At 42.5% G+C, this 57671-nt stretch carries 56 protein-coding genes (1 of these 56 running past the window's edge); 39 read left to right on the forward strand and 17 right to left on the reverse strand.

What is annotated here, in order from left to right:
- Window positions 1-193: 193 nt before the first annotated feature.
- Complete coding sequence (locus tag H8B19_RS12000; protein WP_186507134.1) at window positions 194-733, forward strand: gamma carbonic anhydrase family protein; 540 nt, start codon at window positions 194-196, stop codon at window positions 731-733.
- Here H8B19_RS12000 and aroE read toward each other — a convergent pair.
- The 4 genes from aroE to tsaC form a co-directional block, all read right to left on the reverse strand.
- The gene (gene aroE, locus H8B19_RS12005; RefSeq protein WP_186507135.1) at window positions 730-1545 is read right to left on the reverse strand and encodes a shikimate dehydrogenase; all 816 of its coding nucleotides are present in this window, start codon (window positions 1543-1545) and stop codon (window positions 730-732) included. The genes H8B19_RS12000 and aroE overlap by 4 nt on opposite strands.
- A 130-nt stretch (window positions 1546-1675) precedes the next feature.
- Entirely contained in the window at window positions 1676-2362 is a 687-nt protein-coding gene (locus H8B19_RS12010; protein ID WP_186507136.1) for an OmpW/AlkL family protein, read from the reverse strand.
- 220 nt (window positions 2363-2582) lie between these two features.
- Window positions 2583-3497, reverse strand: a complete 915-nt coding sequence (gene hemF, locus H8B19_RS12015) for an oxygen-dependent coproporphyrinogen oxidase (RefSeq protein WP_186507137.1) — start codon at window positions 3495-3497, stop codon at window positions 2583-2585.
- A gap of 3 nt (window positions 3498-3500) precedes the next feature.
- Entirely contained in the window at window positions 3501-4061 is a 561-nt protein-coding gene (tsaC, locus tag H8B19_RS12020; protein ID WP_186507138.1) for an L-threonylcarbamoyladenylate synthase type 1 TsaC, read from the reverse strand.
- 158 nt (window positions 4062-4219) lie between these two features.
- On the opposite strand from tsaC, the gene purE reads away from it, so the two are divergent.
- Together purE and H8B19_RS12030 are read left to right on the forward strand one after the other, a co-directional pair.
- A complete protein-coding gene (gene purE / locus H8B19_RS12025) occupies window positions 4220-4705 on the forward strand; it encodes a 5-(carboxyamino)imidazole ribonucleotide mutase (protein WP_186507139.1) in 486 nt (161 codons plus the stop codon).
- A 3-nt stretch (window positions 4706-4708) separates the two neighbouring features.
- Entirely contained in the window at window positions 4709-5833 is a 1125-nt protein-coding gene (locus H8B19_RS12030; RefSeq protein WP_186507140.1) for a 5-(carboxyamino)imidazole ribonucleotide synthase, read from the forward strand.
- On the opposite strand, the gene H8B19_RS12035 is transcribed toward H8B19_RS12030, so the two are convergent.
- The 4 genes from H8B19_RS12035 to H8B19_RS12050 all read right to left on the reverse strand — a co-directional run bounded on the left by H8B19_RS12035 (window position 5817) and on the right by H8B19_RS12050 (window position 9162).
- The gene (locus H8B19_RS12035; protein WP_338401525.1) at window positions 5817-6389 is read right to left on the reverse strand and encodes a DNA topoisomerase family protein; all 573 of its coding nucleotides are present in this window, start codon (window positions 6387-6389) and stop codon (window positions 5817-5819) included. The two genes, H8B19_RS12030 and H8B19_RS12035, sit on opposite strands and share 17 nt — an antisense overlap.
- A 96-nt stretch (window positions 6390-6485) precedes the next feature.
- Window positions 6486-6962: a DUF494 family protein gene (locus tag H8B19_RS12040; protein ID WP_186507141.1), complete on the reverse strand. Its 477-nt coding sequence runs from the start codon at window positions 6960-6962 to the stop codon at window positions 6486-6488.
- A 4-nt stretch (window positions 6963-6966) separates the two neighbouring features.
- Window positions 6967-8076 carry a DNA-processing protein DprA gene (gene dprA / locus H8B19_RS12045; protein WP_186507142.1) on the reverse strand — a complete coding sequence of 370 codons (1110 nt, stop codon included), beginning with the start codon at window positions 8074-8076 and terminating at the stop codon, window positions 6967-6969.
- A 9-nt stretch (window positions 8077-8085) separates the two neighbouring features.
- Window positions 8086-9162, reverse strand: a complete 1077-nt coding sequence (locus H8B19_RS12050; protein ID WP_186507143.1) for a LysM peptidoglycan-binding domain-containing protein — start codon at window positions 9160-9162, stop codon at window positions 8086-8088.
- 182 nt (window positions 9163-9344) lie between these two features.
- Between H8B19_RS12050 and def the strand changes: the two genes are divergently transcribed.
- From def to trkA, 4 genes are read left to right on the forward strand one after another with little or no spacing between them, the layout of a single operon-like run.
- Window positions 9345-9854: a peptide deformylase gene (def, locus tag H8B19_RS12055; RefSeq protein WP_186507144.1), complete on the forward strand. Its 510-nt coding sequence runs from the start codon at window positions 9345-9347 to the stop codon at window positions 9852-9854.
- Window positions 9855-9864: 10 nt separating this feature from the next.
- A complete protein-coding gene (fmt, locus tag H8B19_RS12060) occupies window positions 9865-10803 on the forward strand; it encodes a methionyl-tRNA formyltransferase (protein ID WP_186507145.1) in 939 nt (312 codons plus the stop codon).
- Window positions 10800-12092, forward strand: coding sequence for a 16S rRNA (cytosine(967)-C(5))-methyltransferase RsmB (rsmB, locus tag H8B19_RS12065; protein ID WP_277816406.1), 1293 nt, complete (start codon window positions 10800-10802; stop codon window positions 12090-12092). Before fmt ends, rsmB begins: the two co-directional genes overlap by 4 nt.
- Window positions 12093-12121: 29 nt before the next feature.
- Complete coding sequence (gene trkA, locus H8B19_RS12070) at window positions 12122-13555, forward strand: Trk system potassium transporter TrkA (RefSeq protein ID WP_186507146.1); 1434 nt, start codon at window positions 12122-12124, stop codon at window positions 13553-13555.
- 19 nt (window positions 13556-13574) lie between these two features.
- On the opposite strand, the gene H8B19_RS12075 is transcribed toward trkA, so the two are convergent.
- Entirely contained in the window at window positions 13575-15026 is a 1452-nt protein-coding gene (locus H8B19_RS12075; protein ID WP_186507147.1) for a TrkH family potassium uptake protein, read from the reverse strand.
- Window positions 15027-15266: 240 nt separating this feature from the next.
- Between H8B19_RS12075 and H8B19_RS12080 the strand changes: the two genes are divergently transcribed.
- From H8B19_RS12080 to H8B19_RS12090, 3 genes are read left to right on the forward strand one after another with little or no spacing between them, the layout of a single operon-like run.
- A complete protein-coding gene (locus H8B19_RS12080; protein WP_186507148.1) occupies window positions 15267-16298 on the forward strand; it encodes an efflux RND transporter periplasmic adaptor subunit in 1032 nt (343 codons plus the stop codon).
- The gene (locus tag H8B19_RS12085) at window positions 16295-19339 is read left to right on the forward strand and encodes an efflux RND transporter permease subunit (RefSeq protein WP_186507149.1); all 3045 of its coding nucleotides are present in this window, start codon (window positions 16295-16297) and stop codon (window positions 19337-19339) included. The genes H8B19_RS12080 and H8B19_RS12085 overlap by 4 nt, the downstream gene beginning before the upstream one ends.
- A gap of 3 nt (window positions 19340-19342) precedes the next feature.
- On the forward strand, window positions 19343-20185 hold the full coding sequence (locus H8B19_RS12090; protein ID WP_186507150.1) for an alpha/beta hydrolase family protein: 843 nt from the start codon (window positions 19343-19345) through the stop codon (window positions 20183-20185).
- A 7-nt stretch (window positions 20186-20192) separates the two neighbouring features.
- Here H8B19_RS12090 and H8B19_RS12095 read toward each other — a convergent pair whose 3' ends face one another.
- Window positions 20193-20804 carry a TetR/AcrR family transcriptional regulator gene (locus H8B19_RS12095; RefSeq protein ID WP_186507151.1) on the reverse strand — a complete coding sequence of 204 codons (612 nt, stop codon included), beginning with the start codon at window positions 20802-20804 and terminating at the stop codon, window positions 20193-20195.
- A gap of 211 nt (window positions 20805-21015) precedes the next feature.
- Here H8B19_RS12095 and H8B19_RS12100 point away from each other — a divergent pair, with 211 nt between their 5' ends.
- Both H8B19_RS12100 and H8B19_RS12105 read left to right on the forward strand, forming a co-directional pair.
- A complete protein-coding gene (locus tag H8B19_RS12100) occupies window positions 21016-22293 on the forward strand; it encodes a M16 family metallopeptidase (RefSeq protein WP_422121159.1) in 1278 nt (425 codons plus the stop codon).
- Window positions 22277-23662 carry a M16 family metallopeptidase gene (locus H8B19_RS12105; RefSeq protein ID WP_186507153.1) on the forward strand — a complete coding sequence of 462 codons (1386 nt, stop codon included), beginning with the start codon at window positions 22277-22279 and terminating at the stop codon, window positions 23660-23662. Before H8B19_RS12100 ends, H8B19_RS12105 begins: the two co-directional genes overlap by 17 nt.
- On the opposite strand, the gene H8B19_RS12110 is transcribed toward H8B19_RS12105, so the two are convergent.
- The gene (locus H8B19_RS12110) at window positions 23659-24291 is read right to left on the reverse strand and encodes a helix-turn-helix transcriptional regulator (RefSeq protein ID WP_186507154.1); all 633 of its coding nucleotides are present in this window, start codon (window positions 24289-24291) and stop codon (window positions 23659-23661) included. The two genes, H8B19_RS12105 and H8B19_RS12110, sit on opposite strands and share 4 nt — an antisense overlap.
- A gap of 13 nt (window positions 24292-24304) precedes the next feature.
- Window positions 24305-24958 carry an isoprenoid biosynthesis glyoxalase ElbB gene (elbB, locus tag H8B19_RS12115; protein ID WP_186507155.1) on the reverse strand — a complete coding sequence of 218 codons (654 nt, stop codon included), beginning with the start codon at window positions 24956-24958 and terminating at the stop codon, window positions 24305-24307.
- 390 nt (window positions 24959-25348) lie between these two features.
- Between elbB and polA the strand changes: the two genes are divergently transcribed.
- A complete protein-coding gene (gene polA / locus H8B19_RS12120; RefSeq protein WP_241737593.1) occupies window positions 25349-28108 on the forward strand; it encodes a DNA polymerase I in 2760 nt (919 codons plus the stop codon).
- Window positions 28109-28507: 399 nt separating this feature from the next.
- Here polA and yihA read toward each other — a convergent pair whose 3' ends face one another.
- Window positions 28508-29143, reverse strand: a complete 636-nt coding sequence (gene yihA / locus H8B19_RS12125; RefSeq protein WP_186507157.1) for a ribosome biogenesis GTP-binding protein YihA/YsxC — start codon at window positions 29141-29143, stop codon at window positions 28508-28510.
- Window positions 29144-29337: 194 nt separating this feature from the next.
- On the opposite strand from yihA, the gene H8B19_RS12130 reads away from it, so the two are divergent.
- From H8B19_RS12130 to H8B19_RS12155, 6 genes are all read left to right on the forward strand, one after another.
- Window positions 29338-29961: a c-type cytochrome gene (locus tag H8B19_RS12130; RefSeq protein WP_186507158.1), complete on the forward strand. Its 624-nt coding sequence runs from the start codon at window positions 29338-29340 to the stop codon at window positions 29959-29961.
- A 475-nt stretch (window positions 29962-30436) separates the two neighbouring features.
- Window positions 30437-30955 (forward strand): Der GTPase-activating protein YihI, encoded by a 519-nt coding sequence (gene yihI / locus H8B19_RS12135; RefSeq protein ID WP_186507159.1) that lies wholly within the window; start codon window positions 30437-30439, stop codon window positions 30953-30955.
- Window positions 30952-31401: a DUF2489 domain-containing protein gene (locus H8B19_RS12140; protein WP_186507160.1), complete on the forward strand. Its 450-nt coding sequence runs from the start codon at window positions 30952-30954 to the stop codon at window positions 31399-31401. Before yihI ends, H8B19_RS12140 begins: the two co-directional genes overlap by 4 nt.
- A 205-nt stretch (window positions 31402-31606) precedes the next feature.
- Entirely contained in the window at window positions 31607-32512 is a 906-nt protein-coding gene (gene glyQ / locus H8B19_RS12145; RefSeq protein ID WP_186507161.1) for a glycine--tRNA ligase subunit alpha, read from the forward strand.
- A gap of 3 nt (window positions 32513-32515) precedes the next feature.
- Complete coding sequence (gene glyS / locus H8B19_RS12150; RefSeq protein ID WP_186507162.1) at window positions 32516-34591, forward strand: glycine--tRNA ligase subunit beta; 2076 nt, start codon at window positions 32516-32518, stop codon at window positions 34589-34591.
- Window positions 34592-34607: 16 nt separating this feature from the next.
- Window positions 34608-35060: an early set domain-containing protein gene (locus tag H8B19_RS12155; protein WP_241737594.1), complete on the forward strand. Its 453-nt coding sequence runs from the start codon at window positions 34608-34610 to the stop codon at window positions 35058-35060.
- Between the two features lie 58 nt (window positions 35061-35118).
- Here H8B19_RS12155 and gyrB read toward each other — a convergent pair whose 3' ends face one another.
- The 4 genes from gyrB to dnaA all read right to left on the reverse strand — a co-directional run bounded on the left by gyrB (window position 35119) and on the right by dnaA (window position 41247).
- Window positions 35119-37542 (reverse strand): DNA topoisomerase (ATP-hydrolyzing) subunit B, encoded by a 2424-nt coding sequence (gene gyrB / locus H8B19_RS12160; protein ID WP_186507163.1) that lies wholly within the window; start codon window positions 37540-37542, stop codon window positions 35119-35121.
- 3 nt (window positions 37543-37545) lie between these two features.
- Window positions 37546-38652 (reverse strand): DNA replication/repair protein RecF, encoded by a 1107-nt coding sequence (recF, locus tag H8B19_RS12165; protein ID WP_186507164.1) that lies wholly within the window; start codon window positions 38650-38652, stop codon window positions 37546-37548.
- Window positions 38653-38722: 70 nt separating this feature from the next.
- Window positions 38723-39823 (reverse strand): DNA polymerase III subunit beta, encoded by a 1101-nt coding sequence (gene dnaN / locus H8B19_RS12170; protein WP_186507165.1) that lies wholly within the window; start codon window positions 39821-39823, stop codon window positions 38723-38725.
- A 26-nt stretch (window positions 39824-39849) separates the two neighbouring features.
- A complete protein-coding gene (gene dnaA, locus H8B19_RS12175; protein ID WP_186507166.1) occupies window positions 39850-41247 on the reverse strand; it encodes a chromosomal replication initiator protein DnaA in 1398 nt (465 codons plus the stop codon).
- A 507-nt stretch (window positions 41248-41754) separates the two neighbouring features.
- On the opposite strand from dnaA, the gene rpmH reads away from it, so the two are divergent.
- The 20 genes from rpmH to atpG form a co-directional block, all read left to right on the forward strand.
- Window positions 41755-41889 (forward strand): 50S ribosomal protein L34, encoded by a 135-nt coding sequence (rpmH, locus tag H8B19_RS12180; protein WP_186507167.1) that lies wholly within the window; start codon window positions 41755-41757, stop codon window positions 41887-41889.
- A 14-nt stretch (window positions 41890-41903) separates the two neighbouring features.
- Entirely contained in the window at window positions 41904-42263 is a 360-nt protein-coding gene (gene rnpA, locus H8B19_RS12185) for a ribonuclease P protein component (RefSeq protein ID WP_186507168.1), read from the forward strand.
- Window positions 42227-42478 carry a membrane protein insertion efficiency factor YidD gene (gene yidD, locus H8B19_RS12190; protein WP_186507169.1) on the forward strand — a complete coding sequence of 84 codons (252 nt, stop codon included), beginning with the start codon at window positions 42227-42229 and terminating at the stop codon, window positions 42476-42478. The genes rnpA and yidD overlap by 37 nt, the downstream gene beginning before the upstream one ends.
- 5 nt (window positions 42479-42483) lie before the next feature.
- Window positions 42484-44139 (forward strand): membrane protein insertase YidC, encoded by a 1656-nt coding sequence (gene yidC, locus H8B19_RS12195; protein WP_186507170.1) that lies wholly within the window; start codon window positions 42484-42486, stop codon window positions 44137-44139.
- A 102-nt stretch (window positions 44140-44241) separates the two neighbouring features.
- Window positions 44242-44724 carry a YajQ family cyclic di-GMP-binding protein gene (locus H8B19_RS12200; protein WP_186507171.1) on the forward strand — a complete coding sequence of 161 codons (483 nt, stop codon included), beginning with the start codon at window positions 44242-44244 and terminating at the stop codon, window positions 44722-44724.
- A complete protein-coding gene (gene mnmE / locus H8B19_RS12205; RefSeq protein WP_186507172.1) occupies window positions 44724-46088 on the forward strand; it encodes a tRNA uridine-5-carboxymethylaminomethyl(34) synthesis GTPase MnmE in 1365 nt (454 codons plus the stop codon). Before H8B19_RS12200 ends, mnmE begins: the two co-directional genes overlap by 1 nt.
- A 9-nt stretch (window positions 46089-46097) precedes the next feature.
- The gene (gene mioC / locus H8B19_RS12210; protein ID WP_186507173.1) at window positions 46098-46559 is read left to right on the forward strand and encodes an FMN-binding protein MioC; all 462 of its coding nucleotides are present in this window, start codon (window positions 46098-46100) and stop codon (window positions 46557-46559) included.
- Window positions 46556-47209 (forward strand): DnaT-like ssDNA-binding domain-containing protein, encoded by a 654-nt coding sequence (locus H8B19_RS12215; RefSeq protein WP_186507174.1) that lies wholly within the window; start codon window positions 46556-46558, stop codon window positions 47207-47209. The genes mioC and H8B19_RS12215 overlap by 4 nt, the downstream gene beginning before the upstream one ends.
- Window positions 47190-48005, forward strand: a complete 816-nt coding sequence (locus H8B19_RS12220) for an ATP-binding protein (RefSeq protein WP_186507175.1) — start codon at window positions 47190-47192, stop codon at window positions 48003-48005. Before H8B19_RS12215 ends, H8B19_RS12220 begins: the two co-directional genes overlap by 20 nt.
- Before the next feature lie 952 nt (window positions 48006-48957).
- Complete coding sequence (gene mnmG, locus H8B19_RS12225; RefSeq protein WP_186507176.1) at window positions 48958-50847, forward strand: tRNA uridine-5-carboxymethylaminomethyl(34) synthesis enzyme MnmG; 1890 nt, start codon at window positions 48958-48960, stop codon at window positions 50845-50847.
- Window positions 50847-51485, forward strand: coding sequence for a 16S rRNA (guanine(527)-N(7))-methyltransferase RsmG (rsmG, locus tag H8B19_RS12230; protein WP_186507177.1), 639 nt, complete (start codon window positions 50847-50849; stop codon window positions 51483-51485). Before mnmG ends, rsmG begins: the two co-directional genes overlap by 1 nt.
- Window positions 51486-51514: 29 nt before the next feature.
- Window positions 51515-52294 carry a ParA family protein gene (locus tag H8B19_RS12235; protein ID WP_186507178.1) on the forward strand — a complete coding sequence of 260 codons (780 nt, stop codon included), beginning with the start codon at window positions 51515-51517 and terminating at the stop codon, window positions 52292-52294.
- Window positions 52295-52314: 20 nt separating this feature from the next.
- Window positions 52315-53193, forward strand: coding sequence for a ParB/RepB/Spo0J family partition protein (locus H8B19_RS12240; protein WP_186507179.1), 879 nt, complete (start codon window positions 52315-52317; stop codon window positions 53191-53193).
- 96 nt (window positions 53194-53289) lie between these two features.
- The gene (locus tag H8B19_RS12245) at window positions 53290-53676 is read left to right on the forward strand and encodes an ATP synthase subunit I (RefSeq protein ID WP_186507180.1); all 387 of its coding nucleotides are present in this window, start codon (window positions 53290-53292) and stop codon (window positions 53674-53676) included.
- A 47-nt stretch (window positions 53677-53723) separates the two neighbouring features.
- Window positions 53724-54524: a F0F1 ATP synthase subunit A gene (gene atpB / locus H8B19_RS12250; RefSeq protein WP_186507181.1), complete on the forward strand. Its 801-nt coding sequence runs from the start codon at window positions 53724-53726 to the stop codon at window positions 54522-54524.
- Between the two features lie 51 nt (window positions 54525-54575).
- Window positions 54576-54824: a F0F1 ATP synthase subunit C gene (atpE, locus tag H8B19_RS12255; RefSeq protein ID WP_073318383.1), complete on the forward strand. Its 249-nt coding sequence runs from the start codon at window positions 54576-54578 to the stop codon at window positions 54822-54824.
- A gap of 36 nt (window positions 54825-54860) precedes the next feature.
- Complete coding sequence (gene atpF, locus H8B19_RS12260; protein ID WP_186507182.1) at window positions 54861-55331, forward strand: F0F1 ATP synthase subunit B; 471 nt, start codon at window positions 54861-54863, stop codon at window positions 55329-55331.
- Between the two features lie 14 nt (window positions 55332-55345).
- Entirely contained in the window at window positions 55346-55879 is a 534-nt protein-coding gene (gene atpH, locus H8B19_RS12265; protein WP_186507183.1) for a F0F1 ATP synthase subunit delta, read from the forward strand.
- A gap of 13 nt (window positions 55880-55892) precedes the next feature.
- Window positions 55893-57434, forward strand: coding sequence for a F0F1 ATP synthase subunit alpha (gene atpA, locus H8B19_RS12270; RefSeq protein WP_186507184.1), 1542 nt, complete (start codon window positions 55893-55895; stop codon window positions 57432-57434).
- Window positions 57435-57486: 52 nt separating this feature from the next.
- A protein-coding gene (gene atpG, locus H8B19_RS12275; RefSeq protein WP_186507185.1) for a F0F1 ATP synthase subunit gamma crosses the window boundary here: on the forward strand, window positions 57487-57671 show its beginning. 676 nt of this gene lie beyond the right edge of the window; the window shows 185 of its 861 coding nt (coding positions 1-185); the start codon lies at window positions 57487-57489; its stop codon lies beyond the right edge, outside the window.

The raw sequence follows: 57671 nt of genomic DNA on the forward strand, positions 1-57671 counted from the left end.
TTTCTTGTCATCTCAACTTCGCCGCTGACCGTTGCCGTTCCCCGTCGAAGTGGCGCGCATTCTACGCATCTAACAAATTCGCGCAACCCTTTTTTTTAACTTTTTGTGCGTTTGCGCAGGTTTCGAGCAATTTTGTTATTAAACGCTCATTTTTGCTATAATTCGTACTTTAAAACAGCCAAAAGAGCACTCGATGAGTTTAGATTCTTATAAAAAGATATTTCCTACATTAGGTAAAAATACCTTTGTTCACCCCAGTGCAGTATTAGTGGGTGATATTAAATTAGCAGATAATGTGAGTATCTGGCCTTTAGTAGCAGCAAGAGGTGATGTTAACCATATTAGTATCGGTGCCCGCACTAATGTTCAGGATGGTAGTGTTTTACATGTCACTCGCAAAACCAAGTCTCATCCTGAAGGTTTCCCTCTGATTATAGGTGAAGATGTTACCGTCGGTCATAAAGTCATGTTGCATGGATGTGAACTGGGTAACCGTATATTAGTCGGTATGGGTGCAATAGTAATGGATGGTGCCAAAGTTCAGGATGATGTCATTATTGGAGCTGGCAGTTTAGTGCCACCAAATAAGGTTTTGGAAAGTGGCTATTTATATGTAGGTAGTCCGGTTAAGCAAGCTCGTCCTTTAAGTGAGTCAGAAAAAGCATTTCTGACTCAGTCCGCTGAGAACTATGTTTTGCTCAAAAATGAATATATAGCAGAGCAAGGCAATTAATTTAATTGTTGCCTTAACGTAGTGCGGATTTGCTCGGTGGCGGGTTTCACTCCCCGCCATATCTGAAAACTTAGTGCAGCCTGCTCAATCAGCATGCCTAATCCATCAATCACACGTTTAACGCCATTATCGACAGCCCATTGATTAAACGTCGTCTGGCCTGCACCATAAACCATGTCATAACAAATAGACGTGTTATGGAATATATTAGCGGTGACGGGAGGCAATTGTTTTGATAAACCCGATGACGATGCATTAATCACCACATCAAAACTTTGTGTACCCAGTTCATCAAAACCGACAGCGTTTACCTTCGCCTCGCTGTTAAGCATATCTGCAAGTTGCTGCGCTTTAGATACGGTGCGGTTGACGATAGTTAAGTGCGATGGTTGTTCGTCCATTAATGGTAATAAGACACCACGCGCTGCGCCGCCAGCCCCAATTAATAAAACACGTTTATTATTAAGTTCAACTTTGTGATGTTTCAGATCTGCAATTAACCCTCTGCCATCAGTATTGTCTGCCACTATTTGGCCATCAATAAAAGATAAGGTATTAACCGCACCGGCCATTTTGGCATAAACAGAAAGTTCATCGGCGATTTCATAGGCATCATGCTTAAAAGGAGCGGTCACATTGCAGCCTTTAGCACCGGATTGGATAAACAGTTTTATGGCATCCTTAAAACCATCCACTTCTGGCAATATTGCGCTGTACTCCATAACCTGATCAGTTTGGCTTGCAAATTGTTGATGGATCAATGGGGATTTACTTTGAACAATAGGGTTACCAAAAACTGCGTACTTATCCATATTAATGCTATGACGATGAAAAACTGGTACTGAGATTACATGAAATCACGCTTTTGCCCAAACGCAAGTATTCAGATACAGCATAAAAAAGGGGAACCTAAGTTCCCCCAACATAGTTAACCCACTATGTTTAGAATCTGTAACCCAAAGTAATTGAATATACCCATGGATCAATATCAGCGCTCACTTTTGCTGGTAAATCTAACACGGTGAAGTTTGCTTCTGTATTGATATCAATGTAACGAGCAGAGGCATTAACTAACCACTTATCATTTAATGCATAGTCAAAACCTACTTGTGCAGACAAGCCCCAAGAATTATCCAGTTTTAAATCGCTGAAGGTTTGTTGCTGACGTGCATCTTTAAATTCTTCGTCGAAAAATACGGTGTAGTTAACCCCCAAACCAACATAGGGCTGGAATTCGCTACTAGTATTAAAGTAATACAATGCGCTGACAGTGGGTGGTAAGTGTTTAGTTTCGGCCAGAGTGCCATCCCCCAAACCTAACTCATTGTCAGTTGTGTGCTCTAACGTGATATCGTGTTTAAACGGAGTCGCCGCCAACACTTCTAAAGCCCAGTTGGCGTTGTATCTATAAACGAAATTTAATCCAAGCTGAGTGTTGTTATCTACATCCACCCCCATACCCACATTACCTACACCGTCAACAGTAACATTGCTGCTATCAACCTGTGGTGCAACGGTAGTTAAACCTGCACGAACAATAAAGTCGCCTGCATTAGCGAATCCAGCCCAAGAAATCAAACCTGCAACTATCAACGCTTTTGTGATTGAGTTTCTATTTAACACTGTCATTTTGTTTACCTCATTTATTTTTTGTTGAGGTAATTTTATGGCAGCGAGAATTAGCACTATTGATCTAGCACAAGGTTTTACTGCCGACGGACTAACACCAATGATAAATACTGATATAAATCAAATTTAGCCTTTTAAAGCTAATTCTAACATTCAAATAATCCAATTATTTTAAGCAGATATAAAAAAGGTGACACATCAGGTCACCTCATAATTATACCTATTCGCCCAACCAGTCTCTTGGGATTAAATAGTGTTTATACAGATCCTCTTCCCGGCTACTCGGTTGTGGTTGATACATATATTCCCAACGCGCCAATGGCGGCATCGACATTAATATCGACTCAGTTCGACCACCACTTTGCAATCCAAACAAGGTGCCACGGTCAAATACCAGATTGAATTCCACATAACGTCCACGACGATACAGCTGAAAGTCTCTTTGTTGTTGCTCCCAGCACATAGCTTTACGCTTTTCGACTATAGGCACATACGCATCCAGATAACCATTGCCCACCGCCTGCACAAATTCAAAACAGCGCTCAAAGCCCCACTCATGCAAGTCATCAAAAAATAAACCACCTACACCACGGGTTTCATCGCGATGTTTTAAATAGAAGTATTCATCACACCACTTTTTGTAATCTGAATAAACATTGTCACCAAAAGGCTGACACAACTCTTTTGCGGTTTTATGCCAGTGCAGGACGTCTTCATGCTGAGGATAAAAAGGTGTTAAATCAAAACCACCACCAAACCACCAGACCGGCTCTTCACCGTCTTTTTCTGCGATAAAAAAGCGTACGTTGGCATGGGATGTCGGTACATTGGGGTTTTCCGGATGAATGACCAGTGATACGCCACAGGCCTGAAAGCGGCGGCCTGCGAGCTCTGGGCGGTGAGCTGTAGCCGATGCGGGCATTTTATCCCCAAACACATGAGAAAAATTCACTCCCCCCTGCTCTATCACTTTACCACCACGCATCACACGTGTGCGACCACCACCGCCTTCTTCGCGCTGCCAGTCGTCTTCTATAAAGTGACCTTTACCATCGACCAGCTCCAGAGTTTGGCAAATGTTATCCTGAAGTTTGTGAAAAAATCGAATGACCTGATCAATATCGGGTACAGACATGAATTACCTCAACTGCTGGCCGGTAGCGGCGTCAAATATAGTACTGGGCGATGCATTGCCACCCACAGGCTGATCAACCACAAAATCTAGCTGATCGTTAAATTGCGCATAAAGCTCTTCCGTGGTGCGAGCTGGCTCTAATCCAGATAGGTTAGCGCTGGTCGAGACGATAGGTTTACCTAGTTGTCTACACAACTCCCGCACCGGCTCAAATGCTGGAACGCGCACTGCGATTTTATCTGACTCACCACTTAACAACGGCAATACTCTGTCAGATTTGGGTAATAACCAGGTCACAGGCCCTGGCCAGCGCGAAAAAACAGCAAAACGTTTATCCTGAGAAATGGCGCTGTCGTTAACATAGGGCAATAACTGCCCATAATCGGCAGCAACCAGAATCAAACCTTTATGTGCAGGACGCTGTTTTAGGTTAAGCAACTTTTGTAAAGCATCGCTGTTGTCCGGATCACATCCAAGACCAAACACGGCTTCTGTGGGATAGGCGATAATGCCGCCTTGATTAAATACATCAATTACTGAATGAGGATCCGACTCAGATTGCACAATGTACCTTTAAATGGGCTGTTAAACTGGCGGAAGATTACCACAAGCCCCGGCAAATTAGATCTATATATGACATCAGAGCTGTATGTCATTTCACCCAACCCATATAAATGGCTATAATGCCGCCTTTCATTTTCAACCCGTAACAGTGAATTAATATGAAAGTAGCAATCATCATGGGCTCAAAGTCCGACTGGCCAACCATGAAACTGGCAGCTGACATGCTGGATCATTTTGGCATCGATTATGAAACTAAGGTGGTTTCTGCACACCGTACACCTCAGCTGTTAGCTGACTTCGCCTCATCTGCACATGACAATGGTTTTAAGGTCATTATTGCTGGTGCAGGCGGTGCGGCGCACTTACCGGGCATGACTGCGGCATTCACCAGCTTACCAGTATTAGGTGTGCCGGTTCAGTCAAAGGCACTTAAAGGTATGGACTCACTACTGTCCATTGTTCAAATGCCAAAAGGCGTTGCCGTTGGCACGCTGGCGATTGGTGAAGCTGGTGCTGCTAATGCAGGATTGCTTGCTGCGCAGATTCTGGCAACCAGTGATGATGCATTGATGGCAAAAATCGATACATTTCGCCAAAACCAAACCGATACAGTTTTAGCTAACCCCGATCCTTCAGAGAGTTAATACGTGAAAGTACTGGTATTAGGCGCTGGCCAACTGGCCAGAATGATGGCACTGGCAGGCACCCCATTGGGTGTTGCTGTTTGTGCATTTGATGTTCGTTCACAGAAAGTTGTTCACCCGATCACACTGGCACAGACTCATGATTCTTTGCAGCATGCACTGGATAACGTTGACGTGGTAACGGCTGAGTTTGAACACGTTCCTCATGATATTCTGGCTATTTGCGAAGCCAGTGGCAAACTGGCGCCAGCCAGCAGCAATATCAAAATTGGTGGCGATCGCCGTCTGGAAAAAGCCATGTTAGATCGCGCCAACGCCAATAATGCCAGTCATGTTATTGTTGATTCTGAACTTTCACTAAATCAGGCATGTGAAAAATTAGGTGTGCCTCTAGTGCTTAAAAGTGCATTGGACGGTTATGACGGCAAAGGTCAGTGGCGCATTAAACAAAGCACAGACATTGAACCTGTATGGCAGGATATCGCTGAGTTTTTACAACAAAGTTCGGATAAACAAGGCATAGTGGCAGAACAGTTTATCCCCTTTGATCGTGAAGTTTCCTTAATTGGTGCGCGTAATGCGCGCGGTGAAGTTGTTTTTTACCCATTGGCCGAAAACATTCATGTGGATGGTGTGCTGAGCTTATCGCTGGCAGAGCAAGGTGATAGCGCTATACAGCAGCAAGCTGAAACCATGTTTAAGTCAGTAGCTGAAGAACTGAATTATGTGGGTGTGTTAGCCATAGAATTTTTCCAGGTTGGTGATCAATTACTGGTTAATGAAATTGCCCCCAGGGTTCACAACTCCGGTCACTGGACGCAACAAGGCGCGGATACCTGCCAGTTTGAAAATCACTTAAGAGCGGTGCTGAATTTACCCTTAGGCAGCACCAAACTTATTCGCCCGACAGCCATGATTAATATTTTAGGTGAAGATAATCTGCCGGATGAATTACTAACCGTTGCCAGCTTACATATGCATTGGTATGGCAAAGATAAACGCGCTGGACGCAAGATGGGTCATATTAATGTGAGCGGTAAGGATAAAGCCGAGCTCGCACTACGCTTGCAACAAGTGGCAGGCATTCTTTGCAAAGAGCAATTTCCAGCGCTTAATTGCTATCGTTAGTCTGTGCCGGCTCCGATTGAACGTGCTGGCATTTTTTGTCAGCACACACTCGCTTCTGCCCTTTTTTGTATAACAGTTTAAAACCACAAGCTTCACAACTTCCGGCCAACGGCTCGGCATTCAGTGCGAATTTGCACTTTGGATAACCATCGCAGGCATAAAAAGTTTTACCATAGCGATTGGTGCGCTTTACCAAGTGATGTAGCTGACACTGCGGACAATCGAAACGTGTTTCTTTTTGTTGTTTATTTGACTCTATATGATGGCAAGCCGGGAAATTAGTACAGCCGATAAACATGCCATAACGACCTTTTTTAATCGCCAGCTCAGCACCACACTCAGGACATACAGATCCATCTATCACTTTAATGACGCTTTCTTCATGCTCATGCAAAGGTTTAGCGAAATCACATTCCGGGTAATGGGTACAGCCAATAAACGCACCCTTTTTACCGTGTTTAATCGCCAGGGCACCGTCGCACTTAGGACAAGTGCCCAAAGCATCACTCATATCATGTTGAGAAGCATTAAAAAGGGAATGATCAATTCTGGACACTGCTGACCTTAAATTAGGGAGTCGAAATCACCAGTACGACCAGCGTACCATTTCGACACGGGCTTAGTATTTAAGCCTGTCTATACAGAAATTTATTTAGTGTAATGGCCCTTCCGGCTCTTCAAACAACAGATCTTCCATCTGATCGTAAGCGTTTTCTTTGCCAGGCACATTAAACAATACCATTAACACTACCCACTTGAGATCTTCCAAGCAGAACTCAGCGGAATCAATTTCCATTACTCTGTCGATAACCATTTCACGGGTAGACGGATCGAGCACATTGATCTGTTCAAGAAACATCAAAAACCCACGACTGGTTACATCGAGCTGCATTTCCTCTTCCTGAGTGTAAATGCGCGTAACAGGTGTAATTGATGCTTTCGCGAGATAAGGTGTGGTATCGGTTTCCTGCAGAGCAGCCAGTTTTTCCAACCAAGCTAAGGCTTTGTAGATTTCATCATGGTGAAACCCAGCACGAATTAGCTCATCGGTCAGTTCATCCTGATCTACCCGGATTTCCGTTTCACTATGAATAAAGTTTTCAAACAAATACATGAGGATATCAAACATCACACTAACCCCTCAGTCTAATGTATCCACCGGAGGTGGCGGATACTAACCCACGCAGTTCATATTCTAATAGTGTTGCTGTCACTACTTGTATCGGCAGCCCACTGCGCTCAGCTACTACATCTATGGCTGTAGCTTCATAATCAACACTATCTAACAATTTATCGGTTGCCAAGCTTTGCTCTGTACTTTTTTTACGATTTTTTGAGGCTGTTTCAGCCCCGTTAAAACTAAGGTTTTGAAATTCTTCATTTATATCCTCAACCTCTTCAACCAGCTTAGCACCACGTTTAATTAAAAAGTGACAACCTTTCGATTGAGGATTCCTGATATTACCCGGAACAGCAAACACTTCCCTATCCTGTTCCAATGCATATTTACAGGTGATCAAAGAACCACTTTTAACAGTTGCTTCAACCACCAATACTCCTTTAGACAAGCCAGCAATAATCCGATTCCGACGCGGAAAGTGATGCGCTTTAGCTTGTGTACCCGGCAAAAACTCCGACAATAAGGTGCCGCCAGTTTCAATGATTTGCTCAACAAGCTTTATATGGCGGCGAGGATACACAATATCAACCCCAGTGCCCAGTACTGCAATAGTAGGTTGATGTGCCATTACAGCCCCTTGATGTGCACATCCATCAATACCGGTTGCCAATCCACTGGTAATAATCCAGCCACTTTCACTTAAATCAGCTGCCAGCGAACGCGCCACTTCTTTACCTGCCTGTGTCGGTGCTCTGCTGCCAATAACGGCCAACTGCGCTAAAGATAAAATGTCTGAATTACCACACACAAACAGTCCTGCCGGAGCCTGACTGATTTGTTTTAATTGCTGTGGATATTGCTGACTTGTAACGGGAATAAAATGATGATTATCGCTGGCGTGTAACCAAACTAAGCATTTATCGACAATGGATTGGGTAGGATGCCGCAATGATTGTAGCTGAGGGTCCGATAATCCCTGCAATTTCAGCCAGCTGTCACTGGCATTAAAAAGCTGCGCAATGTCGCCATTGGCAGCCTTCAGTAACTTATGTATACGGGATGGACCACATTCTGGTATTTGTTGCAGTGTAATCCATAAAGTGAACTCGATATCCGATATCATTTACCCTCCCTAGGGGTGGGCAACAATGGCTCCCCTTTTAATCACTTTGGCTGAACGGGTAATCAAAGCATAGCTGCTGTTTTCAAAAACGTTAAACACCACTAATTCGCCTACTTTTATCGCAGGTTGCTGCTTTTCATCAGCAAATTCAAAAATACTGTCTAACCAGGATGTCTCACCCTTATAGGTAGGATTTTTAGATGCATTGATTGCCGGACCTTGTGTATACACGCCCATCACCGTACCAGGCACCACATCATCACGCCCCAGATCAAGTGCCACAACGTCATATTTACCCATCAACTGGTATTGTTTGAGATTCGTCAGAATATGACCGACTTGCTGATTAGCCGGCACTAAACCCAAAGCCTTTTCATGTTTCGTAGGCTGATAGGGTATTAAACGGTCGCCACGGTTTGCTTCAAACTGTGAATCAGTCACATTGACCAAAGTCATATCTTTACTTTCGTTAATCGATAATGTCGCTTTAGCCACATAACGCGCATGAATGCCTAACACATTACCATCCAGATCAATCAACTCTCCTTCACGGCGCACTATCGCATATTGACCTTCAATATCCGGTAATTTATCGGTAATCACTAAATCACCGCTGGCAAAACGAATACCTGCATCAGCATCCCCCAAAACAACCGGCAACGCATCAAAAGCGTCTTCACTCATCACCTGATCTTTGGTTACAAACTTTTCAATCACAGACCAGGCTAACGTCGGCACAGGTTCTGCTTCTTTTTTAACTCTTTTGCCTTGTGGAGATAATTTAATTAGCGGCTTTGTTACTTCCGGACTGCGATTAAGCGCTAATTCAGCCTCACCGTGCTGATTGATCACCAAAGTTAGAATATCGCCGGGATAGATAAGATGAGGGTTAACAATATTAGTATTGTTGCGCCACAATTCCGGCCACTGCCAGGGCTTATCCAGATACATGCTGGATATATCCCACAAGGTATCGCCTTTTTTAACCGTATAGGTTTCGGGTGCGTCTGGTTTAACGCTGGCAGCAATACACAAGCCAGGAATGCTGATAAGCAACAGCAACCACTTTGCCAGTCTTGCCTTCATAGGTATCCCCTTAATATTCCAGTGATTTATCTCTATTCATCGGGATCAGACTGTTGCCGATTAAGTCTATTGGGTATATCCCGCCATATACGCTAGAATAGCGGGCAAATGTAAAGAGTAAATACATCCGTAAAATGGATCGTATACAATTTAATACTAACCAATTGTAGCTGAATAAATAAATGGCAATATTAGAAGTACTTAGATTTCCCGACGAACGTTTACGCACTATCGCGAAACCAGTTGATAAAGTTGACGAAGATATTCAACAACTTGTCAGTGACATGTTTGAAACCATGTATGACGAAAAAGGCATTGGACTGGCTGCGACACAAGTGAATGTACACAAACGTGTGGTCGTCATGAATGTGGCAGAAGAACAAGACAACCCACTGGTTTTTATTAACCCGGAGATTACTCACAAGGAAGGTTCTACCATCAGTGAGGAAGGTTGTTTATCGGTTCCGAATAACTACGCTAAAGTTGACCGCGCCGAAAAAGTCACGGTAAAAGCACTGGATAAAGAAGGCAATCCTTTTGAATTAACAGCTGAAGGTTTATTAGCTGTATGTATTCAACACGAGCTTGATCACTTAAAAGGCACTTTATTTATCGACTACCTGTCACCGTTAAAACGCCAGCGCATCAAAAAGAAACTGGAAAAAGACGCCAAACTAGCGGCCAAAGGTTAAAAATCGATACATGGAAAATGCACTTAAAGTCATCTTTGCCGGTACCCCGGATTTTGCCGCCAAACATCTGCAAGCGTTAATCGATTCACAGCATGAGGTTGTCGCTGTATACAGCCAGCCAGATCGTCCTGCAGGACGCGGTAAAAAGCTGCAAGCCAGCGCCGTAAAACAACTCGCGCTCGAACATAAACTTGCGGTTTATCAGCCTCAAAGTTTAAAAACGGCAGAGGCCCAACAAGAATTAGCAGCCATCGATGCCGATATTATGGTGGTGGTTGCTTATGGTCTGATTCTGCCTCAAATAGTTTTGGATACCCCCCGCTTGGGTTGCCTTAATGTACATGGCTCTTTATTACCGGCGTGGCGCGGCGCGGCGCCCATTCAGCGGTCAATCTGGGCGGGTGATAAAAAAACCGGCGTAACCATAATGCAAATGGACAAAGGTTTAGATACCGGCGCCATGCTAACTAAAGCCGAAATTGAGATTGAAGCAACCGATACCAGTGCCAGTCTTTATGACAAACTGGCGGAACTTGGTCCAAATGCTTTGCTGGACACGCTAGAAAACATTAACAATATTCAAGCGATTGCTCAGGACAACGAGTTAGCCACTTACGCAGAAAAGTTATGCAAAGCTGAAGCACAAATTGACTGGCAACTGAGCGCCGAACAACTGGAGCGAAATGTTCGTGCATTTAATCCATGGCCAGTGGCGTTTTTTATGTTGCAAGACAATGCCATTAAAGTATGGCAAGCCAAGGTTGTGCAACAAAGCGGACAACCTGGCACTATTTTGCAAGCTGATAAAAACGGTATTGTGATTGCGACGGGTGATAATCAGGCGCTGTGTATTACACAACTACAAATCCCCGGTAAAAAGCCAATGTCGGCAGCGGATATTCTTAATGCCAGACAAGACTGGTTCAGCACAGGAACTCAGTTATCTTGAAACACGCCAATACCCGTGCCAGTAGTGCCTTTATCCTGATGCAGGTATTGGAAAATGGCCTGTCACTACGTGAGATCCTGCCGGCTGAACAACAAAAATTCAGCGATAAAGATAAAGCCTGGATCCAGCAAATGGTATTTGGCGTATTGCGTCAGTTACCGCTGCTGCAATTCTGGATGCGACAACTACTGGAAAAACCACTTAAAGGCAAAAATAAGGTCGCTGAATTTGTCATTTTACTCGGTATTTATCAGCTGGCTTTTTCACGGGTTTCCACTCACGCAGCAGTCGCTGAAACGGTATCAGCATGTCAGTCTTTAAAAGTGCAAAGCTTAAAAGGGCTGGTTAATGCGGTCTTACGCAATTTTATTCGGCAGGATTTAGCCACACACACTCCAGACAATGCACAAATCAAATCCGGTTTGCCCAATTGGTTGTATAAACAAGTTGAACAACATTATCCGGAAAAGCTGGGCGTATTGGTTGATGCTATGCACCAACAAGCACCTATCTGGCTTAGAGTTAATCAACGCCAAATTACTGTGCAAGACTACGCTAAACAACTTAGCGAACAGCAGGTGGAATTTAGTTTAAGTGCGGAGCACGCAGAGGCAATAATTCTGCCGCGCGCCGGTGATATCACCCAGCTCCCCGGCTATCAGCAAGGCTGGTTTGCAGTGCAGGATGGCGCTGCGCAAATGGCTGCGGCTTTACTGGATGCACAGCCTAACGAGCGAATTCTCGATGCCTGCGCGGCGCCCGGGGGTAAAACCTGTCACATACTGGAGCGCCAGCCAAATCTACAGGAATGCATCGCGCTGGATGTGGACCAAAGTCGCTTAGATCGAATCGCTGAAAACCTGCAACGGTTACAACTAAACGCAGATCTTTTATGTGCAGATGCAGCCTCGCCAGATAAATGGTGGGATGGTCGACAATTCGATCGCATCTTGCTGGATGCCCCCTGCTCTGCCACGGGGGTTATTCGGCGTCATCCGGATATAAAATGGTTACGTAAAGCCAAAGACATAGACGAACTGGTGCAATTACAAAGCAAAATCATGGATGCCATGTGGCCGTTACTTAAACCGGGTGGCTCAATGCTATACGCCACCTGCTCGATTTTGCCAAAGGAAAATCATCAGCAAATCAGTGCATTTTTGCAACGTCATAAAGATGCCAGTTTAGGTGCAACCACTCAGCATGGTGACCCGCCGGGAAGACAAATTCTGCCGGGTGAATCGCAAATGGATGGTTTCTATTATTGCATGCTGCTAAAGTCACAATAATGTTATTAGTTCAACGAGTTAGATAACAAATGAAAATTATTATTCTGGGTGCCGGACAAGTAGGCGCCACCTTGGCGGAAAATCTGGTGGGTGAGCAAAATGAAATCACCGTTATCGATTCCAATGCCGACACCTTGAGTAATATTCAGGACAGACTCGACCTGCAAGTAGTGGTTGGCACCGCCTCTCATCCGGATATTTTAAAACAGGCCGGTGCTGAAGATGCCGATATGTTAATTGCGGTAACCAATTCCGACGAAACCAATATGATGGCCTGTCAGGTCGCCTATAGCTTGTATAAAACACCAACCAAAATTGCCCGTATTCGCTCAGAGCAATATCTAAATTATCAGGCCCAATTATTTAAAAATTCCGATGTACCCGTCGATCACCTTATTGCCCCTGAACAATTGGTTACTCAGGCCATTCGCCGGTTAATTGATTACCCCGGTGCATTACAGGTAGTGGAATTTGCCGAAGGAAAAGTTAGCCTGGTAGCAGTAAAAGCCTATTATGGCGGTTTGTTGGTAGGCCATGCGCTTTCCACCTTAAAAGAACATATGCCCAACGTGGAAACCCGCGTTGCAGCTATCTATCGTCGTGGGCGCCCTATTCGTCCACTGGGTACCACAGTGATTGAAGCGGATGATGAAGTGTTTTTCATCGCCGCCACCAAACATATCCGTGCCGTAATGAGTGAGTTGCAAAAACTCGAATCCAGCTACAAACGTATCATGATTGCCGGCGGCGGTTTAATCGGTGCAGGCCTTGCCAAACAACTGGAAAAAAACCACAACGTCAAACTGATTGAGCGCTCAGCTAAGCAAGCCAATTATTTATCCTCTGTACTGAATAATACGCTGGTATTTAACGGCGATGCCTCGGATCAGGAGTTACTAAGCGAAGAGCACATTGAGCAATCCGATGTGTTTATTGCGGTGACCAATGATGACGAAGCCAATATCATGTCAGCCATGTTGGCCAAGCGCATGGGGGTGCAAAAAACCATCGTACTGATTCAACGTGGTGCCTATGTGGATTTGGTGCAGGGTGGCGAAATTGATATCGCGGTATCGCCTCAACAAGCCACTATTTCAGCATTGCTAACTCATGTGCGCCGTGGTGACATTGTAAATGTATATTCATTACGCCGCGGAGCAGCCGAAGCAATTGAAGTTATCGCCCATGGCGATGAAAAAACCTCAAAAGTCATTGGTCGTCAGATTAAACAAATCAAACTACCACCCGGCACAACCATAGGTGCCATTGTGCGTAAAGCAGAACCACTGGTGGTGCATTCCAATAAAATGATTGAGTCTTTGGGGCACAAAGAAGAAGTAATAATTGCCCACTCAGATACCGTTATTCACCCTAACGATCATGTCATCATGTTTTTAGTAGATAAAAAATACGTGAATGATGTGGAGAAGTTATTCCAGCCCAGTGCGTTCTTTTTTGGTTAAAAGTGTCACTATATTAAGCTTAGTTACGCCAGAACGCCGGGGTAAACAGCACCAATAACGAAAACACTTCCAGACGACCAAATAACATAGCGGAGATCAAAAGCCATTTACCGGTATCCGACACATCACCATAATGTGATGCAACTTCATTAATTCCAGGACCCAGGTTATTTAAACACGCGGCGGTGGCTGAAAATGCAGTAACATCATCCATACCAGTGGCAATTAAACACAGCATGATCACCACAAAAACCACCGCATAAGCAGAGAAAAAGCCCCAAACCGCATCCACTACTTTATCGGGTAACGCTCTGTTACCCAGCTTAACCGCATAAACCGCTTTAGGGTGAATTAAGCGATTAACTTCGCGCATGCCCTGGATATACAACAGAACAATGCGGATCACTTTCATCCCCCCACCGGTAGATCCCGCACAACCGCCAATAAAACTGGCAAAAATCAGGATAATTGGTAAAAACACCGGCCACTCAGAAAAGCTATCTGTAGCAAAACCCGCTGTGGTACTAATCGACACCGCCTGAAAGATTGCATGGTCAAAAGTAGTACCGGCATCCTCATAAATATTGTGCTGCATCAGCACCGCGAAACAGATGGCAATCAGAATAAACTGGATAAAAAAGAAGGCTCTAAGCTCGGGATCCTGCAAATAGTTCTTTAACGAACGGTTGCTCACCGCTGCATAGTGCAATGCAAAATTTAATGCTGCAATCCACAAAAATACTGAGCAGATAATATTGATTAACCCGCTATCAAAGTAGCCCATACTGGCATCGTGAGTAGAAAATCCACCAATCGCAATAGTCGAAAAGGCATGACACACCGCATCAAACCAGCCCATGCCAGCTGCCCAGTAACTCAAGCTACAGGCTATTGTAAGACCAAGATAAATATACCAAAGGTGTTTGGCAGTATCGGCAATACGCGGTGTCATTTTGGAATCTTTCACCGGCCCCGGTGTTTCAGCACGATAAAGCTGCATGCCCCCTACCCCCAGGATAGGCAAAATAGCGACCGCTAATACAATGATCCCCATGCCACCCAGCCACTGCAATTGCTGGCGATAAAACAGGATGGCTTTAGGCAAATAATCAATACCCTGAATAACCGTTGCTCCGGTGGTGGTTAACCCGGAGAAAGACTCAAAAAAAGCATCGGTAAGCGTAAGATGCGGTTGTTCCAGCAATATCAGTGGCAAAGCACCAAAACTGGCCAGTACAGTCCAGAACAACACCACAATCAAAAAACCTTCTCGGGCTTTTAGATCACGTTTGAAATCGCGGTTGGGATACCAAAAAGCTAAACCAGTCAGCAAACAGAGGAAAAAAGCCAAAACAAAAGGCAAACCGCCACCGTCACCAAATACCACGGATATAAATGCAGGCGGCACCATGGTGACGCTAAACAGCGCAACCAGTAATCCAAGTATTCTTATTATCGAACGATATTGCATGACGGACTACTGAGACATTCCGGTGATTTGACCACAATATTTTGAATGCATTGCCAAAGGTTTAATTATTTGTTTTTCCTATTATTGTCGGGATTAATTCAAATCAAAAGGACTAAAACAACAAATATACAATAAAGTTATCCATAATAGTTTGCATGATTAATAATTAAGCACAAATGTTGACACTGACTACATATTAATTTACCGTAAATGTAATCACTGAATACATTTGTTATATCCATGCGTCCTTTATCTTTCAGAACATCTATTTTTGCCCTGGCAGTTGTATGCAGCTTTGCACTACAGGCACAAAACAAAGTCCAGACCATCAAGGTCGAGTTTGAACCTTATCAACAGCAAATTAAGGTAACCGGTAAGCTGGTGAGTAAAGCGCAGCAACCCTTGTCCTTTAAAATTTCCGGCGTAGTTGCCAGCATAGATGCAGAAGAAGGTCAGCCCGTAAAAGCCGGTCAGATACTCGCAAAACTGGACACTGCAGAAATACAGGCGCAGGTAGCGCAAAGTCAGGCGCTATACGATAACAACCTGGCTAATTTAAAGCGTTTTAAGCAGTTGTATAAAGACAACGTTATCAGTGAAGAGCAATTACAAGCAGTTCAAACCCAGCTCGAGGTCGCACGCAGTAATCTGCAAATAGCCCGGTTCAATCAAAAACATGCACAAATTAAAGCAACCAGTGACGGTGTAGTGCTAAAGCGTAATATCGAACTTAATCAAATGGTTAGCCCGCAACAAGCGGCTTTTATTGTTAGCAGCAAAACTCAGGGCTGGGTACTGCGCGCCTCGGTGACCGATAAACAGCTGGTGCATTTACAGTTGGGAGATACTGCCAATGTCTCGCTGGATGCCTACCCCGGCAAACAGATTGCAGCCGAGCTCAGCCAGATTGCTGCCGCCAGTGGTAACAATGGTTTATTCGACGTTGAATTACGATTAGCACCTCAGGCTTTTACTTTGTATAGCGGCTTAATTGCTAATGCCAGCATTCAATCCAAGCAGCAGCAGCAGGTTGCTATGATCCCACTTTCAGCTCTGGTCAGTGCCAATGTGCGACAAGCACAATTGTTTGTGATCGATGAAAACAACATTGCCCACAGCACCATGGTGGAACTGGCTTTTATCGAAAAAGGATATGCGGCGATTAGCGACGGCTTGCGCAGCGGGCAACGTGTTGTAAGTCTGGGGGCCAGTTATATCAGTGATGGCAGCCAGATTATTGATATCACTCAATCGCAGATGGGCAGACCATGAATCTGGCGCGTTTTGCTTTAAAAAACTATCAGGTCTCTCTGGTTACATTATTACTACTTGTTGTATTAGGCGTTATTTCTTTACTGACAATGCCACGCTCGGAAGATCCTCAGTTTGATTTCCCCGCCGCGATGATCACCGCTGTATTACCCGGCACCAATCCTATTGATATGGAAAAGCTAATCATCGATCCCATCGAAGAAGAATTAAATGAGCTGGAAGATATCAAGGTTATTCGGGCAGAAATTGAAGATGGTTTAGCGCTGATCAGAATTGAATTCTTATATGGCGAAGACCCTGATGACAAATATGACGATGTCGTCTCAGCGGTCGCCAGAATCCGTAATGATCTACCACAGGGCATTCAACGTTTTAGCATTGAGAAAATCGCACCGGCTGAAACCAGCATTCTGCAACTGGCATTAACCTCTACTCAAATGGATTATCGTCAGGCTAGCTACTGGGCAGAAAAACTTAAAAAGCGTCTGCAAAGTATCAAAGGCGTAAAACGCGCACAAATAAACGGTGTACCAGAGCAACAAGTGTCAGTAAGAGCTAACTTACAACGTATGCGAGCCCTTAATATATCGATGACACAGCTGATCAATGCGATTGAAGGCGCGGGTTACAATATTCCGGCTGGTCATGTTAACGCTGGGCTAAGGCGTTTTAGTGTCAGAACCAGTGGTGATTTCGATAACCTCAACCAAATTACCAACACTGTGATTACCCAGGGTGATGGTAACTTGATTCGGGTCAGTGATGTGGCCGATGTCAGCATTGCCAATGGCATGGATCAATACAGAGTCAAGTTTAAACAGCAGGATGCGGTATTTATTAACGTGGTGCAGCGTAGCGGCAGCAATATTTTTGATGTACTGGCCGATGTTAATCATCAACTACAGGACTTCACCGCAGCACTACCAGATAGTCTGACGCTACAAACCGTGCACGACCAATCTATTGGCGTGGAAGAACGTATTAACAGCTTTTTAATTAATCTGTTGCAGGGTCTGTTTGTGGTTGGGGTGTTAACCACTCTGTTACTGGGTATGCGTGCCTCACTGGTTATTGTGCTGGCTATCCCCATGTCCGTATTAATCGCGCTCGGTTGGGTTGATTTGAGCGGATATGGTCTGCAACAAATGTCGATTGTAGGGCTGGTTATTGCGCTGGGTCTGTTAGTTGACAATGCCATCGTTGTCACCGAAAACGTTGCACGTTTAATCAATAAAGGAATGGATGCACAACAAGCCGCACAGGAAGGCGCATCTCAGGTCGCATTAGCGGTAGCCAGCGGCACACTCACTACCATACTGGCGTTTTTCCCTATTTTATTGTTACCCAGTGGTTCAGGTACCTTTATGCGATCCATGCCAGTCACTGTGGTATTCACCCTTTTTGCGTCTTTGTTAGTGGCCATTGCTTTTACACCTTATTTAGCCAGCCATTTACTTAAACCAGCAAAGAAAAAACAACCGCTATTGCAACGGGGGCTGGAACACTATGCACAACATGGCTATCGTCGCTCGTTAAACTGGTCACTGCGTAACCCTTTTAAGGTATTAATACTGGCGTTGATCATCTTTATTGGCAGCCTGAGCCTGTTCCCTTATATCGGCGTTAGTTTGTTCCCCAAAGCTGAAAAACCGTCGCTGTTAATCAATGTGGATATGCCGGAAGGCAGTAGTTTTGAACGTACCCGTCAAATGGCAGAGCAAGTTGCCAACATTACCCGTAGTAAAGATATCGTCAGCAGCATCGCGCTTAATATTGGCCGTGGTAATCCACATATCTATTACAACGTTTTCCCCAATCGCCAGGTGCCCAACTTTGCTCAGCTTTATGTGAAACTGAAATATTACAACGCGGACAAAACCAATCAGTTTATTGCCGGCTTACGCGAAGATTTTGCTCAATTAACCGATGTTAAAGTTGCCATTAAAGAGTTCCAGCAAGGCCCACCGAGTGAAGCGCCGGTCGAGATCCAACTCGAAGGCGATAATCTCAATTTATTACGTGATGTCGCCGCTGATGTTGAAAAAATGGTGCGCGATACCGAGGGTACAGTGAACGTCGATAACCCTGTCAGCAAAAATAAAATAGATCTGCAGATTAAAATCAACCGTGAAAAAGCCGCCTTGCTGGGTGTGAGTATTGCCAGCATAGACCAAACCGTGCGCGCCAGTTTAAGTGGTTATCATGCAGGCAGTTATCGCGATGAACTGGGTGAAGACTTTGCCATCGTGATCCGCAAACAAGGTCATCAGGAGCCTGAATATGAAGAGCTGGCAGAAATCACGCTGCAAAATAATCAGGGACAACTTATACCACTCAATCAGGTCGCGGATATTCAGTTAATTACCGATATTCCAGGCTTTCGTCATCTAAACCTGCAACGTATGGTGCATGTCACATCGGATGTAAAAAACGGTTATCAGACCGAGGTCATCACCAACAGTATTATCGAAAAGCTTGAGCAATACTCCTTTCCACAGGGCGTGCACTATTCCATTGGCGGCGAACAGAAAAACCGCAAAGAATCCTTTGCCGGTATGACCAAGGCCTTTATTTTCGCCTTACTGGGTATCTTTGCTGTGCTGGTAATGCAGTTCCGTTCATTTGGTCAACCCATGATTATTTTTGCTGCCATCCCCTTTGCGATTAGCGGTGCCTTTGTGGGTTTATTGTTAAGCGGTTATACCTTCTCCTTCACTGCATTTATCGGTTTAACGTCATTAATCGGCATAGTAGTGAACAACTCGATTATTCTGGTGGACTTTGCCAATCAGTTAATGCGCGAGGGACAAAACCGCCAGCAAGCCATTATTGAGTCAAGCGTCACGCGCCTTGCACCCATTGTATTAACCAGCCTGACAACCATAGGGGGTTTATTACCTTTAACTTTGGAAGGCTCCACTATGTGGTCGCCAATGGGCTGGTCTATTATTGCCGGGCTCGCAGTTTCAACCCTGCTAACGCTTTTTGTTATACCTGTGCTTTATCAGTGGTTTAGTAAACCCATAGTCAAGGAAGCTTAAGTTATGCAACGTGTTTGTTTAAATGACACCAAGCAGATTGTTGCGCATTTTTTTGCCGCAGAAAATGCCACAGCCACAGTTATTATGGCGCCGGCAATGGGTGTAGAGCAGTCTTATTATTTCCCGTTGGCACACTGGTTAGTGAGTCAGAATATTAATTGTCTGACCTTTGACTATGAAGGTATGGGATTTTCCAACCCAGATAAAAAACCAATTAACAAAGCCAGCCTGACTAGCTGGGCATGGGATGATGCCACCTCGGCGCTAAACTGGGTGCGCTCAACCTTGCCAGAATTACCCATTATTTGGTTTGGTCATAGTTTTGGCGGGCAGTTACTGCCCATGTTGCAAGGTCAGGAACACTTAAACAAAGTGGTCACCTTTAATGCCGGCAATGGTTACTGGAAGCTAAATGCCCCCCAGCTACGCAAACGTTCATTATTAATGTGGTACCTGTTAGTCCCGCTCCTCACACCTTTGGCCGGTTATTTTCCCGGAAAATCGATTGGAGTGGTTGGTGATATTCCTAAATATGCCATTTGGCAGTGGCGAAAATGGTGTTTGAACCCCAACTATATGCTGGGTGCGGAAGGGAAATGGGCGCAAAACTTAATTGAAAATCTGCAATTAGATTTAACCGCAATACATTGCAGTGATGATGAGATGCTTACCGAACAAAGCATTCATTCATTACATACTATGTTCGCAGCAGAAAACTGGACACTTACTCGTTTAATACCCGAAGAACTGGGACATAAACGCATTGGTCATCTGGGATTTTTTCACAAAAGATTTAGCGACACTTTGTGGCCAGAGGTGTTATTGCCGCTGTTAACAACCAACTAATGTTCTTTTAAGCACTTCGTGAGCGTAATCCTTGTAACAGGATCTGGGCTAATCCGTAAAATTGCTGCGTAGCCTGCTGTTCATCAACCTCAATCAAACCATCGAGCACTAAAGAGGTATAGCCGTGCACCATACTCCAGGCTGATGTAGCAATATCATCAGCGTTTAACGCATTAAATTGCTGTTTGATTAATCCCAGACGAATCACATCCTCCAGCACACAAAAGCCTTCAGTATGGCCTGAATCCATTTCATTGTGGTTAAATTGCGATGCTTTCATACCAAACATCAGGCGGTAGGTTTCCGGATGTTGCATCGCAAATTTTAGATAGGTTAAACCCACTTCCCCCAAAGCCTTTTCAGCATCATCGGCGTGTAATTCAAACGCTTCACGCATAGCTTTCCCCAGGCGCTCGAATCCGTCACTCGCCAATGCCGATAACAGCGATACTTTGTCTTCAAAATGGCGGTAAGGAGCAGCCTGAGATACACCCACTTCGCGCGCCAGCGCACGCAAACTTAAATTTTCGGCACCATGCTCACGGATACACTTGACTGCGCCTTGCATCAGCGCCTGACGCAAGTTGCCATGGTGATAGGATTTAGTGGTAGCGCTCATAAATACTGCTATTAACGTTAAGAGTTTTCATTAAATCAAATCCGCCATTTTAAGTAAAAATTTAATTACATTTTGTCTTTAGCTTATTGGCGGCAAAATCACTACACTGCAAAATTCTAATAAAATTTTTGCGCCATATTTCAAGGAGTAAACAATGCGAAACTGGATCTTTGCCTGTTTTGCGCTGGGTTTAGCAAGCTCAGCTAACGCCATGGTTAAAGCAGAAGATGTGCATACATTCGAGCTTAAAAACGGCATGCAGGTGTTTGTGTTGGAGGATCATTCCATTCCCAACGCCAACATGTACACATTTTGGAAGGTTGGTTCACGCAATGAAGCCCCGGGCATTACTGGCTTATCCCACTTTTTTGAGCACATGATGTTTAATGGTGCCAAAAAATATGGCCCCAAAATGTTTGACCGCACAATGGAAGCCGCTGGGGGTAGCAATAATGCTTATACCAGCGAAGATATCACGGCTTATCAGGACTGGTTTCCAGCCGATGCACTGGAACTAATGTTTGATTTAGAAGCGGATCGCATCGAGCATCTCGACATTGATGCAAAGATGGTAGAAAGCGAACGTGGTGTAGTTGCCTCTGAGCGCACAACCGGATTAGAAAATTCAAACTTCCGTGCAATCTGGGAAGAAGTCAAAGGCAGTGCTTTTCGCGCCCACCCCTACAGCTGGCCAGTAATAGGTCACGAATCAGATATTGCTAACTGGTCACTAAAAGATTTACAGCAGTACCACAAAACCTATTACGCACCCAATAATGCGGTGCTGGTTATCGTAGGCGATGTTGATACCAAACAAGTGGAAAAGCTGGCCAAACAATATTTTGAGCCGATTCCCGCGCAACCTGCGCCGCGCAAAATTCATACGGTAGAACCACAGCAAAAAGGTGAACGCCGTGTTTACGTGCATAAAGCATCGGTATCCAGCCCTAACATTATGATGGGTTTCCATATTCCCGCCAGCCAACACCCAGACTATTATCCGCTGAGTTTGCTGTCGGATATTTTGTCAGATGGCAAAAGTTCACGTTTCACCACAGCATTAATAGATGAACAGCAAATTGCGACCAGTGCCAGCAGCTTTGTGTGGGAATCTATCGACCCCAATTTATTTTATATATATGCAGTGGCAGCAAAAGATGTAGACGCTGCAACATTGGAAAAAGGCCTGATTGAGCAAATTAATTCAGTGATCAAAAACGGGGTCAGCGCCACCGAACTGCAAAAAGCCAAAAACAATCGTCTGGTTAATTTCTACCGAGACATGCAAACCATCAATGGCAAAGCCAATAATATCGGTGCTTATCAGGTGTATTTTGGTGACTATAAAAAGCTGTTTAACGCCCCTGCGGCTTTCGAAAAAGTCACAGCGCAGGATATACAACGCGTTGCCAAACAATATTTACGCAAAGCGAATCGCACGGTCGGTATTTTAAATAATCAGGAAGATAGCCATGAAGACGATCTTTAAACCCTTGGTTGGCCTGTTATTGAGCAGTGTCGCGTTTTTTAGTTCAGCTGAGCAATTCCAGCTTCCTGAATACCAGAAAGTGACTTTAGATAACGGCTTAACCCTGTATTTGATGGAACAACACGAAGTGCCATTAATTGAGGTTAAGGTACAACTCAAAGCGGGTGCGATAAACAATAATAAAGCCGGTTTAGCCAACCTAACTGCTGAAACGCTGATGTTGGGTACCCAACAAACACCAAAAAGTGAGTTGGATGCCCAACTGGATTTTATTGGCGCAAACATGAATAGCTCTGCTGGCCTGGAATCATCAGCATTAAGTGCATCGTTTGTGAATAAGGATGCCGATAAAGTACTGGAATTATTAAAGCAAGTACTGACAGCACCCGCTTTTGATAATGAAGAGTTTGATAAATTCAAACAACGTTATTTGTCGCAACTTGATGAAAAACGTCAAAGCCCTAAAGCGGTAATTTACGATTATTTCAATCAACTACTTTATCGCAATCATCCGTATGCCAGCATTCAGGATGGTGATAAGCACAGCATCGAAAGTATTAATCTTGCTGACGTTAAAAACTTCTATCAGCAATTTTATACACCGGACAACGCTGCATTAATAGTGGTGGGTGATTTCGACAGTGACAAAATGCTGAGTAAATTAAAAATCCTGCTAAAAGACTGGCAAGGTAAAACCACCAAACCTCTCATGCTCACTGGCATAGATCCGGCACAACAAGCAAATGTACTTTTAGTTAATAAAGCAGATGCGATTGAAAGTACGTTTGTGATCGGTGGGCCGGGTATAAAACGCAGCAACCCGGATTACGTGGAACTGACTGTGCTTAATACCATCTTAGGTGGTCGTTTCACCTCATGGTTAAACGATGCGTTACGCGTTAATGCGGGCTTAACTTATGGGGCACGTAGCTCTTTTAGTGCCAATAAATACGCTGGTAGTTTTTCGATTTATACCTTTACTAAAACGGCAACCACCGAACAAGCCATCGACTTAGCACTAAGTACCTATCAAAAGCTGTGGGAGCCAGGCATTGATATACAAACGCTTGAATCAGCTAAAGCTTATGTAAAAGGTCAATTTCCGCCTAAATACGAAACCTCAGCAGAGCTGGCCGATTTACTGGGCAATATGTTTATCTATGATTTTGATCAGCAATTTATTAACCAGTTTAATCAAAGAGTGAGTAAGCTGGATGTAGAACGAGCCAATCAGCTGGTTAAGCGTTATTTCCCCAGAGACAATTTGCAATTTGTCGTGGTGGGTAAGGCAGCGGAAATTAAATCCAAGCTAGAGAAGTACGGAAAAGTGTATCAAACCGACATAGACAAAGCAGAGGTTAGCTTTTAAAGGCTACCCTTAGCTTTGATACGATAAACACAGCGCCGGGCACCTTCTAACAGATGTTCGGCGCGTTTTACGTCAGCGTCTTTATCAAAACAACGCTGAAATAACTGCAATTCTGAACGACACAATTCCTGGCATTCAGTTGCTGCCGCACATATTGGACAGTGATTTTCAATCAGTAAAAATTCATGGTCATTTACAGTTTGCATTTCCGCCATATAACCTTCATCACAACGCAACGACACCAGAGCTGACACCTTTTGTTTTAGCTCACTATGTTTGTTGAGTTGTTCGTTATAAGACTGACTATGTTGGTATTCACGCTGAGCAATCAGCTGGTCTAGTCCCTGTTGGCCAAATACCATTTTTATCGAATTAAGCAAATTAAGCGTTAATTGTTCATGACGATCGGGAAAGCGTTTCAGTGCCAGTGATGTTAATTGCCAGTATTGAGTAGGCCGCCCTCTTTTTTCTGCCAGACTGTACGGATTCACCAGTTTTTCTTTTTGCAATTGCAATAAGTGCTGACGTGCGCCCATTGGCGTCATATCCAACATAGTGGCTAACGCCTTGCTGGTTTGTACCCCTTTAGTTTTAAGCAGATAAAGAATTTTATCCCCACTCGCACTCATAACTCGATTTACCCTAAGCCAGAGCTAAAACAGTTAATACCCATTTCTGGATGCCTTTGTAGGCTTCATCTATGGAGGTTGCCAACATATAAGCGGGAGTAGAAACAACCCGGTTGTCGTTATCCAGCACGACATCATCCACTTCACAGCTAACATGATCAGCCCCCATCATGCGGATTGCGGCAGCGGTATCCTGGTCGGTACCAATTGTCATGCGCACACCTTTACCATATACCAAAGGCATCATGGCTGGGGCTATACAGGCATAACCTGCAGCTTTTTTTACATCTGCAAAGGCTTTGGCGACTTTGAGCACATCCGGGTTTACCTTAGTGTCGGTTCCGCTAATCGCAAAATCACACAAGTTTTTAGCAGCACCGAAACCACCTGGGATCAGCAATGCATCAAACTCTGTAGGATCAAGAAGGGTAATATCTTCAATATCTCCACGCGTAATTCTTGCAGATTCAGTAAGTACGTTTCGTGTCTGGTTTTCTTCCACCCGCCCATTTATATGATTTACCACATGATACTGCTCAATATCAGGAGCGAAACAACGATAGTCAGCACCCGCTAACTTTATAGATAGCAATGTGAGAACGGCTTCATGGATCTCACTTCCATCATAAACTCCACAGCCACTTAAAATTACTGCAACTTTTTTCATTTCGCTCTCCATCTCAGTGTTTATATGGCTTATGCTTTTTTTGCCGGTTATTTAGTCGTTTTTGTGTCAAAAAACTTTAATCGCAACGCTTTTCATCAATCGGGGTTATGGTAGAGTAGCTAACCTGCTACGCCAAACTGTATTTTTTGTCAGTAGCATTATCCACAGGGATTGAATAAAAATAAAACAGGGTCTTCGAGCATAGTTTCACCCCGATAGTCCTTTATTTATATAGCCTCCAGTGCTTTTCTGGTTTTTCAGAAAGGTAGTCTTATTGTATTTATAAAATTTTTCTCAACAGAGTTATCCACAGGCTTGTGTGTGGCTGTGTATGGTGACAAATGCTGATCTATGGCATCCTTACCACCAAACTTATCAACCGCAAAAATTATGAGCAAAGTAGCCGATAATCCTTTTATTTTGGTGGACGGATCATCCTATCTGTTCCGGGCATTTCATGCCATCAACCCAAACAGCATGCAAAATCCGCAAGGGCAGCCCACCAACGCCATTTATGGTGTGGTGAATATGCTTAAGAGTTTGATTAAACAATATAATCCAACTCATATTGCGGTGGTATTTGACGCCAAAGGCAAAACCTTTCGCGACGACATTTATCCGGAATACAAAGCACAGCGCCCTCCGATGCCGGACGATTTACGCTGCCAAATAGAGCCTTTACACAACATTATTAAAGCCATGGGTTTACCCCTGATTGTGGAATCAGGTGTTGAAGCCGACGACGTGATAGGCACTCTGGCACGACAAGCTAGCGAAGCCGGGATTCATACCCTGATCAGTACTGGCGATAAAGATATGGCGCAATTGGTAAACGAGCATGTCACGCTCATTAATACCATGACCAATACCATTATGGACAACGAAGGTGTTGTGGAAAAGTTTGGTGTTGGCCCGGAATTGATCATCGACTTCCTGGCTCTTAAAGGCGACAAAGTGGATAACATTCCGGGAGTACCGGGCGTCGGCGACAAGAGTGCGTTAGGCATGTTACAAGGCATTGGCGGGATTGATGACATTTATCAAAACCTCGACAAAATTGCGGCATTAGATTTTCGCGGTGCCAAAACCATGGCGGCTAAAATGGCGGACAACGAAGAACAAGCGCGTTTGTCTTATTTGCTTGCAACCATTAAAACCGATGTGGAAATGGATGTTGCACCGCAAACCCTGTCCCCTGCTCCTGCCGATTATGATTTGTTGCTTAGTTTGTATGAAGAGCAAAACTTTAAACGCTGGACAGCCGAGGCCCGCGCTGCAATGGGTGCTGCGGCAGAAACATCTGACCCGGATACATCAGCCACGGTTGAATCTGATATTGAGGTTAACTACAGCACAATTCTGACTGAAACTCAGCTGGATGAATGGATTGAAAAACTCAGCAAGGCTGATTTGTTTGCCTTTGATACCGAAACCACCAGTATTAATTATATGGATGCGGAACTGGTTGGTTTTTCTTTCTCGGTTACAGCTGGAGAAGCGGCATATTTACCGGTTGCACATGACTATCCGGGCGCCCCTGACCAGTTAAGTCTCGAGCTGGTGCTACAAAAGCTCAAACCCATACTGGAAAACCCTGAACAATTAAAAGTTGGCCAACACATTAAATACGATATGAATGTTCTGGCTAATTACGACATTAAGTTACAGGGCATTGCGTTTGATACCATGCTCGAATCCTATGTATTTAACAGCACAGCCGGCAGACATGATATGGACAGTCTGGCAGATCGCTATTTAGGCGTGCAGACGGTTCATTTTGAGGATATTGCAGGTAAAGGTGCCAAACAATTAACCTTTAATCAGATCGATCTGGAGCAAGCTGGCCACTATGCCGCAGAAGACGCCGACATTACCCTAAGGTTACACCAGCATCTATGGCCACAGATTGAGACCATCGCAGGTTTAAAACAAACACTGCAGGATGTGGAAGTTCCGCTGGTGCCCGTACTGGCAGACATGGAACAAACTGGCGTTTTAATCGACAGCCAAAAACTGCTTGAGCAAAGTCAATTTTTAGCCACCCGTATTATGCAGCTGGAAAAGGAAGTGCATGAACTGGCCGGTGAAGCCTTCAACCTGAATTCAACCAAGCAGCTACAACAAATTCTGTTTGAAAAATTGTCGTTACCGGTTATTAAAAAAACGCCCAAAGGTGTGCCATCGACCGCTGAAGAAGTGCTGCAGCAATTGGCCGAAGAATACGAGTTACCTAAAAAGTTACTTGAGTACCGAGGTTTAACCAAGCTTAAATCAACTTATACCGACAAGTTGCCTAAGATGATCCATCATCGTACCGGCCGTGTACACACCTCTTATCATCAGGCTATCGCAGCAACCGGACGACTCTCATCTACCGACCCAAACCTGCAGAACATTCCAATCAGAACCGAAGAAGGCAGAAAAGTCCGTCAGGCCTTTATTGCTGAAAAAGGCTATAAAATTGTTGCTGCCGATTATTCTCAGATTGAGTTGCGCATTATGGCGCATTTGTCTGCAGATAAAGGCTTGCTCGATGCATTTGCTCATGGCAAAGATATTCACAAGTCCACTGCCGCCGAGGTATTTGGTGTTTCATTAGATGAGGTCACCAGCGATCAGCGTCGCAGTGCTAAAGCGATTAACTTTGGTTTGATTTATGGCATGTCGGCATTTGGTTTAGCCAAACAATTACATATCCCGCGTAATGAAGCGCAAAAATATATGGATTTGTATTTTGAACGCTACCCGGGCGTTTTAACCTATATGGATACCACCCGCGAATTCGCTAAAGAATATGGTTTTGTTGAAACCGTATTTGGCCGTCGTTTATATTTATCGGAAATCAATTCACGTAATGGAGCTGCACGTAAAGGAGCGGAACGTGCAGCGATTAACGCGCCAATGCAAGGCACCGCCTCTGACATCATTAAAAAGGCAATGTTAAAAGTAGCCGAATGGATTAAAGGTCTGCCACAAGGCGAAGTACGCATGATAATGCAGGTGCACGATGAATTGGTTTTTGAAATAAAAGAACAGTTTATCGATCAGCATTCCAAAACGATAGCATCGATAATGCAGGATGCAGTAACGCTTTCAGTGCCTTTATTAGTGGAGGCTGGACAAGGTTCAAACTGGGAAGAAGCGCACTAAGCGTCGATTAATAAATATGGTTTTATAGCAATTTTTTGTAGTTTTATTACTAAAAAATATTGCAATGCCAGTCAATTTGATTATTATTCGTTCCGTAGGGTACAGAGGGACGATTTAATATCAGACCTTTGCTTAGGCCTCGGTTTAATGCCGGGGCTTTTTTTTGCCTGCAATTTACCGCCTTAGTGTCGCCGTCCTTATCTAATTTAGCAATTCGTAATTTTATTACACAATTAGTCAGCCGCACCTAAACAAGAGCAGCATTTTAATAGCCTGAAAAATAATTTTAATTTTTTGAGAATTTATTTGAACTTTATGGAAACGGGAGGCTCTTAACTTACGAATGCACTGTACATTTATTGTTGTCTCCCTTCGCCCCGCTTTATGCGGGGCTTTCTTTTACTGGGGATTGTCAATGATGGTTTCAGGTTCGCTCTCAGCGATTAAACCAAACCAGTGATTTAAAATTCCTTCTACTTTAACCACACCATCACGCTTTAATGACGAAAAGCACTCAACCGTCACATCTCCACAAAATGCTAATGCGGCTTCACGTGCCATCAAAAGTTGTGCTTTACGTTTACCGGATTTTAATTTGTCAGACTTAGTAAGCAATGCCAAAACAGGCAAATCGCTGTCCACCGCCCATTGAATAAGATCCTGGTCTAAATCTTTAAAAGGATGGCGAATATCCATTAACACCACTAAACCTTTTAAACTATCACGCATTTGCAAATACTCACCCAATGACTTTTGCCATTTTTTCTTCATTTCCATTGGCACCTGGGCAAATCCATAGCCTGGTAAATCTATTAACCGACGCGATTCATCCAGTTCAAATACATTTATTAATTGAGTACGGCCAGGTGTTTTACTGGTTCTGGCCAGGTTTTTCTGGCGAGTTAACGTATTCAATGCACTGGATTTTCCCGCATTAGAACGACCAGCAAAAGCGACTTCTACTCCCTCGTCGGGACCTAAATGGCGAATGTCCGGCGCACTGAGTAGAAACTTAGCCTTAGAGTAAAAAGACATTTTCACTTCTCTTAGATAAAATTTGCCGTCACTATAGCATTTTTACGTGTGAGATAACCGTAACACGCTGCTTTTATGGACTAATTTAACGATTATCCACACAAAACAGCGGGAATTTATTTTACTCAAAGCATAAATGTGTAAAATACGGCTATTCTTTTCGCGTGCCCAATAATCGTACAACGAGAATAAGTATGAAAAAATTATGTCTTCTGGTTTGTTTGAGTTTAGGTTTTGTTACATCTGCCAACGCTGTAGGTGATGCAGAAGCTGGAAAAGCAAAAGCAGCTACCTGTGCTGCCTGCCATGGTGCTGACGGCAACAGTGTTGTTGATATGTACCCTAAACTGGCCGGCCAGCATGCTGAATACATCATTAAACAATTGCATGACTTTCGCGCAGCCTCTAAATCAGGTGGTGAGGAAGGACGTAACGATCCTGTTATGAATGGGATGGCAGCACCTTTATCTGATCAGGATATTGAAGATTTAGCCGCTTACTTCTCGGGACAAAAAGCCAAAGAAGGCACAACCCCGGAAAATGTTGTTGAACAAGGTAATAAATTGTTTCGCGGTGGTGATGCAGAAAAACGCCTTGCAGCTTGTGCGGCTTGCCATGGTCCACGTGGAAACGGTATGGGTCTGGCAGGTTTCCCCGATATTAGCGGACAACATGCAACCTATATCAAAACACAGTTAGAGAAATTCCGTAGTGGTGCGCGTGCTAATGATCCCAATGGCATGATGCAGGATATAGCAAAACATTTATCAGATGAAGATATTGAAATACTGTCAAAATATGTTGGCGGTTTACACTAAAGCATTTGAAAAACGTAATAAAACCGGTATTTAAAATACATTTGTAACAAATTTGTAAATTAGTTGTAAATATTTTTCAATCGTGTAATCTCTTGTTCCAACAAAAAGGAGATAGGGCTGTATAGCTCGCACAGGGAAGACCGAGTGGTAATTGTTTAAGCAAATGCTGCTCCCTATTTAGCTTTCGGTTGGAAAGCACATTGGACGAATGATAAAGCGTCAGGATGACCAACAACAATAATACCGGCTTCGTAAAAAATAAAAATAAGGGAAGCACCAGACATTGATGTCCTAGATACAAAGGGAATAAATGGGAGAAGTGTCGTTTGGCACTCAGTTTATAAGAAGCGACAGCATTCACTGTCGCTTTTTTTCTGTCCAATTCCTGCTCATTAATACTTATTATCGAGTAAAGCTCGATAACTTGTCTCTGCAGCGTTAAAATTAAGCCAATTAATCAACAAGCAGAATGATCATGCCAAGAAAGAAAAAGTCACGCAAAGTTGGACTCATTGGGGTACGTAGCGTACCTAAAGAAGATCGCGTTAGAAAAATAAAACCGGAGCGGGTAAAAAAACATAAGGGTAAGCCTGCAGGTTCACGTCATTCTGCTGTAGAAAAGCCAACTACAGCTGCGGGCAATACGCTGAAAAAAGACCCCAGAACAGGAAGCAAAAAACCGGTGCCGTTGGTAGCTACATCACCAGTCAAGCAATCTCCTGCTACCGCAAAGAAAAAATACTTTTCACCAGCACAAGAGTTAGCAGCAATAGAAGCAGACGAGCGTCTTGAGTCTTTGCTGGATCAGTTGGATCAAGGCCTGTCGATTAGCGTTGAACGACAGCAATACGTTAATGAAAAAATGCAACGCCATCAGGTTTTATGTGAATTATTGGGCATCAACTCTGATGAAGATGGTAATACAGAAGATAATAAAGAGCAGGATCTGATCAGTAAACTGGAAAACGCTGATCTCAATAAGTATTCAAGATGATAGTTTATCTGTTACTCACCATTGGATTGTTAATTATTGCTGGTTTAGGCATATATGCTGGACGTTTACTGTTTTTACTTAAGCAACAAAATACCTCCCAGCAACGTGTGCGCGAGCAACGAATTAAAAATATCATGCAAAGCATAGATACCATCGCGATGGCAATGGAGCAGCAGCAATGTGATATTTCTGAAGGTTGTATTCGTTTATGTGTATTGCTCGAAACCTTACCTTTAGAACAACGACCGGATTTTGTAGCACGATTCCCGGCTCTTCATCAGCTTTATGCACAGATAAAACATATGCCAACTCATGAAGAACGTGAAAAACAACCTAAGCATGAAAGACGTGCGATGGATAAACAGCGTGAAGAGTTGGAAGCACAAGCAGAAAGCAGCATATTAAAAGAAATCGCACTATTAAGAGAATTCAATCCACTCCTTTGACTAGCTTCGCTAGCCTGGGTGATGAAACCTTACTCAGGCTAGTTTCTTCCTCCGGTAATATTTCCTCATCTACAAAAAGGAATTTATTTGACCGATTCCCTTGTTTTAGCCTTGTTTTTACACTTTTAGGCCTACTTTCGTTGTAGTTCAAAAGGTATACTTGTGCCCATTTATTTTTAGAAATTACAGGGCTTTTTGGTGCGTTATGCAGAAGTTTGACATAAAAACCTTTCAGGGATTGATCCTGGCATTACAGGATTATTGGGCACGTCAGGGATGTGTGATTATTCAACCGTTAGATATGCAAGTGGGTGCAGGAACTTTTCACCCTATGACATTCCTTCGTTCAATTGGTCCTGAGCCAATCAGCAGTGCTTACGTACAGCCTTGTCGTCGTCCCACAGATGGACGTTATGGTGAAAACCCTAACCGCCTGCAGCATTATTATCAGTTTCAGGTGATGCTCAAACCTTCGCCCGATAATATTCAGCAACTTTATCTGGACTCACTAAAAGAACTGGGCTTTGACCCGGAAGTACATGATATCCGTTTTGTGGAAGATAACTGGGAATCCCCTACCCTTGGCGCGTGGGGATTAGGTTGGGAAGTCTGGTTAAACGGTATGGAAGTCACACAGTTTACTTACTTCCAACAAGTAGGTGGACTCGAATGCTCACCGGTTACAGGCGAGATCACCTATGGTCTTGAACGTTTAGCTATGTATATACAAGGTGTGGACAGTATCTATGATCTGATCTGGACCGATGGCCCAATGGGCAAAGTAACCTACGGTGACGTATTCCACCAAAATGAGGTTGAACAATCGACTTATAACTTTGAAGTTGCAGACGTTGATGCACTGTTTAAGGAATTTGATCAGTGCGAAAAGGAAAGTCAGTTGCTGATTGAAAAAGGCTTACCTTTACCAGCCTACGAACAAGTGATGAAAGCATCTCATGCCTTTAATCTGTTAGATGCTCGTCATGCAATATCAGTCACTGAAAGACAACGTTATATTTTAAGAGTCAGAACTTTATCTAAGGCCTGCGCCGAAAGTTATTATCAGGCCAGGGAAGCACTGGGCTTTCCAATGTGCAGTAAGGAGAAGTAATCAATGCAGCAGCAACAAACATTATTATTTGAAATTGGTACCGAAGAATTACCACCAAAAGCATTGACAACTTTGGCTTCTGCTCTGGCATTAAATATCGAAACAGGATTAAACAGCCTCGAATTAGCCTTCGATTCAGTTCGCTGGTTTGCAACACCACGTCGGCTGGCAGTAGAAGTTAAAAACCTGCAGGCTCAGCAGCATGACAAAGTAGTAGAAAAACGCGGCCCAGCCGTTTCTGCAGCATTTGATGACAATGGACAGCCAACCAAAGCCGCTATGGGTTGGGCTCGCGGAAACGGTATTGATGTTTCAGAAGCTGAGCGCTTAACCACAGATAAAGGCGAATGGTTATTATATAACGCCAAAGTGGCTGGCAGTCATATCTCCGATTTAGTAGAAGAGCTGATCCGCACCAGTCTGAGTAAATTACCAATCCCCAAACCAATGCGTTGGGGTAACTCTAAACACCAATTTATCCGCCCAGTGCATACCGTCACCATTTTGTACGGCGAGTCATTGTTAGATGCAGAAGTATTAGGCATTAAATCCTCGCGCTTGATCCAGGGCCATCGTTTCCACGGTAAAACCAACTTTGAATTGGATCACGCAGATAATTACTTAGTTCAATTGGAAAACCACTTTGTTTTAGCCGATTTTGCTTCACGTAAACAGAAAATTGAACAAGGTATTCTGCAAGCTGCCGAGCAGGAAGGCGCAACTGTGGATATTGATGCAGAACTTCTTGATGAAGTCACAGCTTTAGTTGAGTGGCCAGTTATATTAACCGCTTCTTTTGAGGAAAGCTTTCTACAGGTACCAAAAGAAGCGCTGATTTATACCATGAAAGGTGATCAAAAGTATTTTCCGGTTATTGATACGCAAGGCAAATTATTACCTCGCTTTATTTTTGTGACTAACATCGAAAGTCATGATCCGGAGCAGGTCATTAAAGGTAATGAAAAGGTTATTCGTCCACGTTTAGCGGATGCAGAATTCTTTTATCAAACCGATAAAAAGAAAACTCTTGAATCACGCCTTGAAAGTTTGAACAGTGTAATGTTCCAGCAAAAGTTAGGAACATTAGCTGATAAGTCGCAGCGTATTGCTGATATCGCGGCAGATATTGCTGAAAAAATTGGCGCAGATAAAACAAAGGCTGCGCGGGCAGGTTTATTAAGTAAAACAGACCTGATGACCGAGATGGTCATGGAGTTTCCTGACGTTCAGGGTGTCATGGGTATGTACTACGCCCATAATGATGGTGAAGACAGCGAAGTTGCTCTTGCCCTCAATGAACAATATATGCCGCGTTTTGCCGGTGACCAACTGCCTACATCCATGGTGAGCAATGCAGTGGCTTTAGCCGATAAACTGGATACCCTGGTAGGTATATTTGGTATTGGCATGCTGCCAAAAGGTGATAAAGACCCCTTTGCCCTGCGCCGTGCCGCTATTGGACTGCTCAGAATTATAATGGATAACAATCTACAACTGGATTTAGTGGAACTGATTGCGATTGCCAAACAGCAACTTGGAGACAAACTAACAAATCAGAGTGTTGAATCTGATGTCCTGGAGTTTTTGTTAGGACGCTTCAGGGCTATTTATCAGGAACAAGGCATTAGTGTCGATGTTATCCACGCAGTATTGGCTACACAGCCAACCAAACCTGCGGATTTCGATGCCCGTGTTAAAGGTGTGAGCCACTTTTATACCTTAGAAAGCGCTCAGAGCCTTGCGGCAGCAAACAAACGTGTAGGCAACATACTGGCGAAGAATTCTGTAGATAGTAACGCAGAAGTCGATTCAGCGTTACTAACTGACAAAGCCGAGCAGGAACTTTACGCGCAGCTAGAAAAAAGCAAACAGAACAATCTGGATAAACTGGCAAATGCTGACTATCAGGCCGTATTAACTGAATTAGCGGCACTTCGTCCTGCCATAGATAATTTCTTCGATAACGTAATGGTAATGTGTGAAGACAAGGCACAGCAGGCAAACCGCCTGGCCTTATTAAATAACCTGCATCAGCAATTTTTAAATGTTGCGGATATAGCATTATTGCAGCAAGCCTAGATTGAAGGGATTGAAATTGTTTAGTTATTTAAAACATCCTGTTTGCACTTTACTGTTAAGCACAGCCCTTTTAAATGGTTGTGCTGCTACTTCTGCGTTAACGGATTTTTATCAGCCTAAAAGTCATGACGACCTTTATCTACGTGGTGGTTTTACCTGGTGGGAAGCTGATGAGGCGTTTAAGGTTGAGGAATCAGCAGATAATGTATATTCCGTGAAAACAGAGCTAATCGCCGATGGACAACCATATGAGTTTCGTTTTGTAGATAAAGACTGGACCGAAGGCTCAAACTGCGGCTATTTGGATAAATCAAATCAGATAATTGAAGTTAATGTACCAGCAAATACCAATTGTAATAGTACAAATGAAAACTTTCGTTTTACTCCCCCAAGTTCGGGATTATATGAGTTTTCGATAGACTTTACGGACGAAGATAATCCGCTCACCTTGGTAAAAAAAGTTAATTAAATCAATATATTACAAAAAAAGGCCGCTTTAAGCGGCCTTTTTAATGTCGGTTTAAAACCTATACATCCAGGTTGACTACCTTCAGTGCGTTATCTTCGATAAATGCGCGGCGGGGTTCAACATTGTCTCCCATCAGCGTAGTAAACAAGAGATCCGCGCCAATAGCATCTTCAATAGTAACTTGTAACATGCGACGCGATTCCGGATCCATCGTAGTTTCCCATAACTGCTCAGGGTTCATTTCTCCCAGCCCCTTATAACGCTGAATGTAGTTACCTTTTTTAGATTCAGCCATTAACCAATCCAGAGCTTCAACAAAGTATTCTACGGGTTTAGTTTTCTCACCACGTCTGATATAGCCACCTTCTTCAATCAGCCCATTGATGGTTTTGTTCAATTCGACGATTCGCTTGTACTCAGAAGAATCAATAAAATCATGATCAAGTTTGTATTCAGTATCGATACCATGTTGTCGAACAATCATGCAAACATAGTGACACTGGCGCTCTTTATCTTCACGAATTTCGTGTCGGTATAATGCTCCATCAGCTTCTCTGTCCTGTAATGCTTTAACAAAGTGCTGCGCCGCCTCATCCAACTTAGCAGGGTTATTGAGGTCAGCTGTATCTAAAATATCGTTATAGACCAATCTTAAAAGGATATTTTTAGGCATCATACGACTGATACGATCAATCATCGCCATCGTGCTCTGGAATTGCTTAACCATGTTTTCCAGTGCAACACCAGTGATTGGAGCCGCTTCTTCATTAACATGCAGTGCCGCTGTATCTAATGCAATCGCCGTCAAATGCTCCGTCAATGCATTATCATCTTTTAAATACTGCTCCTGTTTGCCCTTTTTAATTTTGTATAAAGGAGGTTGAGCAATATAGACATAGCCTTTCTCAATAATTTCCGGCATTTGACGATAAAAGAAGGTTAATAACAAAGTACGAATGTGTGAGCCATCCACGTCAGCATCCGTCATAATGATAATACGGTGATAACGTAGTTTTTCTGGATCATATTCATCTCGACCAATGCCACATCCCAAAGCAGTAATAAGGGTTGCAACTTCCTGAGAAGATAACATCTTATCGAATCGTGCTTTTTCAACGTTAAGAATTTTACCTTTCAATGGCAAGATAGCCTGATTTTTGCGATTACGACCCTGCTTAGCTGAACCGCCTGCAGAATCACCCTCCACTATATACAGTTCTGAAAGTGACGGATCTTTCTCCTGGCAATCTGCCAGTTTACCGGGTAACCCTGCTAAATCTAATGCCCCTTTACGACGAGTCATTTCACGTGCTTTACGAGCGGCTTCACGCGCTCTGGCGGCATCAATAATCTTGCCCACAATGATCTTTGATTCAACCGGGTTTTCCAGAAGGAAGTCATTGAGGAATTCCCCCATCGAAGATTCAACCGCAGATTTAACTTCAGACGAAACAAGTTTATCTTTAGTTTGTGATGAGAATTTTGGATCAGGTACTTTAACAGAAATTACAGCAGTCAAACCTTCACGTGCATCATCACCTGTAGTTGCTGCCTTTTCTTTTTTGTTAAAACCCTCTTTTTCCATAAAGCTATTCAGGGTACGAGTTAAAGCAGCTCGGAAACCTGCCAGATGGGTCCCACCATCTCGTTGAGGAATATTATTGGTAAAGCAAAAAATGTTTTCCTGGAAGCTATCATTCCATTGCATTGCGACTTCAACAGCAATGCCATCTTCTTCACGGTCAGCCGTGAAGTGAAATACTTTTTGATGAACGGGTGTTTTATTTTGATTTAGATATTCAACAAACGCCTGAATACCACCTTCATATTTGAAGTGGTCTTTTTTACCATCACGTTCGTCACCCAAATGTATTGATACACCTGAATTAAGAAAAGATAGTTCGCGCAGGCGCTTTGCCAGAATATCGTAATGGAATTCAATATTTGTGAAGGTTTCTTCGCTAGGCCAGAAGCGAATTGTTGTACCAGTCGTATCGGTTTCCCCTACAGCAGCTAAAGGAGAAACAGGATTACCCGAATTGTATTCCTGCTCGAATATTTCACCCTGGCGACGAATACGTAGTTGCAGACGCTTAGATAAAGCGTTAACTACTGAAACACCTACGCCATGCAAACCACCAGAAACCTTATAAGAGTTATCATCGAATTTACCACCAGCGTGTAACACAGTCATGATAACTTCAGCTGCAGAAACACCTTCTTCCTCGTGCATTTCAGTTGGAATTCCACGACCATCATCTCGAACGGATACAGAGTTATCACTATGAATTGTGACGAAGATTTCTTTACAGTGACCGGCTAACGCCTCATCAATTGAGTTATCTACTACCTCAAATACCATGTGGTGCAAACCGGTACCATCATCTGTATCACCGATATACATTCCTGGGCGTTTTCTTACTGCATCCAGTCCTTTAAGTACTTTAATACTGGAAGAATCGTAGTTACTTGGTTCAGCCATTTATCACTTCTCCTCGTTCACTTGGCCATGTTCCACGTGAAACACTTTTTTACTGCTGAAATTATCTAAAAAATCTATATGACTCATATCTGTTGCTGTAATGAACACTTGCGCATTAGTTTCAATTAAATGATTGGCGAATAACTGACGTTTGTTTGCATCTAGTTCAGCACCAATATCATCCAATAAATAAATACAGTTAATATTTCTCTTATCATACAGCAATCTGGATTGAGCAATCTTTAAAGCAGATGCTAACAGCCTCAATTGACCTCGGGACAAAATTTCTTGTACGGGTTTTGAGTTTACTGATAGCTTCAAATCAGCTTTATGCGGACCACTAGTGGTGTATCCATAAATATTATCTTTACTTTCGTTTTTGCTAAGCAAAGAGGCTAGATCTAACTCCCTTTCCCAACCCTTATAATACGCTATTTCAATTGAAAACTCAGGTAAGAATTGAGTTAATTGTTCGGAAAAATAAGGCCTCAACGCGTCTAAATATTCCTTTCTGGCTGAGGAGACAATCTCACCAACAACACAAAATTGCTTGTTCCAGTATTCTATATCTTGTTTATGTCCGAACTTACTGGCTTTAAGTATCGCGTTACGGTGTTTTAATAGTTTTGCAAAAGCAGAAATTTGCTTTAGGTAATTATGTTCCACGTGAAACACACCCCAATCGACAAAATTTCTCCTCACCTGGGGTGACCCCGTTATTAACTCAGTACTTTGAGGGGTAAAAACTAACGAAGGCATTAACTGAGCTATAGCAGAGATCCTGGATTGCTTATCACCATTTAATTTTAAATCCACCACTCCTGCAACATTTCGACTTATACCAATTTTACTATTAATAGGTCTTTCCATTTCAGCATTAAAAGAAGTTAAAAGACCAAATAAAGTAAATCGTTCGTGATTATGCTGAATTAAATGCTGGAATTTATTCGTCCTGAAAGATCGACCACAACTTAAATAATGTAACGCTTCCAACAGAGACGTTTTGCCCGAACCATTTTTACCAATAAATAAGTTAAGGTTGTTACAAGGTTGAAAAGAAGCGGATTCGATATTTCGGAAATATTGAATCTGGACTTTGTCCAGCTGCATAAAAGGAGAATCTACTTGAATAAAATTATAAGGAATATGATTAAACTAACATCAATGCAATGAGACTCATTTAGAGTCTCATTGGCATAATAACGTAAAGTACAGATTCATCACCTGAATCTTCTATCAGTGCACTACTATTAGAATCAGCCATGGTTAACTTAACCACTTCTGAATTTAGTGCATTAAGCGCATCGATCAAATATGCAACGTTAAATCCGATTTCTAAATCGTCGCCCTGATATTGCACATCAACGATTTCTTCTGCCTCTTCCTGTTCAGGGTTATTTGCAGTAATTTTTAATTCAGCATTACTAAGATTTAACCTAACACCTTTAAACTTTTCATTTGATAAAATTGAAGCACGAGAAAAGGCATTTTTCAGCATAAGCTTATTTGTTTCTATTATTTTATCGCCATCTTTTGGTAACACGCGGCGGTAATCAGGGAAACGACCATCAACAAGTTTACTGGTAAATATAAATGCAGTAGAAAAGATGCGAATATGATTAGCACCTATTTGCACTTTTAATGATTTATCTGAATCATCAATCAAACGCAGAATTTCTAATACACCTTTACGTGGAATTATGACCTGACGATTAGGAAGATTGTTGCCATAGTCCAAACGACATAACGCAAGTCTGTGTCCGTCGGTGGCCACTGTGCGAATAATATTGTCTTCAGTTTCCAATGACAGACCATTAAGGTAATAACGCACATCCTGTTGTGCCATCGCAAATGCAGTACTTTCGATCAGTTTCTTAAGCTGAGCCTGAGAAAGCTCAAACTCGACTTCACCCTGCCAATCTTCCAGATTTGGATAATCGGTTGCAGACAGTGTGGATAAGGTAAATTTACTGCGACCAGACTTTAGCATTGCTTTGCTTTCTGTCACAGAGAACTCAAGTTCACTGCCATCCTGTAAACCACGTACAATATCTACCAACTTTTTAGCCGGAACAGTGATTTCACCTTCCTGAATATCGCCAGCCAGAGCAATATTAGAAATCAGCTCCACCTCTAAATCAGTACCGGTTAGCCATAGTGAACCTTCACTTACTTTTATCAGAACATTAGAAAGAATAGGTAAGGTGTGACGACGCTCAACTGCACCTGATACCAATTGTAATGGCTGAAGAAAATTTTCCCTGCTAATCGTAAATTTCATTGTAGCTTCTCTTTTATTTTCTAATGCTATGAAGATAAGGTTCGAATCAGATTTTGATAGTCTTCTTTAATATCGTGATTTTCATCACGTAACTGGACTATTTTACGGCAAGCGTGCAATACAGTTGTGTGGTCACGTCCACCAAACGCATCACCTATTTCCGGCAAACTATGATTGGTCAGCTCTTTGGCTAATGCCATAGCTACCTGCCTCGGTCTAGCAACACTTCTACTGCGCCTTTTTGACAGAATATCAGCAATTTTTATTTTGTAATACTCCGCTACAGTTTTTTGTATGTTATCAATAGTTACCAGTTTTTCCTGTAACGCTAACAAATCGCGCAACGCTTCTCTAACAAAATCAATAGTGATAGGCCGACCAGTAAAATTAGCATTGGCTATAACCCGGTTTAAAGCACCTTCCAATTCACGCACATTGGAACGTAAACGTTTAGCAATAAAAAAAGCGACTTCATCTGGCAAATTAATTTTATTTTCCAATGCTTTACGCATCAAAATAGCCACCCGAGTTTCCAGCTCAGGAGGTTCCACCGCAATGGTTAACCCCCAGCCAAAACGTGATTTTAATCTGTCTTCAACCCCATCGATTTCTTTAGGATAACGATCTGACGTAAGAATAATCTGTTGATTGCCTTCCAGTAGCGCATTAAAAGTATGAAAAAACTCTTCCTGAGAACGCTCTTTATTAGCAAAAAACTGAATATCATCAATTAAAAGCGCATCCACTGAACGGTAATAACGTTTAAATTCCTCGATAGCATTATTTTGCAGCGCTTTAACCATATCCTGAACAAAACGTTCAGAATGCATATACACCACTTTTGCATCTTTCTTATTATCGATTAACCCGTTTCCTACTGCATGCAATAAATGCGTTTTACCCAAGCCAGTACCGCCGTATATAAACAAAGGGTTATATGCCCCCCCTGGATTATCAGCTACCTGACTGGCAGCAGCTCGTGCCAGTTGATTAGACTTACCTTCAACAAAGTTTTCAAAGCGATAATTTAAATTGATATTACTTTTATTAATACCAGCCTTCATTTGAGGCACAGGACCAGGTTGCGCCGCAGATAACTTGGTCTGACTAGCTTGTTGGTCAATTGACGTTTGATTATTTTGTGATTCGCTGGGTGCTTTTTGTAAAAAGGGATTTGGTTTAGGCACTGCCGCGCCTATTTCTAATTTTAAAGTGGGGGCTTCAGGCCCACAAAACTCAGTAAATAACGTGGTAATCTGACTGATATATTTATCTCGTACCCAATCAAGGACAAAACGGTTGGGAGCATATAAGGTAACCAGCTTTCCTTCATGATTAGCCTTCAACGGCCTAATCCACATACTAAATTGCTGTGTAGGAAGTTCTTGTTGTAGCCGTTCCAGGCATTGATTCCACAAAGACATATATTATGTTTGTCCTGCGGACTCATTAACCAAATCAGTCCGCTCAAATAAAAATTATAATTTTGAAAAGGCTGGAAGAAACCTGACTCAGCCAAAGAAACAACATTATCTCGCGTTTTTATCCACAACATCAACATTGATCTTTACTCAATATTGGATACTTAGATAAAACAAATTTATCCAACTGAAAAATATATCTTTTTTTACAAGTATCGAATTAATCTAGTGCTATATCAAAGTGCTATTAAACATACTCTACGCCGCATAAATTATGCTTGTATGGCAAAAAAAATGATTTTTGAAAACCTTTTCTGTGAATAAACTGACATCAAATAGAAAGTTATTAACAACCCTTGCGTGTTCTTTCGATAATAATTAGTGTTTATTCACAAATTAACCCTAAACAGAGATTGACTTATAGGCAAGTGATCTCTAGAATTCAGCGTCCTTTTTGAGCACCTTTGTGCCTCAAAGGTAATATCAACGTTAAAGCAGCGGATTTAGGTTATGAAAAGAACATTTCAACCAAGTAATTTAAAGCGTAAACGTTCACACGGTTTTCGTGCTCGTATGGCTACGAAAAACGGTCGCCAGGTTTTAGCACGTCGTCGTGCCAAAGGCCGTGCTCGTTTATCAGCATAAATGCATTTGTCGAAGTGGGTGAAAATTCTTTTTCTCGGGATGTGAGATTACTCACTCCCACCCATTTCGGAAATGTATTCCAAGACGCTACATCTGCCCCCTCTCCTCAATTAACGCTACTTGCGAAGCATAATCAGGTTAATAAAGCCCGGTTAGGTATCACTATTGCTAAAAAACGGGTTAAAAAAGCCCATGACAGAAACCGAATAAAGCGTATTATTCGTGAGAGTTTCCGCTTAAATCAAAGCAAGTTAAGCAATATTGATATTGTAGTGATAGGAAAAAGCGGTGTTGATAAATTATCAAATCGTGAATTATTTGAACTACTAGAAAAATTATGGAAAAAGCTGAATCGCCGATGCAACGCATCCTGATAACACTGGTAAAAGGTTATCAAAAAACACTTTCCCCCATAATTGGTCAACAATGCCGTTTTCATCCAACATGTTCGCATTATTCTATAGAAGCAATAAAAGTACATGGAAGCGTAATTGGTAGTTGGTTAACGATTAAACGCATACTAAAATGCCAACCTTTACATTCTGGGGGGTTCGATCCTGTTCCGCCTAAACAACGAGAAATGAAGTAAATATTATGGAATCCCAACGTAGTTTTATGATCATCGCATTGCTGTTTGTTAGCTATTTATTATGGCAACAATGGCAAATGGATTACGGCCCCAAGCCAGTTGTGGCGCCAGTTGAAAACACCCAAACCCAGCAAACTGAAGTACATGATGATGTCCCTCAAAGTCAGGATGTACCTGCATCAGGCATGACACATGCTGATTTAGTTGCTGGCACCAGTACCCAGAGTAAAACCATACACGTTACCACTGATGCACTAGATGTAGTGATCAATACGAAAGGTGGCGACATTGTTAGTGCCAATCTGACTGACTTTAATGTTGATCTGGATTCTGACGAAAAATTTAGTTTGTTACGCGCAACACCTTCTAACTTATATATTGCTCAAAGTGGGTTAATTGGACGTGATGGTCCGGATGCCAGTAAAAATGGGCGCCCCGACTACCAAACTCAATCAGATAGCTACACATTAACCGGCGAAAAACTTGATGTACCATTAGTTTGGCAAACCGACACGGGGTTAACCGTAACCAAAACATTTACCTTTTATGCTAACCAACACAAGGTAGATGTGAATTACACCATCACTAATCAAACAGGTGAACCTGTTCACATTCAACAATATGCGCAATTAAAACAAGTTGTTGAAGGTGAAAAAAGCGGTGGCATGTTTATGCCAACCTACCGGGGCAGCGCCTATTCAACTGATGAAACACGTTACGAAAAATATACGTTCGATGACATTGAAGAAAGCAACCTGAAAAAAAGTACAAAAGGTGGTTGGGTAGCCATGCTACAACATTATTTTGTTTCTGCCTGGATCCCACCAAAAACAGAACAAAACAACCTGTTTACCAAAAGCAGTGCTAATCACACTTACGCCACTATTGGTTTTACTGGTGAGCCTAAAACAGTTGAAGCAGGACAATCTACTAGTTTAAATACCACTTTATACATTGGCCCTAAAGATCAGGATTTACTGCATAATCTGGCTGATAACCTGGATTTAACAGTCGACTACGGTATTTTCTTCTGGATTTCACAACCTCTGTTTGCGTTGCTTAAATTTATCCAGGGTATTGTTGGTAACTGGGGTGTAGCTATTATCGTTATCACTATTATCGTTAAAGGGGCTATGTATCCCCTAACCAAAGCCCAATATGTTTCTATGGGTAAAATGCGCGCACTGCAACCGAAAATGGCTGCTTTAAAAGAACGTTATGGTGATGACAGACAGAAGATGTCCATGGGCATGATGGAATTATACAAAAAGGAAAAAGTGAACCCTATGGGTGGCTGCTTCCCGATGTTACTGCAAATGCCAATTTTCCTGGCGTTATATTACGTATTCCTTGAAAGTGTAGAATTCCGCCATGCTGGTTTCTTCCTGTGGATTAAAGACTTATCTGTTCAGGATCCTTATTACGTACTGCCTGTTCTAATGGGTATCAGTATGTTCTTACTGCAAAAATTGAATCCGGCAACCATTCAGGATCCAATGCAGCAAAAGATTTTTCAGTGGATGCCGGTCATGATGACTATATTCTTCTTATGGTTCCCTGCAGGTTTGGTACTGTACTGGTTGGTAAGTAATTTAATTACCCTCACACAGGCAAAAATAATTTATGCAGGCATGGAAAAAAACGGCCTTAAAACCAAATAATTGTTAGATTAATTTATAAAGCCCACCAACAGGTGGGCTTTTTTATTTTGCGTACTGGTATATGATCCAGCTAATGATGTTTAACCTATATTGGAGCTAGATATGCCTTCTTTCGATATTGTGTCTGAAATAGACATGGTAGAAGTCCGTAACGCAGTAGAAAACGCCAGCCGTGAACTGGAAACCCGTTTCGATTTCAGAAACGTTGATGCTAAGTTTGAATTAAAAGACGGTGTTGTCACTTTAACCACGGAAAGCGACTTTCAACTGCAGCAAATGAAAGAAATTCTGCGCAACAAATGTGTGAAACGTAATGTCGATCCAAATAGTCTGGAATCAAAAGATGTTGATCGTGTTGGTAAGTCTTTCAAACAAGACATCGTTTTCAAACAAGGTATTGAACAGCCCATGGCGAAAAAGATTATCGCTAAATTCAAAGAGGCAAAATTAAAAGTACAGGCATCGATACAAGGTGAACAGCTGCGTGTTACCGGAAAAAAACGAGATGATCTGCAAGAAGCCATCGCACTAATTAAACAAGCAGACCTGGGTCAGCCTTTCCAGTTTAATAACTTCCGCGACTAATGCAAAACGAACAAACTATAGTAGCCCAGGCCACAGCCACAGGCCGCGGTGGTGTGGGTATTATTCGTGTTTCCGGATCGCTGGCCAGTGACGTCGCAACCAAATTACTTGGCCATGTACCTAAAACCCGCATAGCAGAATACCTGAGTTTTAATGACGAAAACAGCCAACCACTTGATCAGGGAATTGCGTTATTTTTTAAAGGACCTAACTCATTTACCGGCGAAGATGTCCTTGAGCTGCAAGGGCACGGTGGTCAGATTGTAATTGATATGCTGATTCGGGCGATATTAACCGATTCACGCATTAGAATGGCACGCCCTGGTGAATTCAGTGAACGTGCATTTTTAAATGACAAACTGGATTTGGCTCAGGCCGAAGCTATTGCTGATTTAATCGATGCAGATTCAGAACAAGCTGCTAAATGTGCATTACGTTCACTTAAAGGTGAATTTTCGAACCTGATTCATCAGTTAGTGGATAAAACCATTCACTTACGCATGTATGTTGAAGCAGCTATTGATTTCCCCGATGAAGAAATCGACTTCTTATCCGATGGCAAAGTTGCAGGTGATTTAGATGATATCATCGAACACCTGTACAAAATTAAAAAACAAGCCAAACAAGGCAGCATATTACGTGAAGGTATGCGGGTTGTTATTGCAGGCAGACCTAATGCGGGTAAATCGAGTTTATTAAACGCTCTGGCCGGACGTGAAGCGGCAATTGTAACTGACATTGAAGGCACAACCCGTGATGTGCTGCGAGAGCACATCCATATTGATGGAATGCCATTACACATTATCGATACCGCAGGTTTACGTGAAAGCGCAGATAAAGTAGAGCAAATAGGCATAGAGCGCGCGTGGGCAGAAATAGAACAAGCCGATCACGTGCTATTTATGCTCGACAGCACTCAAACCGGCGAAACCGACCCGAATCAAATCTGGCCTGAATTTGTTAATCGCCTACCAGACAATATCGCAATGACAGTCATAAGAAATAAAGTGGATCTATCTGGTGAAAATACTGAATATGATAACAGTGGCCACTATCCGGTTATTCGTCTTTCAGCCAGTCAGGGACAAGGCATTGACTTGTTAGCTGAGCATTTAAAGCAAAGCATGGGTTTTGAAGCTAAAACAGAAGGTCAGTTTATTGCCCGACGCCGACATTTAGATGCCTTAGATAAAACTGAGCAACATTTAATTAATGGACGCGATCAACTGCAATTAAATTTAGCAGGCGAACTACTGGCAGAAGAACTTAGACTGGCACAGCAATATCTGAATGAAATAACCGGTGAATTCAGTTCCGACGACTTACTGGGTAAAATCTTTGGTTCATTTTGTATCGGAAAATAATAAGGAAAAATGATGCAGGTAGAGATCATTGTTGGCTCAATGTTGGGTGCCAGCGAATATGTGGCAGATGCAATAGAAGAACAACTGGCTGAATCTGAAGTTAAAAGTAAAATTCACCTCCAACCAGATTTAAACGATATTAGTTCTGAAAATCTTTGGATTATTTGCACCTCAACCCATGGTGCCGGCGATTTACCGGATAATATTCAGCAATTTTATGAGCAGCTTCAAAACGCCAATCTCGAAGGCATAAAATATCTGTTAATCGGTTTAGGTGATACCAGCTACGATACTTTTTGTCAGGGTGCTAAAACTGTTGATGACATACTACAAAAACAAGGTGCAATGCAGTTAGCAGAACCATTATTTATTGATGTGTTAGCGCACCCTATTCCGGAAACAGTAGCCTGCCAATGGTTGGCACAACAGATTTCACAACATAATGTGTTAGCAAATATAGTTCAGGTATGATTAATCAGTCAGAATTAACCAGTTTAAACCAGCCAATCAGTAACGAAGCCAGAGTACTGTATTTATTAGCATTACGACCCGATGTTAATAAACAAAATGGCGAAACTCAGCCACTTAATTACGCCTCTATAAAAACCCTGCTTAATGGCAAAACTGACATCATCAGTCTTGGCCGACAAATCAATGCGTTAATCAAAGAATTAGTCGATTCCGGTCTTGTGGTAAATTCAGAACCTAAGCTGGATATCAACAGTATGAATGGCAAGCGTTTAATTTTGCCATTAGTGGCAACCGAACAGCACAACTACCAGAATTTGCATTTACACTGGCAATCAATGCAAGCTGACTGGACACCAAACCTTAAGCTTTTTGCCGAATTAGCCACAATGGTCGGTATAATAGAACATAGTTTTTCAGATGAAGAGCGTGGAGAATTTATTTCCTACTGGCTTAGCCGACCGGAATCTTCATTTACGCTTTTCCAGTGGACACAAAAATTTGTCCAGCATATAAAAAAGAAACGTCTGGCTTTTGGTAGTCAAACAGTAAAACGAGTGGGCAACCAGATGGTAAGCAACAAAGCTTCTGTCAGTGCAGACGACAACGCCAAAAAACTGGTGGAGAAATACAGTGGAAAGCATAAAAGATAAAATCGATCAGCTAGCCAGAATACTGGGAAAACAGCCGGTAAAAGACCCTAATTTAGATTATAAAAGTTTACGGGCTGTATATGAGCAGCAAGCCAACAACGATGTACGTCAGTTGCAGCAACAAGCAAAAAAACAACGAATAGATAATATTCATGGCCGCTCAGATCTCAACCCGAAATGGACGTTTAGTAATCTGGTTGAAGACAGCGAAGATGTTATCGAAGCAGTAAGCATCGCGCAGTCTTTTATTGCGGCACATGATGACCCTGACTGGCGCCAAAGTGGCTCACACATGATGATATTTTACGGTGACTATGGCCGTGGTAAATCACATATTGCAGGCGCTATCGCCCATGAATTAATTGATCAATACGAAATAAGCGTTTTATATCGCCAGCTTTCCAGCTTACTCGAATTGCGCATGTCCTCTTTCGACTTCAATGCACAAGACAATGTCGGTGAAAAATTTCGTGAAATTAACAGCGAGCTTCTCAATGTTGATTTGCTCATTCTGGATGAGGTGTGTGTTAACGAATCAGTACTAAAGAAAAATACCCAAAGCTGGTTAGGTAACCTGTTACGTCAGCGCCTGGTAAACCATAAAAACTGTATTCTTATTACTAACCACAATCTGGAAGGCTTAGAACAGGCTTTAGGACCTTATTGTTTTGAATCTATTAAAGAATACGACACCTACAGAGTTAAATTTTCTGGCCCCAGCCGCCGTAAGCAGCTTAGCCAGCTAGAAGAAAGTGCAAGTTATACCAGTACCTATCAACCTAACCAGGTACGCTAATTATCAGTTTAAAGCCCGCTATTAAGCGGGCTTTTTAATATAAATCATTATTCAGCTACTCTGTCTGTCCAACAACCTGATACACCCATTAATCCAAAGTCGTTTTATACTGCGCATAATAATCCTAAACAAAAGGTTTAATAGCCGCTTTTTACGGCTCTCTCATTGACTATCAACCTCCGCTATATACCCAGACACCAAACCTCAAAAAACACTTCATTCTTGTATATACAGCAATTGTTAACCACTAGATTAATCGAAGCTCATCGTTCAAGTTTTGGGTGTTATTTTAATATCATCCAGTCAACTACCACCTAAATGGCTTAGTCCGTTAAAGATAAGCAACATAAAAATAACCAGGTTAGTTCCTGTCTTTCCCTCATTTCGAGTAAAAATTATTAGTGGCTTTAAGTGAATTTTTTGTATAAATCATTTATCAAAATTTTTTCTAAAAAAGTTATCCACTTTGATCACAAATTGATCTTATTCACATAAAAAATTCTTTTAAAAACATAATATTAAGCTCTAAAAAGTGATCAATTAGTGATCGGTGATCACAATTTACCCACAATTAGATCAAAAGTTATCTAACGATGTGGATAAGTTTGTGATCTACCGTTAAATTAGATCTGATTATCCACTTTACAAAAAATATCGAATTTTTCACTGTGGATAAATATACTAGTTACCCACAGGTAATGATCGCGTTTTGATCGATCAAACTAACAAGTTACGATCAACTTAATTTATTGTTTTATATGAAAAAATTAGAGTTATACATAAAATCCTGTGCACTAATAACAATAGTAATAAGTAAAAGATCTAAATAACTCATATATTAATTAATAAAACCAAAACCCTTCTTGCTCGAATTTTAATCGTTTCCATAAGACGATAAAATCTATAGAATATGCGCCCCCAAATTTGGGTTCGTTTTAAGTCAGAGGTCATTATGTTTTATACCCAACAATTTGATGTCATCGTGGTTGGTGGTGGTCATGCCGGTACTGAAGCAGCTTTAGCCGCAGCCAGAATGGGATCAAATACCCTACTTCTGACACACAACATTGAAACTCTTGGGCAAATGTCCTGTAACCCGGCTATTGGCGGTATAGGTAAAGGCCACTTAGTAAAAGAAATTGATGCACTAGGTGGGTTAATGGCAACTGCCATCGATCATGGTGGGATCCAATTCAGAACACTTAATTCGAGTAAAGGTCCGGCTGTCAGAGCAACTCGCGCGCAGGCAGATCGAACCCTGTATAAAAATTTTGTTAGAAACGTTTTAGAAAACCAGCCTAATTTAACCCTGTTCCAACAGTCTTGTGATGATTTGATCGTTGAGAACGACCGCGTTTGTGGCGTTATTACCCAAATGGGTCTGAAGTTCAAAGCCAAAACAGTAGTACTCACAGTAGGTACGTTTTTAGGTGGTGTGATTCATATAGGTTTGGAAAATTATCAGGGTGGACGAGCGGGTGATCCACCTTCCAATGCGTTATCACAAAGACTAAGAGCACTGCCATTTAGAGTCGATCGCTTAAAAACCGGTACACCAGCACGTTTAGATGCAAGAACATTAGATTTTTCTGTCATGCAGGAACAGCAAGGTGATTTCCCTACCCCTGTCTTTTCTTTTATGGGTAAAGCTGAGCAGCATCCGCAACAGATTTCCTGTTATATCACCCATACCAATGAAAAAACTCACGATATCATTCGTGCTGGGTTAGACAGATCGCCCATGTATACCGGGGTAATCGAAGGTATTGGCCCACGATATTGCCCATCAATTGAAGATAAAATTAATCGTTTTGCAGATAAGAGCTCACATCAGATTTTTGTTGAGCCTGAAGGTTTAAACAGTATTGAAGTTTATCCGAATGGCATTTCAACCAGTTTACCTTTTGATGTACAGGTCAATTTGGTTCGTTCCATCAAAGGATTTGAAAATGCGCATATTATTCGACCTGGATATGCGATTGAATATGATTACTTTGATCCAAGAGATCTAAAACAATCACTGGAAACCAAGTTTATTAACGGATTATTTTTTGCCGGGCAAATTAACGGCACCACTGGCTATGAAGAAGCCGGTGCTCAGGGGTTAATCGCCGGTATGAATGCTTCTTTGCAAGCACAGGATAAAGACAGCTGGACACCAAGACGCGATGAAGCCTACATGGGCGTTTTGGTCGATGACTTATCAACACTTGGCACCAAAGAACCTTATCGTATGTTCACCAGCCGTGCCGAGTATCGTTTGTTGCTGCGTGAAGACAACGCTGATATGCGTTTAACCGCCAAAGGATACGAATTAGCTTTGGTTGATGAAAACAGATGGCAAGCTTTTAATCAAAAATTAGAGACCATTGAACAAGAACAACAACGTTTACGTTCTAACTGGGTGACGGCTAGCCATCCTGCAGCTGCAGCGTTGAATGAAATCCTTAAAAATCCGATTTCCAGAGAACACTCGCTGGAAGAACTATTACGCCGCCCGGAAACAACCTATAACCAGTTGATGCAAATTCAGTCCATTGGGCCTGGTGTTGAAAACGCACAAGCGGCAGAGCAAATTGAAATTCAAACCAAATATGCCGGTTATATCGAACGTCAAAAAGATGAAATCGCCCGTACACAGCGTAATGAAAATACCTTGTTGCCTGCTGATTTTGATTACAGCCAGATTTCAGGTTTATCAAACGAAGTGGTAGCTAAGTTAAAAGACGCCAGACCAGAAACTATCGGAAAAGCATCGCGTATTTCCGGTGTGACGCCAGCGGCAATATCATTGTTACTGGTTTACCTGAAAAAGCAGGGATTACTGAGAAAATCGGCCTGATGATGCAAGTTGATACTCAATTATTGAAACAGTTATCTGAGTTACTGGCGCAAACAAGTTTAAACCTGAGTCAGCAACAAATTGAAAAATTGGTCATGTTTGTCCAGTTAATGGACAAGTGGAATAAAGCTTATAACCTGACATCGGTGCGCGATCCTTCACAAATGCTGGTTAAGCATATTGTCGATTCTGTTGTAGTCGCGCCTTTTATTGATAAAAAACACTATATCGATGTAGGTACTGGTCCCGGTTTGCCGGGTATTCCGTTAGCAATTGTTCTACCTGATACTCAGTTTATTTTGCTGGATAGTCTTGGAAAACGTGTAAGATTTATGCGTCAGGTTGCATTTGAACTTGGTTTAAAAAATATCGAGCCTGTACAATCACGGGTTGAAGATTATCAACCGCAGATAAGCTTAAATGGTGTAATAAGCCGAGCCTTTGCTTCAATAAAAGATATGTTGCACTGGTGTGAGCATCTGGTAGATTCATCTGGGACATTTTTGGCGTTGAAAGGGCAATATCCGGAACAGGAACTTGCTGAATTGCCAAATAATTTTGTTCTTAAACAAGGGGTTAAATTGCAGGTTCCCGGATTAGAGGGAGACAGACATTTAATTCTGCTTTCAAAAAAATAATAACACTCTACTAAAGACGGATATTTATTTTGGGAAAGGTCATTGCTATCGCTAATCAAAAAGGCGGTGTAGGAAAAACCACTACTGCCGTTAACGTTGCTGCATCAATGGCAGCAACCAAACGTAAAGTGCTTCTTATCGACCTTGATCCACAAGGTAACGCTACCATGGGTAGTGGTGTTGATAAATTTGAAGTCGATTCCACCTGTTACGAATTACTTATTGAAGAGAAACCAGTAGAAGAAGTTATTGTTCGTGAAACCACAGGCAAATACGATTTAATCGCAGCTAACAGTGATGTCACTGCAGCAGAAATTAAACTCATGGAAGTATTTGCACGTGAAGTAAGGTTACGTAATGCGCTGCAGCCTGTGCGTGATTATTACGATTATATTTTTATCGATTGTCCACCTTCATTAAACCAATTAACCGTTAATGCGATGGCTGCTGCCGATTCTGTTTTGGTACCTATGCAGTGTGAATATTATGCGCTGGAAGGTTTGACTGCGCTAATGGATACCATTAAAAAACTGGCATCTGTGGTTAATCCCGATCTTAAGATTGAAGGTGTGTTGCGTACCATGTACGATCCGCGCAATCGTCTGGCCAATGACGTATCAGAGCAATTAAAACGTCATTTTGGTTCGCAGGTTTATCGCACTGTTATCCCGAGAAATGTCAGGTTAGCAGAAGCGCCGAGTTTTGGTGCACCTGCCATGTATTATGAAAAATCCTCTACTGGCGCAAAAGCCTATCTGGCCCTGGCCGGAGAAATTTTGCGACGAAGAAATCAAACCACAACCAGCTAACTCAGGAATCTAGAGTCATCATGTCTACCAAGAAACGCGGATTAGGAAGAGGATTAGATGCACTGTTGGCCACCAGCCAGCAAAACAGTAATAAACAATCATCCTCGCAACAGGCCGACAAAGGTGAATTGCAAAAACTACCCATTGAGTTTTTACAACCTGGAAAATATCAGCCGCGTAAAGACATGTCGCCTGACGCTCTGGAGGATTTAGCGGCGTCTATTCGTTCACAGGGCATTATTCAACCTATCGTTGTACGTAAAGTCGCACAAGATAAATTCGAAATTATTGCTGGTGAACGTCGTTGGCGTGCTTCTCAACTTGCACACCTGGATGAAGTTCCTTGTTTAATCAAAGACGTACCTGATGAAGCTGCGGTTGCAATTGCATTGATTGAGAATATTCAACGTGAAGATCTCAATGCAATGGAAGAAGCACAAGCATTGGAAAGGTTACTTAACGAATTTGAGTTAACCCACCAGGAAGTTGCTGAAGCAGTGGGTAAATCACGGGCAACTGTCACCAATTTATTACGGTTAAATAATCTTAACGATGATGTTAAATTATTGTTAGAGTATGGCGATATCGAAATGGGTCATGCCCGGGCTCTGTTATCCCTTGAAGGTGAACAACAGCTGGAAGCCGCGAAAACAGTGGCTGGAAAGGGATTAACTGTACGGGATACTGAAAATTTAGTACGTAAACTATTAGAGCCGACAAAAGAAAAAGTAGAAAAAAATGTCGATCCGGATATAAAACGACTGGAAACCACATTATCCGAAAACTTAGGAGCGGCTGTGTCCATTTCACACAATGCTAAAGGCAAAGGAAAAATGGTAATAAATTACAGCAGTCTTGATGAGTTAGATGGTATACTGTCGCACTTTAATGCTAGTTAAAATCTGAATCGGAGCGATTTGTTTCAGGTTGTAAAATTTGCGTAAAACAGTATAATTCCGCCGTTTTTATGGCGTTTTTTAAGCAAGAGGCCATTAATGGCACAAAGTTTGACCATAACCGGACGTTTACTGGTCAGAAAAATATTTTTATTTCAATGCACCGCAGTGATTATGTTGACGCTGATCAGTGCATTGATTTGGAAAGTTGAAGTAGCATTGGCGGTTTTTGCAGGTGGAAGCATTTGCATAGTCGCCAATTTGGTATTTGGACGTATGGCTTTTAGATACGCAGGTGCCAGTAAAAACAAACAGGTAATCAAAAGTTTTAATCAGGGATTAAAACTTAAACTTTTTCTTAGCATTATCCTGTTTGTATTAGCGCTACGTTGGCTAAACTTACCCTTTCTTCCGTTAATGTGTGGGTATGTAGCGGCCTTATTGGCTCAACTTCCGGGTGTGATTTTTTCAGATTCGGCAAAATAGATCGAACTGAAGTACCGATTTTTTAACTTTAAAACTTGGGATATAAAATGGCTGGAACAGGTGAAGAACAAACCGTAAGTGGTTATATTCAACATCACTTGACCAACGCAGCTGTCGGGGAAGGTTTTTGGACTTTTCACGTCGATACACTTGCGTGGTCAGTGGGCTTAGGGCTTCTATTCTTATTACTTTTCCGTTCGGTTGCTAAGTCAGCAACATCAGGTGTGCCAGGCAAATGGCAGGCTTGTGTCGAACTGGTTGTTGAATTTGTTGATTCAACCGTGAAAAGTACTTTCCATGGTAAGAGTGCAGTTATTGCCCCTCTTTCTCTGACTATTTTTGTTTGGGTTCTGTTAATGAACCTGATGGATTTAATTCCTGTTGATTTCCTGCCTTGGATTGCTCAGCAAATTGGCGCCATGATGGGACATGATCCGCATCATGTTTATATGAAGGTAGTACCTACAACTGACGTAAACATGACGTTTGCTTTGTCTATTGGTGTCTTTTTACTGATGATTTTCTATTCCATCAAAATTAAAGGTTTTGGTGGATTTATGAAGGAACTGTACGCACATCCGTTTAATACGCCTTGGTTGTACTGGTTTAACTTCATTCTTGAGTTTGTGTCCTTGATCGCGAAGCCGCTGTCATTGTCACTGCGTTTGTTCGGTAATTTATATGCGGGTGAATTAATCTTTATTCTGATTGCTGCAACTATCGGATTATGGCAAGCACCAATTCACTTTATTTGGGCGGCGTTCCACTTACTGGTTATTCCGTTACAGGCATTTATTTTTATGATGTTGACCATTGTTTATTTAAGCATGGCGCATGAAGATCATTAATTTTTGGCAATTTTTTTAAACTTTAACTTTAAACTTAGAAGGTGAAAATCAATGGAAATTTTAGGTAATCTTTACATCGCAGTAGGTATCCTGATCGGTTTGTGTGCATTAGGTCCTGCAATCGGTTTTGGTTTGTTAGGTGGTAAATTCCTTGAGTCTGCTGCTCGTCAGCCAGAACTGGCTCCTACCCTGCAAGTTAAAATGTTCATCGTAGCAGGTCTTATCGATGCTATCGCGATGATCGGTGTTGCTATCGCTCTGTTCCTGTTGTTTGTTGAAAGCGCGAAATTTGCCGTTTAATCGACCTTTTAAACAACGAATTGAGGAGGAGCGGGTTTGAATATTAACGCCACTCTACTTGGTGAATTAATCGCATTTATCATATTTGTGTTGTTCTGCATGAAATATGTATGGCCACCAATTATGAATGCGATTGAAGAGCGCCAAAAGAAAATAGCCGATGGCCTGGCCGCTTCAGAACGTGCTGAGAAAGATTTGCAACTGGCTCAAGATGAAGCCGCTGCAAAACTGAAAGAAGCTAAAGCACAAGCTGCTGATATTATTGAGCAAGCTAAAAAGCGTGCGTCTCAGATTGTTGATGAAGAGACTCAACGTGGTCACCAGGAGCGTGAAAAAATCATCGCTCAGGGTCATTCTGAAGTAGAAGCAGAAAGAAATCGTGCCCGTGAAGAATTACGCAAGCAAGTAGCTGATCTAGCTGTTGTTGGTGCTGAGCGTATTTTGGGTCGTCAGATCGATGCTGCAGCACAAAGTGACATAGTTGAAAAACTTGTCGCTGAATTATAAGGGAGTAAGAGCTTATGTCTGAAATGGCAACCATTGCTCGCCCTTACGCTAAAGCTGCGTTTGACCATGCGGTTGAGAATAAGGCTATTGAAGCCTGGCAACAAATGCTGGCGTTCAGCGCTGAAGTTGCTTTGAATGAACAAATAGCAGCTTTGCTGACTGGTTCATTATCAAGTGACAAACTGGCTGAATTATTTGTCGGTGTTTGTGGTGAACAACTTGACCAACATGGCCAAAATTTTATTCGTGTTCTGGCAGAGAACGGACGTTTAGCTGCGTTACCTGAAGTTTTAACACAGTTTAATCAGTTAAAAGCTGACTATGACAAAGAAGTAGATGTTCTAGTGACGTCTGCTGTCGAGCTTTCTGATAAACAGAAACAGGAAATCAGCGTGTCATTGGAAAAACGTCTGACACGAAAAGTTAAGCTGGATTGTAGTGTAGATCCTGAGTTAATTGCCGGCGTCGTGATTAAGGCCGGTGACACTGTGATTGACGGTTCTGTAAGAAGCAAATTAAACCGTCTCTCAGATACGCTACAAGCATAACGGGGAAATGAGGATGCAACTGAATTCCACTGAAATCGCCGAGCTGATCAAAAAACGAATTGAACAGTTTGATGTTGTAAGTGAAGCGCGAAATGAAGGTACTATTGTTGGTGTAACTGACGGTATCATTCGTATTCACGGTCTTGCTGATGTAATGCAAGGCGAAATGATTGAACTTCCTGGCAGTCGCTATGCCATCGCACTTAACCTTGAGCGAGACTCGGTTGGTGCGGTTGTAATGGGCCCATATGCCGATCTGCAGGAAGGTGTAAAAGTTAAATCAACTGGCCGTATTTTAGAAGTGCCAGTTGGGCCTAAATTATTAGGCCGTGTGGTTAACACCCTTGGTGAGCCAATCGATGGTAAAGGTGCTATCGAAGCTGCTGGTTTTGAGCCAGTTGAAAAAATCGCACCGGGCGTAATCGATCGTCAATCGGTAGATCAACCGATTCAGACAGGTTACAAATCAATTGACTCTATGATCCCGGTTGGCCGTGGTCAGCGTGAGTTGGTTATTGGTGACCGTCAAACAGGTAAAACTGCATTAGCCATTGATGCCATCATCAACCAAAAAGGTACTGGCATTAAGTGTGTGTACGTCGCTATCGGTCAGAAAGCGTCTACTATCGCTAACGTAGTACGTAAACTGGAAGAGCATGGTGCGTTAGAAAACACCATTATTGTGGCGGCTAGTGCTTCTGAGTCTGCTGCACTGCAATACTTAGCGCCCTACTCTGGTTGTACTATGGGTGAATACTTCCGTGATCGCGGTGAAGATGCACTTATCGTATACGATGACTTGTCTAAGCAAGCTGTGGCTTATCGTCAGGTTTCATTGTTGTTGCGTCGTCCACCAGGTCGTGAAGCATACCCAGGTGATGTATTCTATTTGCACTCACGTTTATTAGAACGTGCTGCACGCGTAAACGAAATGTATGTTGAGCGTTACACCAACGGTGAAGTAAAAGGTAAAACAGGTTCTTTAACCGCATTACCAATTATTGAAACCCAGGCTGGTGACGTATCTGCATTCGTACCAACCAACGTAATTTCGATTACCGATGGTCAGATCTTCTTAGAAACTGACTTGTTTAACGCAGGTATTCGCCCTGCTGTTAACGCCGGTATTTCGGTATCTCGTGTAGGTGGTGCTGCGCAAACTAAAATCATTAAAAAGCTGGGCGGTGGTATCCGTTTAGCATTGGCTCAATATCGTGAATTAGCAGCATTCTCTCAGTTTGCTTCTGATTTGGATGAAGCGACTCGTGCTCAGTTAGAGCATGGTGAACGTGTAACTGAGCTGATGAAACAAAAGCAATATACCCCGTTATCTGTCGCTGATATGGCTGTATCTTTATTCGCAGTTGAAAAAGGCTATCTGAAAGGTGTTGAACTGAACAAGGTTCTGGACTTTGAAGCGTCTTTACACTCGTTCATGAACGGTGAATACAGCGAGTTAATGAAAACTATTAACAGCACCGGTAACTACAACGACGACATTGAGTCATCTTTGAAAGCTGCTTTAGACAAATTCAAAGAAACTCAAACCTGGTAATCAATCAAAGCGCGAAAGCGCTTTGGTCGTTGAGTAATCGAGGAGATAGTTCATGGCCGGCGGTAAAGAGATAAAAGGCAAGATCGGGAGTATTAAGAATACTCAAAAGATCACCAGCGCAATGGAAATGGTTGCTGCCTCTAAAATGAAGAGAGCGCAGGATCGTATGGCGTCAAGCCGTCCTTATGCTGAAAGCATGCGCGAGGTAATCGGCCATCTTGCTAATGCCAACCTTGA

It is taken from the genome of Neptunicella marina (assembly GCF_014270035.1).
Lineage (GTDB): Bacteria > Pseudomonadota > Gammaproteobacteria > Enterobacterales > Alteromonadaceae > Neptunicella > Neptunicella marina.

Excerpts from the sequence above, each read along its gene's own strand:
- H8B19_RS12000 (WP_186507134.1), top strand. The coding sequence starts at position 194 with ATGAGTTTAGATTCTTATAAAAAGATATTTCCTACATTAGGTAAAAAT.
- aroE (WP_186507135.1), bottom strand. The coding sequence starts at position 1,545 with ATGGATAAGTACGCAGTTTTTGGTAACCCTATTGTTCAAAGTAAATCC.
- H8B19_RS12010 (WP_186507136.1), bottom strand. The coding sequence starts at position 2,362 with ATGACAGTGTTAAATAGAAACTCAATCACAAAAGCGTTGATAGTTGCA.
- hemF (WP_186507137.1), bottom strand. The coding sequence starts at position 3,497 with ATGTCTGTACCCGATATTGATCAGGTCATTCGATTTTTTCACAAACTT.
- purE (WP_186507139.1), top strand. The coding sequence starts at position 4,220 with ATGAAAGTAGCAATCATCATGGGCTCAAAGTCCGACTGGCCAACCATG.
- H8B19_RS12040 (WP_186507141.1), bottom strand. The coding sequence starts at position 6,962 with ATGTTTGATATCCTCATGTATTTGTTTGAAAACTTTATTCATAGTGAA.
- dprA (WP_186507142.1), bottom strand. The coding sequence starts at position 8,076 with ATGATATCGGATATCGAGTTCACTTTATGGATTACACTGCAACAAATA.
- H8B19_RS12050 (WP_186507143.1), bottom strand. The coding sequence starts at position 9,162 with ATGAAGGCAAGACTGGCAAAGTGGTTGCTGTTGCTTATCAGCATTCCT.
- def (WP_186507144.1), top strand. The coding sequence starts at position 9,345 with ATGGCAATATTAGAAGTACTTAGATTTCCCGACGAACGTTTACGCACT.
- fmt (WP_186507145.1), top strand. The coding sequence starts at position 9,865 with ATGGAAAATGCACTTAAAGTCATCTTTGCCGGTACCCCGGATTTTGCC.
- trkA (WP_186507146.1), top strand. The coding sequence starts at position 12,122 with ATGAAAATTATTATTCTGGGTGCCGGACAAGTAGGCGCCACCTTGGCG.
- H8B19_RS12075 (WP_186507147.1), bottom strand. The coding sequence starts at position 15,026 with ATGCAATATCGTTCGATAATAAGAATACTTGGATTACTGGTTGCGCTG.
- H8B19_RS12080 (WP_186507148.1), top strand. The coding sequence starts at position 15,267 with ATGCGTCCTTTATCTTTCAGAACATCTATTTTTGCCCTGGCAGTTGTA.
- H8B19_RS12085 (WP_186507149.1), top strand. The coding sequence starts at position 16,295 with ATGAATCTGGCGCGTTTTGCTTTAAAAAACTATCAGGTCTCTCTGGTT.
- H8B19_RS12090 (WP_186507150.1), top strand. The coding sequence starts at position 19,343 with ATGCAACGTGTTTGTTTAAATGACACCAAGCAGATTGTTGCGCATTTT.
- H8B19_RS12095 (WP_186507151.1), bottom strand. The coding sequence starts at position 20,804 with ATGAGCGCTACCACTAAATCCTATCACCATGGCAACTTGCGTCAGGCG.
- H8B19_RS12100 (WP_422121159.1), top strand. The coding sequence starts at position 21,016 with ATGGTTAAAGCAGAAGATGTGCATACATTCGAGCTTAAAAACGGCATG.
- H8B19_RS12105 (WP_186507153.1), top strand. The coding sequence starts at position 22,277 with ATGAAGACGATCTTTAAACCCTTGGTTGGCCTGTTATTGAGCAGTGTC.
- H8B19_RS12110 (WP_186507154.1), bottom strand. The coding sequence starts at position 24,291 with ATGAGTGCGAGTGGGGATAAAATTCTTTATCTGCTTAAAACTAAAGGG.
- elbB (WP_186507155.1), bottom strand. The coding sequence starts at position 24,958 with ATGAAAAAAGTTGCAGTAATTTTAAGTGGCTGTGGAGTTTATGATGGA.
- polA (WP_241737593.1), top strand. The coding sequence starts at position 25,349 with ATGAGCAAAGTAGCCGATAATCCTTTTATTTTGGTGGACGGATCATCC.
- yihA (WP_186507157.1), bottom strand. The coding sequence starts at position 29,143 with ATGTCTTTTTACTCTAAGGCTAAGTTTCTACTCAGTGCGCCGGACATT.
- H8B19_RS12130 (WP_186507158.1), top strand. The coding sequence starts at position 29,338 with ATGAAAAAATTATGTCTTCTGGTTTGTTTGAGTTTAGGTTTTGTTACA.
- yihI (WP_186507159.1), top strand. The coding sequence starts at position 30,437 with ATGCCAAGAAAGAAAAAGTCACGCAAAGTTGGACTCATTGGGGTACGT.
- H8B19_RS12140 (WP_186507160.1), top strand. The coding sequence starts at position 30,952 with ATGATAGTTTATCTGTTACTCACCATTGGATTGTTAATTATTGCTGGT.
- glyQ (WP_186507161.1), top strand. The coding sequence starts at position 31,607 with ATGCAGAAGTTTGACATAAAAACCTTTCAGGGATTGATCCTGGCATTA.
- glyS (WP_186507162.1), top strand. The coding sequence starts at position 32,516 with ATGCAGCAGCAACAAACATTATTATTTGAAATTGGTACCGAAGAATTA.
- gyrB (WP_186507163.1), bottom strand. The coding sequence starts at position 37,542 with ATGGCTGAACCAAGTAACTACGATTCTTCCAGTATTAAAGTACTTAAA.
- recF (WP_186507164.1), bottom strand. The coding sequence starts at position 38,652 with ATGCAGCTGGACAAAGTCCAGATTCAATATTTCCGAAATATCGAATCC.
- dnaN (WP_186507165.1), bottom strand. The coding sequence starts at position 39,823 with ATGAAATTTACGATTAGCAGGGAAAATTTTCTTCAGCCATTACAATTG.
- dnaA (WP_186507166.1), bottom strand. The coding sequence starts at position 41,247 with ATGTCTTTGTGGAATCAATGCCTGGAACGGCTACAACAAGAACTTCCT.
- rpmH (WP_186507167.1), top strand. The coding sequence starts at position 41,755 with ATGAAAAGAACATTTCAACCAAGTAATTTAAAGCGTAAACGTTCACAC.
- yidD (WP_186507169.1), top strand. The coding sequence starts at position 42,227 with ATGGAAAAAGCTGAATCGCCGATGCAACGCATCCTGATAACACTGGTA.
- yidC (WP_186507170.1), top strand. The coding sequence starts at position 42,484 with ATGGAATCCCAACGTAGTTTTATGATCATCGCATTGCTGTTTGTTAGC.
- H8B19_RS12200 (WP_186507171.1), top strand. The coding sequence starts at position 44,242 with ATGCCTTCTTTCGATATTGTGTCTGAAATAGACATGGTAGAAGTCCGT.
- mnmE (WP_186507172.1), top strand. The coding sequence starts at position 44,724 with ATGCAAAACGAACAAACTATAGTAGCCCAGGCCACAGCCACAGGCCGC.
- mioC (WP_186507173.1), top strand. The coding sequence starts at position 46,098 with ATGATGCAGGTAGAGATCATTGTTGGCTCAATGTTGGGTGCCAGCGAA.
- H8B19_RS12215 (WP_186507174.1), top strand. The coding sequence starts at position 46,556 with ATGATTAATCAGTCAGAATTAACCAGTTTAAACCAGCCAATCAGTAAC.
- mnmG (WP_186507176.1), top strand. The coding sequence starts at position 48,958 with ATGTTTTATACCCAACAATTTGATGTCATCGTGGTTGGTGGTGGTCAT.
- rsmG (WP_186507177.1), top strand. The coding sequence starts at position 50,847 with ATGATGCAAGTTGATACTCAATTATTGAAACAGTTATCTGAGTTACTG.
- H8B19_RS12240 (WP_186507179.1), top strand. The coding sequence starts at position 52,315 with ATGTCTACCAAGAAACGCGGATTAGGAAGAGGATTAGATGCACTGTTG.
- H8B19_RS12245 (WP_186507180.1), top strand. The coding sequence starts at position 53,290 with ATGGCACAAAGTTTGACCATAACCGGACGTTTACTGGTCAGAAAAATA.
- atpB (WP_186507181.1), top strand. The coding sequence starts at position 53,724 with ATGGCTGGAACAGGTGAAGAACAAACCGTAAGTGGTTATATTCAACAT.
- atpE (WP_073318383.1), top strand. The coding sequence starts at position 54,576 with ATGGAAATTTTAGGTAATCTTTACATCGCAGTAGGTATCCTGATCGGT.
- atpH (WP_186507183.1), top strand. The coding sequence starts at position 55,346 with ATGTCTGAAATGGCAACCATTGCTCGCCCTTACGCTAAAGCTGCGTTT.
- atpA (WP_186507184.1), top strand. The coding sequence starts at position 55,893 with ATGCAACTGAATTCCACTGAAATCGCCGAGCTGATCAAAAAACGAATT.